Source organism: Stappia sp. (assembly GCF_048268045.1).
GTDB lineage: Bacteria > Pseudomonadota > Alphaproteobacteria > Rhizobiales > Stappiaceae > Stappia.
The window spans coordinates 1-56,807 of record NZ_JBLWWG010000014.1; the positions used below are offsets into that span (position 1 = coordinate 1).

General features: G+C 65.3%; 49 protein-coding genes and 1 pseudogene (1 of these 50 running past the window's edge). 32 read left to right on the forward strand and 18 right to left on the reverse strand.

Annotated features, from left to right (window positions below; all coding sequences use genetic code 11):
- Together ACN0WF_RS17870 and ACN0WF_RS17875 are read left to right on the forward strand one after the other, a co-directional pair.
- A pseudogene (locus tag ACN0WF_RS17870) lies at positions 1–257 on the forward strand (methyl-accepting chemotaxis protein); the annotation flags it as partial.
- A 204-nt stretch (positions 258–461) separates the two neighbouring features.
- A complete protein-coding gene (locus tag ACN0WF_RS17875) occupies positions 462–1,583 on the forward strand; it encodes a M20 family metallopeptidase (protein ID WP_417774120.1) in 1,122 nt (373 codons plus the stop codon).
- A gap of 83 nt (positions 1,584–1,666) precedes the next feature.
- Here the strand turns inward: ACN0WF_RS17875 and ugpC are convergent, their stop codons facing one another.
- The 4 genes from ugpC to ugpB all read right to left on the reverse strand — a co-directional run bounded on the left by ugpC (position 1,667) and on the right by ugpB (position 5,896).
- Positions 1,667–2,725: a sn-glycerol-3-phosphate ABC transporter ATP-binding protein UgpC gene (gene ugpC, locus ACN0WF_RS17880; RefSeq protein WP_417774121.1), complete on the reverse strand. Its 1,059-nt coding sequence runs from the start codon at positions 2,723–2,725 to the stop codon at positions 1,667–1,669.
- A gap of 6 nt (positions 2,726–2,731) precedes the next feature.
- Complete coding sequence (gene ugpE, locus ACN0WF_RS17885) at positions 2,732–3,568, reverse strand: sn-glycerol-3-phosphate ABC transporter permease UgpE (RefSeq protein ID WP_417774193.1); 837 nt, start codon at positions 3,566–3,568, stop codon at positions 2,732–2,734.
- 8 nt (positions 3,569–3,576) lie between these two features.
- A complete protein-coding gene (gene ugpA, locus ACN0WF_RS17890) occupies positions 3,577–4,458 on the reverse strand; it encodes a sn-glycerol-3-phosphate ABC transporter permease UgpA (protein WP_417774122.1) in 882 nt (293 codons plus the stop codon).
- A gap of 118 nt (positions 4,459–4,576) precedes the next feature.
- Positions 4,577–5,896 (reverse strand): sn-glycerol-3-phosphate ABC transporter substrate-binding protein UgpB, encoded by a 1,320-nt coding sequence (gene ugpB, locus ACN0WF_RS17895; protein ID WP_417774123.1) that lies wholly within the window; start codon positions 5,894–5,896, stop codon positions 4,577–4,579.
- A 665-nt stretch (positions 5,897–6,561) separates the two neighbouring features.
- Here ugpB and ACN0WF_RS17900 point away from each other — a divergent pair.
- The 7 genes from ACN0WF_RS17900 to ACN0WF_RS17930 all read left to right on the forward strand — a co-directional run bounded on the left by ACN0WF_RS17900 (position 6,562) and on the right by ACN0WF_RS17930 (position 15,670).
- Positions 6,562–8,034 (forward strand): replicative DNA helicase, encoded by a 1,473-nt coding sequence (locus tag ACN0WF_RS17900; protein ID WP_417774124.1) that lies wholly within the window; start codon positions 6,562–6,564, stop codon positions 8,032–8,034.
- Positions 8,035–8,048: 14 nt separating this feature from the next.
- Complete coding sequence (alr, locus tag ACN0WF_RS17905; RefSeq protein WP_417774125.1) at positions 8,049–9,194, forward strand: alanine racemase; 1,146 nt, start codon at positions 8,049–8,051, stop codon at positions 9,192–9,194.
- Positions 9,194–10,585: a DNA repair protein RadA gene (gene radA / locus ACN0WF_RS17910; protein ID WP_417774126.1), complete on the forward strand. Its 1,392-nt coding sequence runs from the start codon at positions 9,194–9,196 to the stop codon at positions 10,583–10,585. The genes alr and radA overlap by 1 nt, the downstream gene beginning before the upstream one ends.
- Positions 10,586–10,759: 174 nt before the next feature.
- Positions 10,760–11,410 (forward strand): CvpA family protein, encoded by a 651-nt coding sequence (locus ACN0WF_RS17915; RefSeq protein ID WP_417774127.1) that lies wholly within the window; start codon positions 10,760–10,762, stop codon positions 11,408–11,410.
- A gap of 168 nt (positions 11,411–11,578) precedes the next feature.
- Complete coding sequence (purF, locus tag ACN0WF_RS17920) at positions 11,579–13,066, forward strand: amidophosphoribosyltransferase (RefSeq protein WP_417774194.1); 1,488 nt, start codon at positions 11,579–11,581, stop codon at positions 13,064–13,066.
- A gap of 24 nt (positions 13,067–13,090) precedes the next feature.
- The gene (locus tag ACN0WF_RS17925) at positions 13,091–13,834 is read left to right on the forward strand and encodes an SDR family NAD(P)-dependent oxidoreductase (protein WP_417774128.1); all 744 of its coding nucleotides are present in this window, start codon (positions 13,091–13,093) and stop codon (positions 13,832–13,834) included.
- A gap of 372 nt (positions 13,835–14,206) precedes the next feature.
- A complete protein-coding gene (locus tag ACN0WF_RS17930) occupies positions 14,207–15,670 on the forward strand; it encodes an autotransporter outer membrane beta-barrel domain-containing protein (RefSeq protein ID WP_417774129.1) in 1,464 nt (487 codons plus the stop codon).
- Positions 15,671–15,879: 209 nt separating this feature from the next.
- On the opposite strand, the gene der is transcribed toward ACN0WF_RS17930, so the two are convergent.
- The 4 genes from der to ACN0WF_RS17950 all read right to left on the reverse strand — a co-directional run bounded on the left by der (position 15,880) and on the right by ACN0WF_RS17950 (position 20,281).
- Positions 15,880–17,313, reverse strand: a complete 1,434-nt coding sequence (gene der, locus ACN0WF_RS17935) for a ribosome biogenesis GTPase Der (RefSeq protein WP_417774130.1) — start codon at positions 17,311–17,313, stop codon at positions 15,880–15,882.
- Positions 17,314–17,464: 151 nt separating this feature from the next.
- Complete coding sequence (locus tag ACN0WF_RS17940; protein ID WP_417774131.1) at positions 17,465–18,790, reverse strand: PQQ-binding-like beta-propeller repeat protein; 1,326 nt, start codon at positions 18,788–18,790, stop codon at positions 17,465–17,467.
- Positions 18,787–19,464: a tetratricopeptide repeat protein gene (locus ACN0WF_RS17945; protein WP_417774132.1), complete on the reverse strand. Its 678-nt coding sequence runs from the start codon at positions 19,462–19,464 to the stop codon at positions 18,787–18,789. Before ACN0WF_RS17945 ends, ACN0WF_RS17940 begins: the two co-directional genes overlap by 4 nt.
- A 241-nt stretch (positions 19,465–19,705) precedes the next feature.
- A complete protein-coding gene (locus ACN0WF_RS17950; protein WP_417774133.1) occupies positions 19,706–20,281 on the reverse strand; it encodes an NnrU family protein in 576 nt (191 codons plus the stop codon).
- A 251-nt stretch (positions 20,282–20,532) separates the two neighbouring features.
- On the opposite strand from ACN0WF_RS17950, the gene ACN0WF_RS17955 reads away from it, so the two are divergent.
- From ACN0WF_RS17955 to ACN0WF_RS17975, 5 genes are all read left to right on the forward strand, one after another.
- A complete protein-coding gene (locus ACN0WF_RS17955) occupies positions 20,533–20,805 on the forward strand; it encodes a PilZ domain-containing protein (RefSeq protein ID WP_417774134.1) in 273 nt (90 codons plus the stop codon).
- A gap of 217 nt (positions 20,806–21,022) precedes the next feature.
- On the forward strand, positions 21,023–21,922 hold the full coding sequence (gene ltnD / locus ACN0WF_RS17960) for an L-threonate dehydrogenase (RefSeq protein ID WP_417774135.1): 900 nt from the start codon (positions 21,023–21,025) through the stop codon (positions 21,920–21,922).
- Between the two features lie 97 nt (positions 21,923–22,019).
- Positions 22,020–23,291 (forward strand): 3-oxo-tetronate kinase, encoded by a 1,272-nt coding sequence (otnK, locus tag ACN0WF_RS17965; RefSeq protein ID WP_417774136.1) that lies wholly within the window; start codon positions 22,020–22,022, stop codon positions 23,289–23,291.
- Positions 23,288–23,938, forward strand: a complete 651-nt coding sequence (locus tag ACN0WF_RS17970) for an aldolase (protein WP_417774137.1) — start codon at positions 23,288–23,290, stop codon at positions 23,936–23,938. The genes otnK and ACN0WF_RS17970 overlap by 4 nt, the downstream gene beginning before the upstream one ends.
- The gene (locus ACN0WF_RS17975) at positions 23,938–24,699 is read left to right on the forward strand and encodes a hydroxypyruvate isomerase family protein (RefSeq protein ID WP_417774138.1); all 762 of its coding nucleotides are present in this window, start codon (positions 23,938–23,940) and stop codon (positions 24,697–24,699) included. The genes ACN0WF_RS17970 and ACN0WF_RS17975 overlap by 1 nt, the downstream gene beginning before the upstream one ends.
- Positions 24,700–24,751: 52 nt before the next feature.
- Here the strand turns inward: ACN0WF_RS17975 and ACN0WF_RS17980 are convergent, their stop codons facing one another.
- Positions 24,752–25,381 carry a pyridoxamine 5'-phosphate oxidase family protein gene (locus ACN0WF_RS17980; RefSeq protein ID WP_417774139.1) on the reverse strand — a complete coding sequence of 210 codons (630 nt, stop codon included), beginning with the start codon at positions 25,379–25,381 and terminating at the stop codon, positions 24,752–24,754.
- Positions 25,382–25,449: 68 nt separating this feature from the next.
- Positions 25,450–25,995 (reverse strand): carboxymuconolactone decarboxylase family protein, encoded by a 546-nt coding sequence (locus ACN0WF_RS17985; protein ID WP_417774140.1) that lies wholly within the window; start codon positions 25,993–25,995, stop codon positions 25,450–25,452.
- A gap of 120 nt (positions 25,996–26,115) precedes the next feature.
- Between ACN0WF_RS17985 and ACN0WF_RS17990 the strand changes: the two genes are divergently transcribed.
- Both ACN0WF_RS17990 and recQ read left to right on the forward strand, forming a co-directional pair.
- On the forward strand, positions 26,116–27,030 hold the full coding sequence (locus ACN0WF_RS17990; RefSeq protein ID WP_417774141.1) for a LysR family transcriptional regulator: 915 nt from the start codon (positions 26,116–26,118) through the stop codon (positions 27,028–27,030).
- A gap of 92 nt (positions 27,031–27,122) precedes the next feature.
- A complete protein-coding gene (recQ, locus tag ACN0WF_RS17995) occupies positions 27,123–28,973 on the forward strand; it encodes a DNA helicase RecQ (protein ID WP_417774142.1) in 1,851 nt (616 codons plus the stop codon).
- An 8-nt stretch (positions 28,974–28,981) separates the two neighbouring features.
- Here recQ and ACN0WF_RS18000 read toward each other — a convergent pair whose 3' ends face one another.
- Positions 28,982–31,696, reverse strand: coding sequence for a cation-transporting P-type ATPase (locus tag ACN0WF_RS18000; protein ID WP_417774143.1), 2,715 nt, complete (start codon positions 31,694–31,696; stop codon positions 28,982–28,984).
- Between the two features lie 327 nt (positions 31,697–32,023).
- On the opposite strand from ACN0WF_RS18000, the gene ACN0WF_RS18005 reads away from it, so the two are divergent.
- The 4 genes from ACN0WF_RS18005 to ACN0WF_RS18020 all read left to right on the forward strand — a co-directional run bounded on the left by ACN0WF_RS18005 (position 32,024) and on the right by ACN0WF_RS18020 (position 35,939).
- Positions 32,024–32,677 (forward strand): AraC family transcriptional regulator, encoded by a 654-nt coding sequence (locus ACN0WF_RS18005; RefSeq protein ID WP_417774144.1) that lies wholly within the window; start codon positions 32,024–32,026, stop codon positions 32,675–32,677.
- A gap of 47 nt (positions 32,678–32,724) precedes the next feature.
- A complete protein-coding gene (locus tag ACN0WF_RS18010; protein ID WP_417774145.1) occupies positions 32,725–33,492 on the forward strand; it encodes a sulfite exporter TauE/SafE family protein in 768 nt (255 codons plus the stop codon).
- A gap of 257 nt (positions 33,493–33,749) precedes the next feature.
- Positions 33,750–34,397, forward strand: a complete 648-nt coding sequence (locus tag ACN0WF_RS18015) for a 2OG-Fe dioxygenase family protein (RefSeq protein ID WP_417774146.1) — start codon at positions 33,750–33,752, stop codon at positions 34,395–34,397.
- 102 nt (positions 34,398–34,499) lie between these two features.
- The gene (locus ACN0WF_RS18020) at positions 34,500–35,939 is read left to right on the forward strand and encodes a PLP-dependent aminotransferase family protein (protein WP_417774147.1); all 1,440 of its coding nucleotides are present in this window, start codon (positions 34,500–34,502) and stop codon (positions 35,937–35,939) included.
- Between the two features lie 71 nt (positions 35,940–36,010).
- Here the strand turns inward: ACN0WF_RS18020 and ACN0WF_RS18025 are convergent, their stop codons facing one another.
- Entirely contained in the window at positions 36,011–36,529 is a 519-nt protein-coding gene (locus ACN0WF_RS18025; RefSeq protein WP_417774148.1) for a PhzF family phenazine biosynthesis protein, read from the reverse strand.
- A 34-nt stretch (positions 36,530–36,563) separates the two neighbouring features.
- Entirely contained in the window at positions 36,564–37,154 is a 591-nt protein-coding gene (locus tag ACN0WF_RS18030; protein WP_417774149.1) for a TetR family transcriptional regulator C-terminal domain-containing protein, read from the reverse strand.
- A gap of 84 nt (positions 37,155–37,238) precedes the next feature.
- Between ACN0WF_RS18030 and ACN0WF_RS18035 the strand changes: the two genes are divergently transcribed.
- Both ACN0WF_RS18035 and ACN0WF_RS18040 read left to right on the forward strand, forming a co-directional pair.
- Entirely contained in the window at positions 37,239–38,186 is a 948-nt protein-coding gene (locus ACN0WF_RS18035) for a DMT family transporter (protein WP_417774150.1), read from the forward strand.
- A gap of 304 nt (positions 38,187–38,490) precedes the next feature.
- Positions 38,491–39,477 carry an alpha/beta fold hydrolase gene (locus tag ACN0WF_RS18040; RefSeq protein ID WP_417774151.1) on the forward strand — a complete coding sequence of 329 codons (987 nt, stop codon included), beginning with the start codon at positions 38,491–38,493 and terminating at the stop codon, positions 39,475–39,477.
- 27 nt (positions 39,478–39,504) lie between these two features.
- Here the strand turns inward: ACN0WF_RS18040 and ACN0WF_RS18045 are convergent, their stop codons facing one another.
- On the reverse strand, positions 39,505–40,311 hold the full coding sequence (locus ACN0WF_RS18045; RefSeq protein ID WP_417774152.1) for a sulfite exporter TauE/SafE family protein: 807 nt from the start codon (positions 40,309–40,311) through the stop codon (positions 39,505–39,507).
- A 109-nt stretch (positions 40,312–40,420) separates the two neighbouring features.
- On the opposite strand from ACN0WF_RS18045, the gene ACN0WF_RS18050 reads away from it, so the two are divergent.
- Entirely contained in the window at positions 40,421–41,239 is an 819-nt protein-coding gene (locus ACN0WF_RS18050) for an AraC family transcriptional regulator (RefSeq protein ID WP_417774153.1), read from the forward strand.
- Here ACN0WF_RS18050 and ACN0WF_RS18055 read toward each other — a convergent pair.
- Together ACN0WF_RS18055 and ACN0WF_RS18060 are read right to left on the reverse strand one after the other, a co-directional pair.
- Complete coding sequence (locus tag ACN0WF_RS18055; protein ID WP_417774154.1) at positions 41,215–42,243, reverse strand: fatty acid desaturase; 1,029 nt, start codon at positions 42,241–42,243, stop codon at positions 41,215–41,217. The two genes, ACN0WF_RS18050 and ACN0WF_RS18055, sit on opposite strands and share 25 nt — an antisense overlap.
- 339 nt (positions 42,244–42,582) lie before the next feature.
- Positions 42,583–42,792 carry a cold-shock protein gene (locus ACN0WF_RS18060; RefSeq protein WP_417774155.1) on the reverse strand — a complete coding sequence of 70 codons (210 nt, stop codon included), beginning with the start codon at positions 42,790–42,792 and terminating at the stop codon, positions 42,583–42,585.
- A gap of 512 nt (positions 42,793–43,304) precedes the next feature.
- Between ACN0WF_RS18060 and ACN0WF_RS18065 the strand changes: the two genes are divergently transcribed.
- From ACN0WF_RS18065 to ACN0WF_RS18100, 8 genes are all read left to right on the forward strand, one after another.
- On the forward strand, positions 43,305–43,697 hold the full coding sequence (locus ACN0WF_RS18065) for a hypothetical protein (RefSeq protein ID WP_417774156.1): 393 nt from the start codon (positions 43,305–43,307) through the stop codon (positions 43,695–43,697).
- A 101-nt stretch (positions 43,698–43,798) separates the two neighbouring features.
- Positions 43,799–44,017, forward strand: coding sequence for a hypothetical protein (locus tag ACN0WF_RS18070; RefSeq protein WP_417774157.1), 219 nt, complete (start codon positions 43,799–43,801; stop codon positions 44,015–44,017).
- A 28-nt stretch (positions 44,018–44,045) separates the two neighbouring features.
- A complete protein-coding gene (locus ACN0WF_RS18075; RefSeq protein ID WP_417774158.1) occupies positions 44,046–44,195 on the forward strand; it encodes a hypothetical protein in 150 nt (49 codons plus the stop codon).
- Between the two features lie 143 nt (positions 44,196–44,338).
- Positions 44,339–44,593 carry a DUF1488 domain-containing protein gene (locus ACN0WF_RS18080; RefSeq protein ID WP_417774195.1) on the forward strand — a complete coding sequence of 85 codons (255 nt, stop codon included), beginning with the start codon at positions 44,339–44,341 and terminating at the stop codon, positions 44,591–44,593.
- A 59-nt stretch (positions 44,594–44,652) separates the two neighbouring features.
- On the forward strand, positions 44,653–44,931 hold the full coding sequence (locus ACN0WF_RS18085; protein WP_417774159.1) for a hypothetical protein: 279 nt from the start codon (positions 44,653–44,655) through the stop codon (positions 44,929–44,931).
- A 6-nt stretch (positions 44,932–44,937) separates the two neighbouring features.
- Complete coding sequence (locus ACN0WF_RS18090) at positions 44,938–45,243, forward strand: hypothetical protein (RefSeq protein ID WP_417774160.1); 306 nt, start codon at positions 44,938–44,940, stop codon at positions 45,241–45,243.
- Between the two features lie 150 nt (positions 45,244–45,393).
- Positions 45,394–53,895, forward strand: coding sequence for a GH36-type glycosyl hydrolase domain-containing protein (locus ACN0WF_RS18095; RefSeq protein ID WP_417774161.1), 8,502 nt, complete (start codon positions 45,394–45,396; stop codon positions 53,893–53,895).
- Between the two features lie 98 nt (positions 53,896–53,993).
- Positions 53,994–54,380 (forward strand): DUF302 domain-containing protein, encoded by a 387-nt coding sequence (locus ACN0WF_RS18100; protein WP_417774196.1) that lies wholly within the window; start codon positions 53,994–53,996, stop codon positions 54,378–54,380.
- A gap of 73 nt (positions 54,381–54,453) precedes the next feature.
- Here the strand turns inward: ACN0WF_RS18100 and ACN0WF_RS18105 are convergent, their stop codons facing one another.
- Together ACN0WF_RS18105 and ACN0WF_RS18110 are read right to left on the reverse strand one after the other, a co-directional pair.
- Positions 54,454–54,783 carry a hypothetical protein gene (locus ACN0WF_RS18105; RefSeq protein WP_417774162.1) on the reverse strand — a complete coding sequence of 110 codons (330 nt, stop codon included), beginning with the start codon at positions 54,781–54,783 and terminating at the stop codon, positions 54,454–54,456.
- On the reverse strand, positions 54,780–55,727 hold the full coding sequence (locus ACN0WF_RS18110) for a DnaJ C-terminal domain-containing protein (RefSeq protein WP_417774163.1): 948 nt from the start codon (positions 55,725–55,727) through the stop codon (positions 54,780–54,782). The genes ACN0WF_RS18105 and ACN0WF_RS18110 overlap by 4 nt, the downstream gene beginning before the upstream one ends.
- A 334-nt stretch (positions 55,728–56,061) precedes the next feature.
- Between ACN0WF_RS18110 and ACN0WF_RS18115 the strand changes: the two genes are divergently transcribed.
- Positions 56,062–56,807: the 5' portion of an efflux RND transporter periplasmic adaptor subunit gene (locus tag ACN0WF_RS18115; RefSeq protein ID WP_417774164.1), read on the forward strand. The gene runs 298 nt beyond the window's last position; only the first 746 of its 1,044 coding nucleotides appear in the window; the start codon lies at positions 56,062–56,064; its stop codon lies beyond the right edge, outside the window.

Below are 56,807 nucleotides of genomic sequence, written 5' to 3' on the forward strand. Positions count from 1 at the left end.
TGAACGCCATCGCCGCAGCCATCGCCGCAGCCGTCGAGCAGCAGGGCGCGGCAACCGGCGAGATCGCACGCAACGTCGAGGAAGCCTCGCGCGGCACGCAGGAAGTCACCGAGAACATCCTCGGCGTCTCCCACGCAGCCGGTGAAACCAAGACCGCAGCCGGCGACGTGACAACCGCAGCCGCAGCAGTCAATCGCGATGCGACCGCCCTCAAGCGAGAGGTGGAGAGCTTCCTCACCGGCGTCCGCGCCGCCTGAAGCTTCCCCCTTCCTTGCAAGAACAAAACGCCGCCGGGGCAAAACGCTCCGGCGGCGTTTTCGTTGGTGACCGTGCCCGCGGCGGCCTTTGCATGTCCTCCCCGATTGCACCACAATCAGGCAATTGCCCCTCGCGTGCCGCCACCTGGCGCGCTATCACTGACATCCCACCCGCTTTTTCTTCCACATCGCACGAGGATCGATATGACGCTGTCGTCAGAGGAGCTGCTTGCCGGTTTGCTGGACTGGGTACGCATCGAAACACACACGCCGGACACCGCCGGACTGAACAGTCTTATGGACCTGGTCGAGAGCCAGGCACGCGCCTTCGGCGCCACCTGCGAGCGCTTTCCCGGCGTCGACGGGCACGGCGATCATCTGCTCGTATCCTCGCCCTGGGGCGATCATTCCAAGCCCGGCGTGCTGCTCCTCAGCCACCTCGACACCGTTCACCCGAAGGGCACAATCGACAAGGATCTGCCGATCCGCATCGAGGGCGACAAGTGCTTCGGCCCCGGCATCTGCGACATGAAGGGCGGCGCCTACAACGGGCTTGCCGCCATGCGTGCTATCGCCGCCTCCGGCGTGACACCGCCGCTCGCCGCACGCATTCTCTTCACCTCCGATGAGGAGGTCGGCAGCCCGACCTCACGCGCGCTGATCGAGAAGATCGGCGACTGGGCGAAATACGCGCTCGTCACCGAACCGGCGCGCAACGGCGGCCACATCGTCACCGCACGCAAGGGCGTCGGCCGCTTCACGCTCAAGGTCGAGGGCCGCCCCTCCCACGCCGGCGCCCGCCATTGGCAGGGCCGCAGCGCGGTCACCGAGCTCGCCCACCAGATCATCGCACTGGAGGCAATGACGGACTATGACCGCGAGATCACCGTCAACGTCGGCCAGATCACCGGCGGTACAGGCACCAACGTCGTGCCGCAGTTCGCCTCCGCCGAGATCGACCTGCGCGTGCCGACCCTGGCCGCCGCGGACGAAATGGTCGCCCGCATCTCCGGCCTGACGCCGAAGACGCCCGACACGAAACTGATCGTCACCGGCGGTATGAACCGTCCGCCCTTCGAGCAGACGGCGGCAGGCAAGGACCTCTTCGACCGCGCCGAAGTGCTGGCCAGGGAAATTGGTTTCGAGCTTGTCGGAGAGAAGACGGGCGGTGGCTCCGACGGCAACTTCATCGCCCAGAAGGTCGCAACGCTGGATGGCCTCGGCCCGGACGGCGACGATGTGCATACGCTCAACGAGCACATCCTTGTGTCGACGCTGGCGCCCCGCATGCAGCTCCTGAAGCGCCTGATGGAAACGCTCGACTGATCCTTCCGGCCCGTTCGCCGGGCATGAAAAAAGGCAGGGACGGTGCGCCGCCCCTGCCTTTCTCTTTGTCCCGCGCCGTTTTCTCAGGCGTGGTCCGGCAGACGTTTTTCGTCAGCGCCGAAATAGTGCAGGTCCGAGACCGCGCAGGTGAGGTGGAGCCGCGCGCCCTTCTCCGGAATGGCCTCACTCGCCGGGATCCGCGCGATCATCCGCTCGCCGTCGTCGAGACGCAGATGAATGAGCGTCTCCGCACCGAGCGCCTCGGCGATCACGACCTCGCCCGAGAGCACCGCATCCGCTTCCCCGCAAAATGCCAGATGCTCGGGCCGTACGCCGACCGTCACCGCCCCCTTGGAGGGGTCCGCCGTCTCTGCCACCGCCTTCAGCAGACCGTTCTCGCGCAGCCGCTCGACTGACAGGAAGTTCATCGGCGGCGAGCCGATGAAGCTGCCGACAAAGACGCTCGCTGGCTTCTGATAGACCTGAAGCGGCGTGCCGACCTGTTCGGCGATACCACCGTTCATGACAATGATGCGGTCGGCCATGGTCATCGCCTCGACCTGGTCGTGCGTCACATAGAGCGAGGTCACGCCGAGCCGTGCCTGCAAGGTCTTGATTTCGACGCGCATCTGCACCCTGAGCTTGGCGTCGAGGTTCGACAGCGGTTCGTCGAACAGGAACACCGACGGCTTGCGCACGATGGCCCGCCCCATGGCGACACGCTGACGCTGACCGCCCGAAAGCGCGCGCGGCTTGCGCTCCAGATAGGGCTCCAGCTCCAGCATCTTGGCCGCCGTAGCGACCCGGTCGGCGATCTCCGCCTTGGGAAGGCCTGCGATCTTCAGCCCGTAGGCCATGTTGTCGAAGACGCTCATATGCGGATAGAGCGCGTAATTCTGGAACACCATCGCGATGTCGCGCTCGCGCGGCTCCAGCGCGTTGACGACGCGATCGCCAATGCGGATCTCGCCGGAGGTGACCGTCTCGAGTCCCGCAACCATGCGCAGGAGCGTGGACTTGCCGCAGCCGGAAGGGCCGACGATGACGATCAGTTCGCCGTCGGCGATCTCCGCGTCGACCCCGTGAATGACTTCCATCGGGCCATAGGACTTGCGGACTTTGGAAAAGGCGATTTGTGCCATGGCTCGTTATTTCTCGCTTTCCACGAGGCCCTTCACGAAGAGCCTCTGCATGAACACGACGACAGCGACCGGCGGCAGCATGGCGAGCAGCGTGGTCGCCATGATCACGGGCCAGTCCGCAATGTCGTCACCGGAGGGGAACATCTGCTTGATGCCCATGACGATGGTGTTCATCTCCGGCTTTGTGGTGATGAGGAGCGGCCAGAGGTACTGGTTCCAGCCATAAAGGAACATGATGACGAAGAGCGCCGCGATGTTCGTGCGCGACATCGGCACCAGGATATCGACGAAAAAGCGGATGGGCCCTGCCCCGTCGACACGCGCCGCCTCGACCAGTTCGTCCGGTACGGTCATGAAGAACTGGCGGAACAGAAAGGTTGCCGTCGCCGAGGCGATGAGCGGCAGGATCAGTCCGCCATAGGTGTTCAGCATGCCGAACCCGGCCACGACCTCATAGGTCGGGACGATACGCACCTCGACCGGCAACATCAGCGTCAGGAAGATGAGCCAGAAGAACGCCATCCGGAACGGGAAGCGGAAATAGACGATCGCGTAGGCCGACAGGATCGAAATCGAGATCTTGCCGACGGTGATGCCGATCGCCATCACGAAGGAATTGAAGAGCATTGTCAGCACGGGCGCGTTCACGCCCTGCGTCAGCGCCTTTGCGTAGTTCTCGAAGAAATGCCCGCCCGGCAGCAACGGCATGGGCGGACGCGCGATTTCGGGCTGCGTCACCGTCGAGGCCACGAAGGCCAGATAGATCGGGAAGCAGATGAGGAGGATGCCGGCAATAAGCCCAATATGCGTGAGCCAGGTGCTGACACCGCGTTTCTCGACCATGCCGCTCATCAGTAGTGCACCTTCCGTTCGACATACCGGAACTGGACGATCGTCAGGATTCCGACCAGGAACAGCAGGATCACCGACTGCGCCGCCGACGACCCGAGATCCTGGCCGACGAAGCCGTCCGAATAGACCTTGTAGACAAGGATCGTCGTCGCCTGCTGCGGCCCGCCGGCGGTGATCGTATGGATCACGCCAAAGGTCTCGAAGAAGGCGTAGACGACGTTGACGACGAGCAGGAAGAAGGTCGTTGGCGAAAGAAGCGGGAAGACGATGGTCCAGAACCGCCGCCAGAAACTCGCCCCGTCGATGGCCGCCGCCTCGATGACGCTCTTGGGGATCGCCTGAAGCCCGGCCAGGAAGAACAGGAAGTTGTAGCTGATCTGCCGCCAGGCCGAGGCAACCACCACAAGTCCCATCGCCTCGCCGTCGTTGAGGACGTGATTCCAGTCGTAGCCGATCGCGTTCAGATACCAGGCAACGAGGCCGACGTTCGGGTTGAACATGAACAGCCACAGCACGCCGGCGACGGCGGGGGCGATCGCATAGGGCCAGACCAGCAATGACTTGTAGAGCGTCGCCCCCTTGATGACGCGATCCGCCATCACCGCCAGCCAGAGCGCGGCTCCCATCGAAAGCAGCGTCACCAGCGTCGAGAAGATCACCGTCGTCTTGAAGGAGGCGAGATAATAGGGATCGCTCAGCAGGAACTCGAAGTTCCCGAAACCGACGAACTGGGTGCTGAGGCCGAAGGGGTCGGGAATGAACGCCGACTGATAGATGGCCTGCCCGGCCGGCCAGAAGAAGAAGACCAGCGTCACTGCGATCTGCGGCGCGAGCAGCAGGTAGGGCAGCAGCCGGTCGTTGAAGACGACGCGCTTTTGCATCGGCGGCTCACGATCAGGCGTTGAAACGGAAACGAGACAGGCAGGGCCGCCGGTTTACCCGACCTTCCTGCCTGCCACTGGCGCGGGCGCAATGCCCGCGCCGCTCATGTGCAAAAGGTCAGCGGTTGGCCTGCTCGAAGCGACGCAGCAGCTTGTTGCCACGCTCCACCGCGTTGTCGAGCGCTGCCTGCGCGTCCTTGTCGCCCGACCACACAGCCTCGAGCTCCTCGTCGATGATGCCGCGGATCTGGTCGAAGTTGCCGAGCCGGATGCCCTTGGAGTTCGGCGTCGGCGCCTTGCCCGTCATCTGGATGACGGCAACATCGGTGCCCGGGTTCTCCTTGTAGAAGCCGGCAGCCTTGGTCTGCTCGTAGGCAGCCATCGTGATCGGCAGGTAGCCGGTATCCTGATGCCATTTCGCCTGAATGTCAGCGGAGGACAGGAAGTTCAGGAACTGCGCGACACCCGGATACTCGGTCGCATCATGGCCGGACATGACCCACAGCGAGGCGCCGCCGATGATGGTGTTCTGCGGAGCGCCCTCGACGTTGTCCCAATAGGGAAGCGGGCGAATGTCAAAAGCGAACTCCGCTTCGGACTTCACACCGGCGTAACCAGCCGAGGATTCGGTGAACATGGCGCATTCGCCGGAGCGGAAGCGCGCGCCGCCCTCGTTGCGGCGGCCGGAATAGACGAACTGGCCGTTCTTGGCCCACTCACCCATCTTGCCGATATGCGCGACCTGCACCGGGCCGTTGAACTCGAGCTTGGCGTCGAAGCCGGCAAAGCCGTTCTCCTGCGAAGCGAAGGGTACATTGTGGTAGGCGGAGAGGTTCTCAAGCTGCACCCAGCTCTGCCACGCGGTGGTCAGCGGGCAGCTGGAGCCCGACGCCTTGAGCGCATCGAGCGCCTCCTCGACCTTGCCCCAGGTCGACAGGTCCATGTCCGGATCGAGACCGGCCGCCGACAGGGCGTCGCGGTTCACGTACAGAACCGGCGTGGAGGAGTTGTAGGGCAGCGAAAGCATCTGCCCATCGGTGTTCGTATAGTAGCCGGAAACCGCTGCGAGATAGGCGTCGGGATCGAAGTCGCTCTTGGTCTCGGCCATCAGCTCATAGACAGGCTTGATCGCGCCCTTGGCCGACATCATCGTCGCGGTGCCGACCTCGAAGACCTGAAGAATGTGCGGCTGCTCCCCAGCGCGGAAGGCGGCGATGCCGGCGTTCAGCGTCTCGGAGTAATTGCCCTTGAAGGAGGGAACGACGACGTAGTCTTCCTGCGAGGCGTTGAACTTCTCGACCTGCTCGTTGAGCAGCTCGCCGAGGCGGCCGGTGAAAGCGTGCCAGAACTGGATCTCGGTCGCGGCAAGAGCGCTCGAAGCGCTGCCTGCGAGGAAGGTCGCGGCCGCGAGAGCCGCAAGAGTCTTGCGATATGCCATTGTTTTCTCCCTGAAACGGGTTGGTCCCGTTCTTTGGATGCCTCCTGCCGGATCCGGACGATCTGCCGGCAGATGGAAACATCCGCATTTCGTATCGTTTTCATATGAACGCGAAAATTCGCTCACATGAACCCTATATGACGATTTTTAGCCGGTTGTGTACAGGGGGAAATGCCATTCCCCGGATGCGCTTCCGCAGTACAAAGCCGAACCGTCAAATCGCCGCGAATGTGCGAGCCGGTCTTTGCGGCCTCGCCAGCTCGACGCCCCTCCCCCTGGATACGGAAACACCAGCCGCCGCCGGCTTCCCGCACCGCGAAGGCGGCACCTGGCAGGCTAGGTAACGTTTTCATATGAATGCGAAATGTCGCTCACATGAACGTTCCGCGACAGTTGCGCCTCGGCTTGGCGCTCCCGTATTGCGATGCCCTGCCGAGCAGGCGAAGACGTCCGCCTCCTGAAGAGAAACTCTTTCACGCGGCAACAAACACCGACACCGGCGGCGTTCCGCAAGCGGACAGTGCGGGCACCGTCAACCGGCGCGCGGAGTCAAGTGGATATGTCGGCTTTTCCCCCTTACCCAGCGCCTGGCGACGCGTTCCGGATCGCCCCTTCCCTCGCCGCAGCGCCTCGGTTAGGACAGAGGAGATCAACGGGGAAGCGAGATGAAGGCAACGGCACCGGCGAACGATGTGAACGCCGCGACGATGCGCGTGTCGCCGCATAACGCGGAGGCGGAGCGCCAACTTCTCGGCGCAATCATCGTCAACAACGAGACCTACTACCGCGTGTCCGATTTCCTGGAGCCGGCGCATTTTTTCATCGCGCCGCACCGGGATGTCTACGAGAAGGCCGGGCAGTTGATCCGTGCCGGCAAGGTCGCCTCGCCGGTGACGCTGAAGACATTCTTTCCTCACGACGCGAAGATCGCCGACATTCCGGCCGCTCAATATGTGCTGCGCCTGGCCGCCGACGCCACCTCGATCATCAACGCGGAGGACTACGGCCGGGCAATCTATGACCTTGCGACCCGGCGGAACCTGATCCGCATTGGCGAAGACATGGTCAACATCGCCTATGACGCGCCGATCGACATGCCGCCGGGCGCGCAGATCGACGATGCCGAGCGGCGCCTGTTCGAGCTTGCCGAGAAAGGCCGCTCCGACGCGGGCTTCGTCTCGTTCGGCGACGCCCTGACGGCGACCATCGAGATGGCCGCGGCCGCCTACCAGCGCGAAGGCGCGCTCTCCGGACTTGCCACCGGCATGCGCGCGCTCGACGGGCTCATGGGCGGACTTCAGCATTCGGACCTGATCGTGCTTGCCGGCCGGCCTGCCATGGGCAAGACCTCGCTTGCAACCAACATCGCCTATAATGTCGCCGAAGCCTATATGGCGGAGGAACAGCCCGACGGCACGATCAAGACGATCAATGGCGGCATCGTCGGCTTTTTCTCGCTGGAAATGTCGGCCGAACAGCTGGCAACCCGTATCATTTCCGAGCAGACGGAGATTTCCTCCTCGAAGATCCGCCGCGGCGACATCCACGAGCATGACTTCGAAAAGCTGGTCGCCGCCTCGCAGACGATGCAGAGCGTGCCGCTTCACGTCGACCAGACGGGCGGTATCTCCATCGCCCAGCTTTCGGCCCGTGCCCGGCGACTGAAGCGACAGCGCGGCCTCGACCTGCTGATCGTCGACTATATCCAGCTTCTCAGCGGCTCATCCAAGAACTCGGGAAACCGCGTCCAGGAGATCACCGAGATCACCACGGGTCTCAAGGCGCTGGCCAAGGAGCTGAACGTCCCGATCATCGCCCTGTCACAGCTCTCGCGTCAGGTCGAATCGCGCGACGACAAGCGTCCGATCCTCTCCGACCTTCGCGAATCCGGCTCCATCGAGCAGGACGCCGACGTGGTGCTCTTCGTGTATCGTGAGGAATATTACCTTGCCAAAGCCATTGGCCAGGAAGCAACGCCGGAAGACATGGAGAAGCTCGACCGCGCCCGCAATCGCGCCGAGGTGATCATCGCCAAGCAGCGTCACGGCCCCACCGGCACCGCCCACCTGCACTTCCAGGGCGAATTCACCCGCTTCTCCGATCTGGCCGAGGCCGACCGGCTCCCGGAACCGCATTGAACGACAAGCCCCGGATGACCACAGACCTCACACAGGCCGGAGACAACGGTCGCATCACCATCGACCTTGCCGCGCTCGGCGAGAACTGGCGGGCGCTCGCAGCCCTCACCGGCCCCGCCACCGAATGCGGCGCCGCGGTGAAGGCCGATTGCTATGGCATTGGCGTCGACAAGGGGTTGCCGGCTCTCTGGCGGGCCGGCGCGCGCACGTTCTTTGTTGCCACGCCGCAGGAAGGCCAGGAGGCGCGTCGCCTTCTGCCCGACGCGACGCTTTACATCCTGAACGGTCTCTACCCGGGAGCCAGCGCCTTCTACGCCGCGCACGGCCTGCGCCCGGTGCTCGGATCCGCCGAGGAACTGCGCGAATGGGCCGGCTTTGCAAGTGAAACGCTTGCCCCGCTCGAGGCCGCCCTTCATGTCGATACCGGCATCAGCCGTCTCGGCTTGTCGCGCGAGGAGGCGCATGCCGCCGCCGATGGAACACTGACCGGATCGCCCTTCCGGCCCGCCATGGTGATGTCGCATCTCGCCTGCGCGGACACGCCCGCCAATCCGATGAGCGCGCTCCAGCGGCAGCGTTTCCTTGAGCTGTCGGCGCTGTTTCCCGGCGCGCGCCGCTCGCTCGCCAATTCCGCCGGCGTCTTCCTCGGCCCGGACTACCACTTCGAACTCGCCCGCCCCGGCATCGCGCTCTATGGCGCACGCGCGGCGGAGAGCGCGCAAAGCCGTCTGGCGACGGTCGTCACCCTTGAGGCGCGGGTTCTCCAGACGCATCTGCTGCGCAAGGGCGAGACAATCGGCTATGGCGCGACCTACACCGCGACCGCCGATACCCGTGTCGCCATGATCGCCTCCGGCTATGCGGACGGTTATCTGCGCTCCTCGGGCTCGACCGACGACAGGCCGGGCGCGGAGGTCTTCGCCGGCGGCAAGCGTCTCCCGGTCATTGGTCGCGTCTCGATGGACATGCTCGGCATCGACGCCTCGGCGCTGGGAGAACAGGAGCTTGCCCGAGGCGATTTCGTCGAACTCTTCGGCGCGAACCTGCCGGTAGACGATACGGCGGAGCGCGCGGGAACGATCCCTTACGAGTTTCTCACCGGCCTCGGCCACCGCTACGCCCGCCGCTATGTCGGCGCAGGTTCCGAAGAGACCGGCTGATGGCGCGGCGCGGGTCCTCCTTCGTCTGCCAGAACTGCGGCGCGGTCACCTCCAAATGGGCTGGCCGCTGCGAGGCCTGCGGCGAGTGGAACACCATCGTCGAGGAACGCGAAGGCGCGGGCGTCGGCGGATCGCCGAACGCCATCTCGCGCAAGCGCGGCCGTGTGGTCCCCCTTGTCGGCCTGACCGGCGAAAGCGAGGTGCCGGCGCGCATCATCACCAAGGTCGGCGAACTTGATCGCGTGACCGGTGGCGGCTTCGTCCGGGGGTCGGCGCTCCTGGTTGGCGGCGATCCGGGCATCGGCAAGTCGACGCTGCTGATCCAGGCCGCCGCCCGCGTCGCCCGGCTGGGCCACAAGGCCGTCTATATCTCCGGCGAGGAAGCCATCGACCAGGTGCGCCTGCGCGCCGCGCGCCTCGGCCTTGCCGACGCGCCCGTGGGCCTTGCCGCGGAAACCAGCGTCGAGGACATTCTCGCAACGCTTTCGGCCGGACCTCCGCCGGCACTGGTCATCATCGATTCGATCCAGACCCTGTGGACGGAAACGGTGGATTCGACGCCGGGCACCGTCACCCAGGTGCGCGCCGCCGCCCAGGCGCTGGTGCGCTACGCCAAGTCCAGCGGCGCGACGGTCATTCTCGTCGGCCATGTCACCAAGGACGGTCAGATCGCCGGCCCGCGCGTGGTCGAGCACATGGTCGACGCCGTGCTCTATTTCGAGGGCGACGGCGCGCACCAGTACCGCATCCTGCGCTCGGTCAAGAACCGCTTCGGCGCCACCGACGAGATCGGTGTCTTCGAGATGACCGACAAGGGTCTGTCGGAGGTCGCCAATCCATCGGCCCTCTTTCTTGGAGAGCGCAACGGCCGCACGCCGGGCTCCGCCGTCTTCGCCGGCATCGAGGGCACCCGTCCGCTGCTGATCGAGATCCAGGCGCTGGTCGCGCCCTCGCCGCTGGGCACCCCGCGCCGCGCCGTCATCGGCTGGGATAGCGCCCGCCTGTCTATGATCCTGGCGGTGCTCGAAGCCCGCTGCGGCGTGCGCTTCTCGCAGAACGACGTCTACCTGAACATTGCCGGCGGCATCCGCGTCACCGAGACCGGAGCCGACCTTGCGGTAGCCGCAGCCCTGATATCCTCGTTGAGCGGGGTTGCCCTTGCAGCCGATTGCGTCTATTTCGGCGAAGTCGGGCTCTCGGGTGCGGTCAGGGCGGTCTCGCAAGCACCAAGCCGCCTCAAGGAAGCCCAAAAGCTCGGGTTTACCTCTGCCTTCGTACCGGAAGCCAATGCGGGCGACGGCAAGGGCGATGCCGGTCTGGTGACGGGCTTGAGCGAACTCTCCGATCTCGTGGCGCGCATCGCCGCCGGATCGGCCGCGCAGGAAACGTGAAACGGGGCACGCCCCGACATCGACGCCCCCGCGAGGGGGCCGATTTCCTGACCCGGCTGAGGACGGATCGGGTATGATCTCCGGCCGGTTCAGCCCCGGCAGGACAACGACACCGCATCAGATCCACGCGGATGAAAGTGGATCGACCACGTCGCTCAGGGACCAAGCCGAGCAATGCCGATCACGCTTCTCGACGGAATCCTTCTCGTCATCATGCTTCTGTCGGCCGTTCTGGCCATGATCCGCGGGTTTGTCCGCGAGGTCCTGTCCATCGCGTCCTGGGTGGCAGCGGCGGTGGCCGCCTTCTTTCTCTATGATCAGGCCCTGCCCTTCGTGCAGTCCTATATCAGCAACGAGAAGGTCGCCCTCGGCGTTTCGGTCGCCGGCGTGTTCCTGGTGACGCTGATCATCGTCAGCTACATCACCATGCGCATTTCCGACTTCGTGCTGGACAGCCGCATCGGCGCGCTCGACCGCACCCTCGGCTTCGTCTTCGGCGCCCTGCGCGGCATGCTGCTGGTGGTCGTGGCCATGCTCTTCTTCAACTGGTTCGTTCCCGCGCAGGAGCAGCCGCAGTGGATCGCCAACGCCAAGTCGAAGCCGATGCTCGAGGCAGTGGGCGACAAGCTGATTGCCGCCCTGCCGGAAAATCCGGAAGCCGCGCTGCTTGACCAGATCCGCAAGGCACGCGAACAAGGCGGACAGCCCGCCTCTACGGCCCCGGGCAATTCCGATGCGCCGGCCACCGGCGAGGACAAGGGTTACACCAATCGCGAGAGCCAGGGGCTCGATCAGCTGATCACCTCCGGCTCCAACGCCAACTGAACCGCCCAGGCGGCAGACCCGGACGCGCGCGCGGGGCCAAGGGCGCGCTTGCGTTTCGGAAACGAGCGAACCGGACCGCCCCCCGGGATCCGGTCGCGAACGCGATTTGCCACGGGTACTCCCGCCCGTCCGGCAATCAGGAGCAAGGCAATGGCCGACGCTGTGACTATGCACGCAAATCCCCGTCCCAACGTTTCCATCGATTTCTCGCGCGAGGAACTCGACGGCGACACGCTGCGCGAGGAGTGCGGCGTTTTCGGCATTCTCGGACATGACGACGCCGCGGCGATCACCGCGCTCGGTCTGCATGCGCTTCAGCACCGCGGCCAGGAAGCCGCCGGCATCGTCACCTTCGACGGCAACCAGTTCCGCTCCGAGCGCCACCTCGGCCTCGTCGGGGACCATTTCTCCGACGCCGAGACCATCGGCAAGCTGATCGGCCCCTACGCCATCGGCCATGTGCGCTACTCGACCTCGGGCGAAACGATCCTGCGCAATGTTCAGCCGCTGTTCGCCGAACTCGACGGCGGCGGCTTCGCGGTCTGCCACAACGGCCATTTCACCAACGCCATGACGCTTCGCAAGAAGCTGATCAAGGACGGCGCGATCTGTCAGTCCACCTCGGATTCCGAGGTGGTGCTCCAGCTCGTCGCCCGCTCGCGCAAGAGCAAGATCGTCGACCGCTTCATCGAGGCGATCACCCAGATGGAAGGGGCGTTCTCGCTGGTGGCGCTGACCAGCAAGAAGCTCATCGGCGCGCGCGATCCCTTCGGCATCCGCCCGCTGGTGCTCGGCGACCTCAACGGCGCGCCGATCTTTGCCTCCGAGACCTGCGCGCTCGACATCATCGGCGCCAAGTTCATCCGTGAGGTCGAGAACGGCGAGGTGGTGGTCTGCACCCCCGGCGGCATCGAGAGCCACTTCCCGTTTGGCCGCCGTCCGGCCCGCCCCTGCATCTTTGAATACGTCTACTTCTCCCGCCCGGATTCGATCCTCGGCGGGCGCAGTGTCTACAACGTGCGCAAGGAGTTCGGGCGCCAGCTCGCCCTCGAGACCCAGGTCGAGGCCGATGTCGTGGTTCCCGTTCCCGACTCCGGCGTTCCCGCGGCGCTCGGCTACGCCGACGAATCCGGCGTTCCCTTCGAGCTCGGCATCATCCGCAACCACTATGTGGGCCGCACCTTCATCGAGCCGACCCAGCAGATCCGCACGCTCGGCGTCAAGCTGAAGCACTCGGCCAACCGCGCCCAGATCGAGGGCAAGCGCGTCGTGCTTATCGACGACAGCCTCGTGCGCGGCACCACGTCGGTGAAGATTGTGCAGATGATCCGCGATGCGGGCGCGCGCGAGGTGCACTTCCGCCTCGCTTCGCCGCCGATCCGCTTCTCCGACTATTACGGTATCGATACGCCGGTGCGCGAGAAGCTGCTGGCGGCAAAATACAGCCTCGAGGAAATGCGCAACTACATTGGAGCGGACACCCTCGCCTTCCTGTCGGTCGACGGCATCTACAAGGCGATCGGCTACGAGGGCCGCAACGACGAGCAGCCGCAGTTCACCGACCATTGCTTCACCGGCGACTATCCGACGCCGCTGACAGACATGGCCGAGGACGGCGACGTCTCGCACCTGCCGCGCCTCGTCGAGGTCGGCTGATCAGGGAATTGGGATAATCAGGGCATGACCAAGCGTTTCGAAGGACGGGTCGCCGTTGTCACCGGCGCCTCGCGCGGTATCGGCTACTTCACGGCCAAGGCTCTCGCGGCCGAGGGCGCGCATGTGGTGGCGCTCGCGCGCACCGTCGGCGGACTTGAGGAGCTCGACGACGAGATCCGCGCTGTCGGCGGTCAGGCGACGCTCGTTCCCGTGGATCTCTCCGACTACGACGCCATCGACCGTCTGGGTGCTGCGATCTACGAGCGCTGGAAGAAGCTCGACGTGCTGATCGGCAACGCCGGTATCCTTGGCGGACTGTCGCCGCTCGGACATGTCGAACCCAAGACCTGGGACCAGGTCATGGCGATCAACGTCACGGCGAACTGGCGCCTGATTCGCTCGCTCGATCCACTGCTGCGCCAGTCCGACGCTGGTCGTGTGGTGTTTCTGTCCTCGGGCGCCGCGCACAAGTGCAAGGCCTATTGGGGCCCCTACTCGGTCTCCAAGGCCGCGGTCGAGGCTCTGGTGCGCACCTATGTGGCCGAAACCATGCAGACCCCGATCACGGGCATGCTGGTCAATCCGGGTCCGATGCGTACTGCCATGCGCGCGCAGGCAATGCCCGGCGAGGATCCGCAGACGCTTCCCCACCCTTCCGAGATCGCTCCCTTCCTGGTCGACCTGGCGTCCCCGGAGAACACTGCCAACGGACAGCTCTTCGATTTCCCCTCCAGGGAAATTCGCGACTTCGTTCAGGTCGCATCCTGAGCTTGCAGAGGGCGTGCGCCACCGCACGCCCTCGCCTGTCTCCCCTTCGGTGCGAATCCCCCTTGCACCAAGGGCGTCACCGCGCCCACGCGCCCTCCCTTGCTTTTGCGCCAGATCGACTTCGCCTTGCGAAGGTCGCCAGGCAGCAAAGCGGCATGACGCCCCGCACCCAACACGGCCTCTCCGTCCCCGCAACAGGCGGCCGCTGCTTAAGCTTGTGTCGTTTCTGCCACGAACCGTGACATTTTCCTGCCTCCGCTATTTTTGCCAATACGGTCAACCCGAGAGAACGTATAGCGTTCTCTTTGTGGCGCGCCGCGCGCGCGAAGACGTGAACCGTTGCCCTCCGTATTTTTGATCAGGACGCCTTTCATGATCTCCATCCGCCTCATTTGCGGGTCCGCCGCGCTCGCCACCGTCGCCTGCGCCGGCCTCGTCCTCTCTCCGACGTCCGCAAGTGCGGCACCGCTTCCGGGCTACTCCTCGCCGGGTTGCACCGCGGTCAATGGCGGGGCGTTCAATCTCAGTGCGAACCCTGCACAGCAGTACAGTTCGCACGTACAGAGCGGCTTTGTGGCGGGTGACGAACTGACCTTCAACATCACCGTCACCGACCCGGGTTCCGACCAGTGGTGGATCACCAACGAGAAAAATTCGCTTCTCGAAGGCACAAGCAATATAAGCGGCACGCGTTCCTACACGGTGACCGGAACGGACGACAACACGCTCACGGAAGTCGTGCGCGTGCAGTCCACGATGCCGGTGACGAGAAACGTCACCGTCACCGCGAGCTGCTCGCCGGGACCCAAGCCCCCGTCAGTGACCAACGACAGCGACAAGCTGACCTCGGTGCAGGCCAACGGTTCGCGCATGGCCGCCAGCACCTCGGGTGCGGCGATCACGGAAGCTGCCTCCGCAGGCACCGCGGCTGCCTTCGGCGGTGCGACGCCCTTCTCCGTCGGACCGAACGGCATCACGCTCAACTTCGCCGCCTCCCAGCCGCGCCGCGACGCCGCGGCCCGCGCCCGTGGCGCCTTCGCGGCGCTCGGCTTCGCCGATGATGGCACGCAACTGCCGGCGGAAGAGCAGCGGATCAACCTGTGGGCCAACGTTCGCGGCAGCTGGCTGACCAACAGCATCGACGGTAGCCACGTCAACGCCACCCTCGGCCTTGGCTACAAGATCACGCCAGACCTGGTGCTGGGCGCCTTCGCCGGCGCGGAGACGTTCGACTACGACTTCAACACCCTGGCCGGCAAGCTCAAGGGCACCGGCGGCACGGTCGGCGCCTATGCGGGCTGGCGGATACTGCCGGCGCTGCGGCTCGACGGCATGGTCGGCTGGAGCGGGCTGAACTACGATGCGACCGCCGGCACCGCGACCGGCTCGTTCGATGCCTCGCGCTGGATCGTCTCCGGCGGCCTGACGGGCAACCACATGTTCGGTGACGTGGTGCTCGCCCCCTCGGCGAAGCTCTACGTCCTGTGGGAGGACCAGGATGCCTACACGGACAGCCTTGGCGCCGCCCATGCCTCGGTCAACTCCTATGTCGGCCGCGCCTCGCTCGGTGGCCGCGTGAGCCGCGCCTACGCGTTCTCGGACGGCATGAGCATCACGCCCTATATCGACCTTTACGGCGACTGGCGCTTCTCCGACGACGGCCTGGCCGGCACGCCGGACACGGGCGCCGAGGACGGCCTGTCCGCGCGCACCGGCGCCGGCTTCGCGCTCTCGACCTCGCGCGGCATCGCCGTCTCGCTTGGCGGAGAGGTCGGGGGGCTCGGCCAGGACACACAGATCTGGTCCGCTTCGGGCCGTCTGAGTGTTCCTTTCTAAGCAGGACGAAATCGGAAGATGACAAGGGGCTGGCAGCAATGCCGGCCCCTTTTCTTTTCGGTGTCACGCGCCCCTGCGCGGCGGGTCGTGCCGTCCCTCAACCGCACATGACACAAAAGGCCTCGCGCAAGACGAGAAAAGGGCGCCCGTCATCTGACGCGGCGCCCTTCCTGTCCGTTTCTCTTGTGCCGATTCCGGCGTGACCCCGATTACTGGATCTTGCGCTTGCGCGCCTTTTCCGCATAAGGGTTTTCGCCCTTTCGGTAGCTCAGCCGGATCGGTGTTCCGGGCATGTTGAAATACTCGCGCAGGCCATTGACCAGATAGCGGGTATAGCTCTCCGGAAGCGCCTCGTGACGCGAACAGAACACGACGAAATGCGGTGGACGCGCCTTCACCTGGGTGAGGTAGCGCAGCTTGATGCGCCGACCGGAAACGGCGGGAGGCGGATGATGGGTGATCACACCATCGAGCCAGCGGTTGAGGCGTGATGTCGAGATGCGCCGGTTCCACATCTCGTTCGCCTGGAACGCCGCCTTCATCAGCTTGTCGATACCCCGCCCGTGCAGTCCGGACATTGTGATGATCGGCACGCCGCGGATCTGGTTGAGATAGCGTTCGTTGGCGTCAGAAATCACCTGCATGGACTCGTCGCGGTCCTCGATCAGGTCCCACTTGTTGATGGCGATGACGACCGCGCGCCCCTCGCGGGCGACAAGATCAATGATCTGCAGGTCCTGCTTCTCGAAGGGGATCGTCGCGTCAAGCGTGACGATCACCACTTCGGCGAACTTGATCGCCCGCAACGCGTCGGCGACGGAAAGCTTCTCGAGCTTCTCCTGGACACGCGCCTTGCGGCGAATGCCGGCGGTGTCGAAGAGCTTCACATGCTTGTCCTGCCACACCCACTCGACGGAGATGGAATCGCGCGTGATACCCGCTTCCGGCCCCGTTAGCAGACGGTCCTCGCCAAGCATGCGGTTGATCAGCGTCGACTTGCCCGCATTCGGCCGGCCGACGACGGCGACGCGCAGCGGTCGGCCGATGCTGCCAGCCTCCGGGCCCTTGACCTCCTCGTCGTCCTCGTCCTCGACCGCGACATCCACATTGGCAACCGCCTCCGCGCCTGCGTGGATCTCTTCCTCGGACGCCTCCACGATGGGCAGCAAGGCGTCATAGAGATCGGAAAGTCCCTCGCCGTGCTCCGCCGACATGGCGATCGGATCGCCGAAGCCGAGGCCGAAGGCCTCGTAGAGCCCGCCTTCGCCAGCACGTCCCTCCGCCTTGTTGGCGATGAGGATCACCGGCGTGTCGCTGCGCCGCAGGATGTTGGCGAAATGCTTGTCGCTCGGGGTAAGTCCGGCGCGCGCGTCGATGACGAACAGAACCGCGTCGGCATCCCGGATGGCCTCGTCGGTCTGCGCGCGCATCCGTCCCTCGAGCGAGCGGGCGTCCGCCTCCTCAAGTCCGGCGGTGTCGAGGATGGTGAAGCGCAGGTCGCCGAGGCGCGCTTCCCCCGCACGCCGGTCGCGCGTCACGCCCGGCGTGTCGTCGACAAGCGCCAACCGCTTGCCGACGAGGCGGTTGAAGAGCGTGGACTTGCCGACGTTCGGTCGTCCGATAATGGCGATGGTAGCTGTCACGGTATCAAGTATCCAAAAACGCGAATGTCCGAAAGCATTAGCACCTTCGCAACATCAGGCAAGAAAGACGTCATCCCGCGCCAGGCTCCGGCCCGACGCGGGATGCGGGTGTTCGGCGGTGCGCCCCGGCCGGAAGCCGGGCGACACGCGATCAGTTGAAGGCGACGACGTCGCCCTTGGACGTGATGACGACCATCCGCCCACCGGCGATAATCGGCGTCACATAGACATCCTCCGACGTCTCGGCCGACCCGAGAAGCCGGCCCGAAGCCGCATCGACGCGCGCCAGTCGCCCGTCGCTCGAGGCCGCGACCAGGACGCCATTGGCGAGAACCGGCCCGGCCCAGTTGATACGGCTCTTCTTGCGGCCTTCCACATTCGGCAGAACCGTGCGCCACAGCGGCTCGCCGGTCTTGCGATTGATCGCGACCAGACGGCTCTCGATGTCGATCAGGAAGATTGCATTGCCGGAGACGATCGGCGTGTGCTGCGAGCCGACGTCCTGCTCCCACAGGCGTTCGCCGGTCTTGAGCCTGGAGGCAACCAGGCGGCCGGAAATGCCCGAGGCATAGACCGTATCGCCAGAGATGACGGGGCTTGCCGACACGTCGCTGAGGCCCGATACGGCGCGGGTGCGATAGGAACGCGTCACGCCCTCGATCCACTTCGGCTCGCCGGACTTGATGTCGAGCGCCATCACCTCGCCGGAGGTGAAGGGAACCACGACCGTTCCACCAGCGATGGCCGGATTGGCGAACGCGAGCAGGCCCGCGCTCTCGGCGATGCCGGCATAGACCCAGCGTTCCTCACCATCGGCCTGGGCAAGCGCATGCACCTCGCCGGTCTGGGTCACGGCAAACACCGTGCCGCCGGAGGCTGCCGGGGCCTGACGCGCGGGCGCCGAGATATCCTTGCTCCACAAGACCGCGCCGCTGGCCGCATCGAGAGCGGCAAGCTGGCCATAGCCGGTGGCGGCATAAACACGGCCGTTGTCGACGGCAACGCCGCCGCCGGATGCGACGTCGTTTTCGCCCTCAGGCCGCAGCGAGCGGCGCCACAGGCGTCCGCCGCTGGAGGAAAGCGCCGTCACGTCGCCGTTCTGGCTGTAGATGAAAATGCGGCTGCCGTCCGTGACCGGACGCGCAGCGATGCGCACCGAACCGGAGAACATGCCCCCGCCGCTGCCGCCGACCGAAGCCCGCCAGGCCCGGCCGCCGGTGATAGAGGCGGCCACGTTGCCCGGATCGTTGGCGGCGTTGCCCGCACCCTGGGTCCAGGTCACGCTCGATGCGGAACCGATGGATGCCGTCCCGCTGGACGCCTCGCGAGCCGCGTCGGTGCTGTCGAACAGCGCCTCGCGCTCACCCGGCAGGACCGTGTCCTTGGAAAAAGGATTGAGATCGGACACCGTCTCGCAGCCTGCGAGCGCCAGTGACCCGGCGAGCAGCGCCGCCCACTTGAAGGTGGATACCGTCATTGCGAATCGGCCTCTTTCTTCGGCGCGCCCTCGGTGGCGTCGAGCACCTCGATCAGCGTACGGGCCCGCGTCACCACGTCGTTGGGTGCGCCCTCGGCCTCGATGATGCCGGCCGCCCAGTCGCGCGCCGCCTTGAGATCGCCGGCCTTCCACGACGCCAGCGCAAGTCCCTCGCGCGCCAGAAGCCGCCACTCGCCGTCTTCCTTGTCGAGCGGCTCGAGGCGGCTGCGTGCGCCCTCGAAGTCCTGCGCGTCGAGCGCGAGATATCCGGCCCGAAGCCGCGCCACTTCCCGGAAGGCCGCCGGTGCCTTGCCGTCGGCGGCGAAAGCGTCATAGGCGGCAAGCGCCTCGTCCGTCTTGCCGGCCTGCGCGAGCAGCGCCGCGTTGCGCATGCGCGCCAGGACGGGATAGCCGCCAGCTGCGTCGGAAAGCTCCGCGAGCTTGGCCTCGGCCTCGACATATTTCCCGTCGTCGGCGAGTCGCACCGCTTCGACGAAGACGTCGCCGGCCTGCTGGGCTGCCTGCTCCTGCCAGTACAGCCAGCCACGATAGGCGGCCGTACCGACGACGATGAGAACGGCGATTGCGATCAGGTAAGCTCCGAAACGGTCCCAGAGCTTCTTATACCGCTCGTGCCTGATCTCCTCGTCGACCTCGCGAAAAATGTCCGACATACGCTGAAAATTCCTGACGATGACTGTGATGTGGAGGCCTTGCGCCCGCGCGGCGCCACCATATCCATTTGCCTCTTTACTGGCAAACGGCCTTTCCGCCTCGCAAGGAAGCTATTTTCAGGCAGCCGGCCAAGCGAAACCGGACCGCCCGGCACGCGATCCTCCCCTCGCCTTCCTTCGTGGCGCAAGTGAGGCAGGAGAGGCGCGCCTGCGCGCGCCGCCCCCGGCAGCGCGGCGGCGATCAGATGATCGGCACGCCGATCAGCCATTGGTGCAGGAAGGCGACGAAGAGCCCGTAGATGGCCAGGCCGACCACAATGGCGATCACATCCCATTTGGCGGAAACCGTGGTGGCCGCCCCGCCACCAATGTTGCCGCGCCGCTTCAGCGAGATCCGGTCGATAACACCCCAGGCGAGGAATCCGCCGAAAAGCAGCAGGGAGGCGGCGTCGCCGTTGACCAGCAGATGGGACAAGGCCCAGATCTTGACGGCGAGAATCATCGGATGCTTGACCCGCTTCTTGATATGGCCCGCCGGCATTTCGGCGGCGGCCAGAAGCACGAAGACCGGAAGCATGAGCAGCATCACCAGGTGACGCAGCCAGAATGGCGGATCATAGACAACGATCGGGCCCTGCGCCCGCGCTAGGCCGTAGCCGTAGATGACGAGCACAAGCCCCGCGAGCGCGATGACCGAATAGCCAAGCTTGTATGGCATGGCGCCGAACCGCGCGCGTAGCGCGTCCCGCCGCGCCGGAAACGCGGGAAGAAGGTGGATTCCCAGAAACACCACCAACCCGATGATCAACACGCTCATGACTGCAGGTCCTCTCGCTTTCGGCTGGATGCCCTGCCAACGGAATGCCTGTTGCCCGGAAGCGGGTCAAGGTTATTGCGGCGCCGCGGCAACCGTCGCAAACCGAGGCCTGCCGGCCACAGTCGGGCCTGGAATGCCGCGACTGCACAAAATGCCAAGAATTGTTCTTATTGCAGCCGCAAGGGGGTGGATTGTTAAGTTCAACCGGTTTTAGTTAGTGCCGGTTGTCGCTTCAAGCGCGGACCTTGGACATGAGCAATATCGACCGGCGCAGCAGCCCTCGCCACCGGACACTGAAGAGCGGGAAGATCGTTCTGGACAACCAGATCAGTGTCTTCGACTGCAGGGTTCGCAATTTGTCCGACGATGGGGCGCTTTTGAAGCTGCCAAGCACCGTCGGCGTACCCGACCGGTTCCTGCTGCAGATCGTCAACGAGGACATCAACGTCCACGCGGTCGTACGCTGGCGGACCGGAACAGAACTCGGCGTGCAATTCGAGCAGCCGATCGAACCCACCACCTGACGCGAGAACGGCCTCCTGCGCGTGCCGGGCACCCTGCCGCATGCCGTAGCGCGCGCCTGTCGTTCGCAGCCCTAGCGCAAGATCCCGCCTCAGCCGGCTTGCCGGACGCGCCTGCCGCGATGTAAGGGACGTGAAGGGAGAGAGCCGCGCGACCGGCCGCAGCCGTCATGCGCCGCCAGGCGTCGACACGGCGGCAGCGCGGAACCGGGAGGATTTCATGACGACACTGAAAACGGCCGTGGTCGGCCTCGGTTCGATGGGATACGGCATCGCCGCATCGCTGCTACGCGCGGGTATCGTCACCCATGGCATCGACGTCGACGCCGGGCGTGTCGCCCGCTTCCAGGACGAGGGCGGAGCCGCGGGCGAGGTTGCGCCTCTTGCCGACACGCTCGATGCGCTTGTTGTCGTCGTTCTCAACGCGCGTCAGGCCGAAACCGTGCTCTTCGGCGATGCGGGGCTCGTTCCATCGATGAAACCCGGCAGCGTCGTTATCGCCTGCCCGACGGTCTCGCCCGAGTTCGCCCGCGAGATGGCGACGCGCTGCGCCGGGCATGGCGTCCACTACCTCGACGCACCGATCTCGGGCGGCGCGGCGAAGGCTGCGGCCGGCAAGCTGTCGATCATGGCGGCTGGCTCACACGACGCCTTTGCCGCCGCCCGTCCCTTTCTCGACGCGATTTCCGAGACCGTATTCGAGCTGGGCGACAAAGCCGGCGCCGGCTCCGCCATGAAGGCCGTGAACCAGCTCCTGGCCGGCGTTCACATCGCCGCCATGGCCGAGGCTGTCGCCTTCGGCATGACACAGGGCATCACGCCGGAGACCTTCCTGGACGTGATCCCGAAATGCGCCGGCACGAGCTGGATGCTGGAGAACCGCGCTCCTCACATCGTCGAAGGCGACTACGATCCGAAGAGCTCGGTGAACATCTGGCCCAAGGACCTCGGCATCGTGCTCGACATCGCCAGCTCGGCCGGTTTCGACGCGCCGGTCACCAGTGCCGCGCTCGACCGCTTCCGCGCCGCGGCCGACATGGGCCTCGGCAACGAGGACGACGCCGCGGTGGTCAAGGTCTACGCGGCGGCCTCCGGCCTACGGCTTCCCGGCGCGGACTGACCTCCGCCCTTCTCCATGCCCGGCCGACAGGCGGTCTTGCGCGCGCGCCGCGCCGCGTCGGAAGCTTCCGGGCCCATCCTTGAGGACACGGATCCCGATGACCACGGTTCTGGGCTGCATCGCCGACGATTTCACCGGCGCCACCGACCTTGCCGGCCTCCTTGCCCGCAGCGGCGTCAAGGTGAGCCTGCGCATGGGCGTTCCCGAAACACCGCCCGAGGATACGGCCGCCTTCGAGGTGATCGCGCTGAAATGCCGGACATCGCCGGCGGACGAGGCCATAGCCGAATGCCGCGCAGCACTTGCCTGGCTGAAGCAGGCAGGCGCCAAGCGCTTCTTCTGGAAATACTGCTCGACCTTCGATTCCACCCCGGAAGGCAACATCGGCACCGTCGCCGAGGCGCTGATGAAGGACCTCGACACTCCGCAGACGATCTACTGTCCGGCATTTCCCGAAAACGGCCGCTTCGTCTTCATGGGCAATCTCTTTGTCGGTCGCGAGCCACTCGCCGAAAGTCCGATGAAGGACCATCCGCTGACACCGATGCGCGACAGCAACCTGATGCGCCTGTTGGCGCCGCAGGTCACCCGCCCCGTCGGACTCGCGGACAGGAGGATCGTGGCGAAGGGAGCAGCCGCCCTTCGCGACGAGCTGAAATCGCTCGCCGGCGAAGGCGTTGCCCATGTGGTGGTCGACGCGCTGGCCGAGGGGGATCTGGCCATCGTCGCGGAGGCTGCCCGCGACATGGCGCTGATGACCGGCGGCAGCGCACTGGCCGAGGCCCTGCCTCGCCTCTACCTGGAGGACGGCGTGCTGTCCCGCGACTTCGCCCGCCCCGCCCAGCCGAGGCTCGAGGCAAAGGCGGTCGTGCTGTCGGGAAGCTGCTCGGCGATGACGCGCGCTCAGGTGAAAGCCTATGAGCAGCGCGCACCGTCCTTCCGGCTCGATCCCCTGGAGCTGGCCGAAACCGGTGCGGACGCGGCTCTGGCCTGGCTCGCGAAGCAACCGCTTGAGGAAGCCCCTCTTGTCTACGCAACGGCGGAGCCAGACGCGGTTCGCGCCGCCCAGCAGAAGCTCGGCGTCGCCCGTGCCGGCGAGATCGTCGAGGAAGCCCTCGCCGCGCTCGCGGTGGCCGCGCGCGAGGCCGGCGCCCGCCGCTTCGTCATCGCCGGCGGCGAGACCTCGGGTGCCGTCACCAGGGCGCTCGGCGTTGACCAGCTGGTGATCGGCGCGGAAATCGCACCGGGCGTACCCTGGTGCTTTGCCGAAAGCCGCGGCGCTGCAATCGCGATCACGCTGAAATCCGGCAATTTCGGCAAGGAGAACTTCTTCTCCGACGCGCTCGCGAAGCTCGAGGCCGGGGCATGAGCGCTGACGCAAGGCTCCGCGAGGACATGTGCCTGCTGGCGAAATCGCTGTTCGACCGCGGGCTCACCGGCGGATCGACCGGCAACATCTCGGCCCGCACGTCTGACGGGGGGCTGCTTGTGTCTCCAACCGGCACCTCCTTCGGTCGCCTCGATCCCGCGCGCCTGTCGCGCTTCGATGCGGACGGCCGGTTGATCGGCGGCGACAAGCCGACCAAGGAGATGCCGTTGCACACGGCCTTCTACGAAACACGTGGCGCCACCGGAGCGGTCGTGCATCTCCATTCATGCCACTCGGTCGCCTGGTCACTGATGCCCGAGGCCGACGAAGACAATTTCCTGCCTCCCCTCACCCCATACGCGATCATGAAGCTCGGCAAGGTGAAGCTGCTGCCATTCTTTCTGCCGGGCGATCCGGCAATGGGCGAGGCGGTGCGCGGGCTTGCCGGCAAGCGCAGTGCGGTGATGCTGGCAAACCACGGCCCCGTCGTCGCGGGCAAGGACGTGGAGGCCGCCTGCAACGCCATCGAGGAGCTTGAGGACACTGCGAAACTGGCGATCCTGATGCGCGGCTACGACGCGCGCATGCTCAGCGACACCCAGGTCCGGGCCCTTGTGACGGAATTCAACGTGGAGTGGGACGACTGATGAAATTCTCGGCCAATCTCGGGTTCCTGTGGACCGACCGAAGCCTCCCCGATGCCATTCGCGCCGCCCGAGCCGCCGGCTTCGATGCGGTCGAGTGTCATTGGCCCTACGACGTTCCGGCGGCGAAAGTCGGAGCGGCGCTCACCGAAACGGGGCTTTCGATGCTCGGCCTCAACACCCGGCGCGGCGATGTCCCGGCCGGCGAAAACGGACTTTCCGCCCTTCCCGGTCGCGAGGACGAGGCGCGCGCGGCCATCGATGAAGCGATCGCCTATGCCCGCGCCATCGGCACCGCAAACATCCATGTCATGGCCGGTTTCGCCGAGGGCGATGATGCGCGCCGGGCCTATTGCGCCAACCTCGCCTATGCCTGCGAGAAGGCGGCGCCGCTGGGCATCACCATCCTTATCGAGCCGCTCAACAGCTACGACGCGCCGGGCTATTTTCTCTCCACCACCGACCAGGCGCTGGAGATCATCGCCGAGGTCGGAGCGCCGAACCTGCGCCTGATGTTCGATTGCTACCATGTGCAGCTCATGGAAGGCGACATCACCAACCGGCTGACACGCCTGCTTCCTTCCATCGGGCACGTGCAGATCGCCTCCGTGCCCGACCGGGGCGCGCCCGACCACGGCGAGTTGGACTATGGCCACGTGTTCCGCACGCTGGAGAGCATCGGCTGGCGCGCGCCGGTCGGCGCCGAGTACAAGCCCGGACGTCCCACCGACGAGACACTTGGCTGGCTGACAGCCCGCGGCTGAGCCGGCGACGGCTCGGCAGCGAGACGGTGAGCCGGCGAGCGGGTCGCTTGCCTCAGTCGCTTTCGGTCGCCCCCGCCATAGCTCGCAGCCTGGCGTTTTCACTTTCCAGCTCGGCCAACCGCTGCTGGAGGGGGCGGACCGCATCGGCGACGTCCGCGTGGGTAAAGCGCGGCGTGATGTGTTGCGGGCAATTCCAGTCGAACGCCTCGACGCGCAACACGAAGATCCGTTCCGGTCGTGTCCGTTCGCTCTCGATGTGAACACGCGCCAGAAGTTGGGGGTTGTCGTCAATCGCCACTGTCTCAACCCTCGCATAGACCTTGAGGCGCGCGCGCTGCGGATAGTCGACGAGGATCAGGCAGGCACGGTCGTTGGCCGCGAGATTGCCAAGGCTGATATACTGCCGGTTGCCCCGATAGTCGGCCAGGGCGAGCGTGCCCGGATCCAGCACGTTGAGAAAGCCGGCCGGCCCGCCGCGATGCTGCACATAGGGCCAACCGGTCTGCGAGACCGTGGCGATATAGAAGCTGTCACGGCTTTCGATGAACGCCGCATCCGTATCCGACAGGCGCCCGCCTGTGCGCCGCGCCCGCCCGTTTTCCCAAAGCCCCTCGCTGCCCATATCGGTCTGAGCGGCACGAACGCTCGGTGTGATGGCTATGTCGAGAAACCCTTGTCCCATCCGCGTTCTCCTTTCTCGTGTGTCGCTACGACGGCGGCCGGAATGCCAGGCGTCCGACCTCGAGCCGATCATGCCGCCTCACAGGCCGCGACGACGGGAAAGTCGATCTCCGTCCGCGCCACCTCGTTGAGGAAGTTCGTGAAGACGTTCTCGGCAACCAGCGCGACGATCTCGACGACCTCGGCATCAGAGAAGCCGGCCTCGCGCACCCTGGCGATGTCGATACCGCTGACGCGACCGCGCTCTCGCGCCACCTTCGCGGCAAAATCCACGGCCGCATGGGCGCGGGTGTCGCCGGAAGTCCCATGACGATTGAGCTTGATCTCCTCCGCGCTGAGCCCCGCCCGATTGAGCCCGAGATAGCTGTGCGCGGACAGGCAATAGTCGCTGCCGTTCACCTGGGCGACGGCGAGCGCGATCCGCGCGCGCGTCTTCGCCCCGAGCGTTCCGGCGAGCCCGGCCTGAAAGGCTGCAAAGCAGGTCAGAACCTCGGGACTGTTGGCGATGAGGCGAAACACGTTCGGTACGAAGCCGAGATTGTCTCGGATCGCGTCCAGCACTGGACGAGAGGCGTGCGACGGGTCGTCATGCATGGGGATGGCGATACGGGGCATGAGGTCCTCCTTGATCAGGTCGGCCAGAGACTGGCTCGCTTGAGGGGAACATGCCCTCTCCCGCTCAAAGAGATAATCAACTAGATTTGGCGATCATCTTGCCAGATACCGGAAAGACGAATGGACCGTTTCGAAGCCATGTCCCTGCTGCTCGCGGTGATCGAGCATGGCAGCCTGTCGGCTGCCGGCCGGGCGCTGCGGGTGCCCGTGACCACGATCAGCCGCAAGCTCTCCGAGCTGGAGACCCTTCTCGGTACACAACTCCTCATCCGCACGACACGCAAGCTGACGCTCACGGACGCCGGCGTCTCCTATATCGCGGCCGCCCGCCGCATCCTCGAGCAGGTCGAGGAGGCAGAACGGGAAGCCGCGGGCGAGTTCGTCGCTCCGAAGGGGGAGCTCGTTGTCACCGCGCCGATCCTCTTCGGCCAGCTCCACGTTCTGCCGACAGTGACGCGATTTCTCTCGCTGTTTCCCGAGATCGACATCCGCCTGGTTCTGTCTGATCGCACGATCCATCTGCTCGACGACCATGTCGACATGGCGGTCCGGGTAGGCGCCTTGTCCGACAGCGCCATGATCGCGACCCGTGTCGGTGCACTCCGAAGCGTCATCTGCGCAAGTCCCGCCTTCCTTGCCGCCCATGGCGTTCCCCGGCGACCGGAAGACCTGACGGGAATGCCGGGCGTTGCCTTCGAGGGCCCGTCGCTTCACTGGTCGTTCCACGCAAGCTCGGCCGGCGCAGCCACAGAGATCGCGCTGCGCCGCCGCCTGTCCGTGACAACGGCGCAGGCTGCCGTCAACGCGACGGAGGCAGGCGTCGGTTTCGCCAGGCTGTTCTACTATCAGGTGGCGGAATCAGTAGAGGCCGGCAGGCTCGCGATCGTGCTCGCCGAGTTCGAGCCGCCCCCCTCTCCGGTGAGCCTCGTGCACGTGCCGCGCGGACAGATGCCGCTCAAGATGCGCCACTTCCTGGATTTCGCAGCCCCGAGGTTGCGCGCGGAGATCGCCGCCCTCGCGCCCGCCCCCCGGTGAATTGCAACGCTTTCGGCCATTTGCCCACAGGGGCTCGCGGCGGAGGGCGGAAGTGTGGCACGTTGCCCTCGCCTTTCCACGAAAGCGATTCCATGCTGCACGTCCAAGACACCGCCGATAGCCGTTCCGCCTCGCCAGCCGCGCCCGATCCGCTTGCCGTCCTCAGCCGCGTTTATGGCTACGATGCCTTCCGGGGCAAGCAGGCAGCCGTCGTCGAGCGCGTGATTGCCGGCGGCGACGCCGTCGTGTTGTTCCCGACAGGCGCCGGCAAGTCGCTGTGCTTCCAGATTCCCGCGCTCTGCCGCCCCGGCGTCGGCATCGTCGTCTCGCCGCTGATCGCGCTGATGCGCGACCAGGTGGAGGCACTGCGCCAGCTTGGCGTGCGCGCCGCCGCGCTCAACTCCTCGCTGACCCGCGAGGAATTCCTCGACGTCCGCCAGGCGCTCGCCGCCGGTGAGCTCGACCTTCTCTATGTCACGCCGGAGCGCATCGTCACTCCGGCTTTCAAGGACATGATCGGCCAGTCCCGGATCGCGCTATTCGCCATCGACGAGGCCCATTGCGTGTCGCAATGGGGGCATGACTTCCGCCCCGAATACCGGGAGCTCGGCCATCTCGCCGAACGCTATCCCGGCGTTCCGCGTATGGCGCTGACGGCGACCGCCGATCCGCACACCCGCGACGATCTCATCGATCGGCTAGCCCTGCGCTCGGCCGAGGTGTTCACCACGTCCTTCGACCGCCCCAACATCGCCTATGAGATCGTCGAGCGTGACCAGCCGCGCCAGCAGCTTCTGCGCTTCCTCTCGCGCCACAAGGGCTCGAGCGGCATCGTCTACTGCCTCTCGCGTGCCAAGGTCGAGGAAACCGCCGACTGGCTGAACGCCCAAGGGATCCGGGCGCACGCCTATCATGCCGGCATGGACCGGGCGATGCGCGACGCCCACCAGGACGCCTTCCTGAAGGAAGAAGGGCTCTGCCTCGTCGCCACGGTCGCCTTCGGCATGGGCATCGACAAGCCGAACGTGCGCTACGTCGCGCATCTCGACCTGCCCGGCTCCGTCGAGGCCTATTATCAGGAAACCGGGCGCGCCGGGCGCGACGGCCTGCCCTCCGACGTCTGGATGGCCTACGGGATGGCCGATGTCATCCAGCGCGGTCGGATGATCGATGGCGGATCCTCCAGCGACGACGTCAAGCGCGTCGAACGCGCCAAGCTGAACGCATTGCTCGCCATCTGCGAGACCCCCGGCTGCCGGCGCCAAGCAATCCTCGCCCATTTCGGCGAGACGCACGCCGGCAACTGCGGCAATTGCGACACCTGCCTCAAGCCCGTGGAAACCTGGGATGGCACCGAAGCCGCCATCAAGGCACTGGCCGCCGTCTATCGCACCGGCGAGCGCTTCGGCACAGGCCACCTGATCAGTGTCCTGCGTGGCGAGGTCAACGACAAGACCACCCGTTTCGGCCATACCGACATGCCCGTTTTCGGCGTCGGAAAGGATATTCCGACAAAGACCTGGCAGTCGGTTTACCGCCAGTTGCTGGCCGCCGGCCTGGTCAGCGTTGACCATGCCGCCTTCGGCGCCTTGCGCCTGGAGCCCGAGGCGCGCGCCGTCTTTCGCCACGAGCGCCCGGTTCTCTTTCGCAAGGACAGGCCGACAAAGGGCAAGGCGTCGTCCTCCCGCTCCGAAAGCGCAAAATCGGCGCTGGAAGGCGATGACCTGGAGCTGTTCGAGGCGCTTCGGGCCGCCCGCATGTCCATTGCCCGGGAGGCCTCGGTGCCGCCCTATGTCGTCTTTCCCGACACGACACTCGTCGCCCTGGCGATGGAGCGCCCGGCAAGCCACGAGGACATGCTCGGCGTTTCCGGCGTCGGTCAGTCGAAGCTCGAACGCTACGGCGACGCCTTCCTGGAGGTCATCCGCAGCCACCCGGCATAACCGGGCAGCTAGCGGCGACGGTCACTCGCGGTCGGCCCCAAGGCAAGGCGCATTTGCTTTTCCGCCTCGATCAGCATGAAGAACACGACGCCGACTGCGACGATGAGAAGCCCCTCGGCGAAGGGCACCGCCTCGGTCCCGAACACGGCCTGCAACGGCGGCAGGTAGGTGATCGCGAATTGCGCCGTGGTCACAGCCGCCACGCAAGCCCAGACGACCGGTGTGCCGCGCGCCGCCGCCCAGGTCAGCGACGTTCCGTGAATGTTGCGGATGAAGAACAGGTGGAAGATCTCCAGCACCACCAGCATGTTCATCGCCATGGTCCGCGCCAGCTCCGGCGAATGGTTCCGCCCCGTCGCATAGGCGTAGATGCCGAAGACCGCGAGCAGGAACAGAACCGAGACCAGCGCCACATGCCAGATCAGCGCCCCGTTCAGCAGCGGCTCGTCGCGTGGGCGCGGTGGCCGGCGCATGGTGCCCGGCTCGCTCGGCTCGAATGCCAGCGCCAGCCCCAGCGTTACCGCCGTAATGAGATTGACCCACAGGATCTGCACGGCGGTGATGGGCAGGGTCAGACCCGCGAACAGCGCCACGACGATGGTCATGGCCTCTCCCGCATTGGTCGGCAGCGTCCAGCTGATCACCTTCTTGATATTGTCGTAGACGGTTCGTCCCTCGCGCACGGCGGCGGTGATCGAGACGAAATTGTCATCCGCCAGAACCAGTTCCGCCGCCTCCTTGGCGGCCTCGCTGCCCTTGCGCCCCATGGCGATTCCCGCGTCAGCCCGCTTCAGCGCCGGCGCGTCGTTGACCCCGTCGCCCGTCATCGCCACGGTTAGCCCCTGCGATTGTAGCGCCGTGACGAGGCGCAGCTTGTGGGCAGGCGACGTGCGGGCAAAGATATCGATCCCGAGAACCGCCTCGGCGAGCGCCGCCTGGTCCATCGCCTCGATGTCTGCGCCGGTCAGCACCTGGACGGAATTCTCCAGCCCGATCCGTGCGCCGATGGCGCGCGCGGTGGCGGCGTGATCGCCGGTGATCATCTTCACCCGGATGCCGGCGGAGCGGCATTCGGCGACGGCCTCCGCCGCTTCCGCACGCGGCGGATCGATGAGCCCGATCAGGCCGATCAGCGTCAGGTGACCGTCCAGATCGGCGCCTTTCAGGCCCGCGTGCTCCTCATCGACCTCTCGCAGCGCCACCGCGAGCACGCGCAACCCCTGCGAGGCAAGCTGCTCGACCATCGCGTACCAATAGGCATGATCGAGCGGCTCGACCCCGCCACCGTCCACGCGCTGGTCGCGGCAAAGAGCCAGCAAAGTCTCGGGCGCGCCCTTGGCGTGAATGGCGGCACGCCCGCCACTGCCCTGGTGCAGCACGGCCATGTAGCGGTGCGCCGCGTCGAAGGGGATCACGTCGGCACGCGACCAGTCGCCAACAACCGCTGCATCCGTGCGGGTGATCTTGCCGGCGAGCGCCATGAGCGCGCCTTCCATCGGGTCGCCCTCGACGCGCCAGCCGTCTTCCTCTTCCCGCAAAACTGCGTCATTGCACAGGCAGGCGACCTGCGCGAACTCGATCAGGACCGAATGCTCGGCCGGATCAGCCTCTGCCTCCGCCAGCCGCACCGCCCCCTTTGGCGCATAGCCTTCGCCGGCGACGGAAAAGACGTGCCCGGAGGTGGCAAGCGCCGCCGCCATCATCTCGTTGCGGGTGAGCGTTCCCGTCTTGTCGGAGCAGATCACCGAGACCGAGCCGAGCGTTTCGATCGCCGGCAGGCGGCGGACGATGGCGTTGCGCCGCGCCATCGACTGGACGCCGACCGCCAGCGTGATCGTGAGGACAGCCGGCAATCCTTCCGGGATCGCCGCGACCGAAAGTCCGACCACCGCCATGAAGAGTTCGGCGAACGGCATCCGTCCCGCGACCGACCCATAGAGAAGCAGGCTTGCCGCCACCAGCAGGATGAAGATCGTCAGCCAGCGCGCGAACACATCCATCTGCCGCACAAGCGGTGTGGTCAGCGTTTCCACGTCACTGAGCATGCCGCTGATCCGGCCGATCTGCGTGCGCCCGCCGGTCGCGGTAACAACGCCCTTACCCGTTCCCGTCGCCACGAAGGTGCCGCTGAAGAGCATTGAGGTCCGGTCTCCGAGCGCCGCGTCCGACGCGACCGGGCGTGCCGACTTGTCGACAGGAACGGATTCGCCCGTGAGAATCGCCTCTTCCGCCTTGAGCCCCCGCGCCTCGAGCAGGCGCAGATCGGCCGGCACCCGGTCCCCCGCCTCGACGAGAACGATATCGCCCTGCACAAGATCGGCGGCATCGACATTGTGCCGGCGCCCTTCGCGCAGCACCGAGGAATGCGGCGCGAGCATGCCGCGGATTGCCTCCATCGCCTGTTCGGCCCGACCTTCCTGCACGAAGCCGATCACCGCGTTCACCACCACCACCGCGAGGATCACGCCGGTGTCGATCATGTGTCCCAGCGCGGCTGTGACCACCGCAGCGCCGATGAGCACGTAGATCAGCACGTTGTGAAAGTGCGAGAGGAAGTGCAGCAATGCGCTGCGCCGCGGCCCCTCGGGAAGCTGGTTTGCTCCGAACTCGTCCAGCCGGCGCGCGGCCTCCTCGGACCTCAAGCCTTCGACACGGCTTTGGACCGCCTTGAGCGTCGCCTCCGCCGAGAGCGCGTGAAACTGATGGTCCCGATCCGTCTGCATCGTCTCTCCGGGGAGCCCCGAACTCTCGGCCTCCCGCCCCTTGTTTCCGATCCCGTCTGCGCTGCCGCCACTAGACCACAAAACCCGCGCGCATAAATTACCCTGCCCGTCACAGCAACCCATGCGCGAATATCAAGACCAGGCAATACATTGATTTTATTGAATATAAACGAGCACAACGGGGTCTGCGACTTTCGGTCCCAGGCGTTGCGTGCGGTCATTGGCCGGATATGCGGCAACGATGCGCGATCCCCGCGCCGAGCAGGCTCGATCTTGCGGCAGGCCCCGCCTAGGATAGGGTGATTGGCGGAGGGGAGCGGGACCGGAATGTGGGCTTACCGACGACAGGAGAACGTCGAAATCGCGCGCTGCCGCAGCGCCGACGTCCCGGATATACGTCTTCATTTCCACGAAACCGCGCAGCTCAGCTTCGTGACCGCCGGCCGCAGGTGCCTCGAGACGCCGGATGGCAGCTTCGACATTGCCCCCGGACAGGGGCTCTACATCCCGCCGGGGGTGCTGCATCGGTTTCGCACAACGACCGGACCGGACGGCTGGTGCGTCAACCTCTACGGCGATCTCGATCTCGGACCGCAGGTCCGCTCTCTCGCCGGCACCCTGGAACATTGGCAAGCCGCTTGCGAGGCTGTCCCGCAAGCCGGTGTCGCAACCGGATCGGATGCCTCCCGAAGCTTCGGCGCCTGTCTCACCGGCACCCCCGGCACGATCGGCGACATTGCCAGGGGCCTCGGGCAGTCTCGCGAGTATTTCACCCGCAGATTCGTGAAGACGGCGGGCATTCCACCCCACACCTACAGGCTTCTAGCGCGGCTGAACCACGCCCGCCGCGCCCTGCGCGCCGGCGGAGATCCCGCCAGCGTCGCCGCCGAACTGGGCTTCGTCGATCAGAGCCATCTGGGAAGGCATTTCCGCAGGACATTCGGCACCACGCCGGGCACCTACAGAAAGTCGCGGTCCTGATCACAGCCGTACCAGACCGCCATCCCGACCGCGCCTAAAAGCGGGTCATGGAACATCTCGATCTCGTAACCCTCGCCCTGCTCTCGGTCGGTGTCGTCGGAGGCATCGTGAACGCGGTCGCCGGCGGCGCAACGCTCATCACCTTTCCGGTGCTGATGGCCGTCGGTTTGCCACCGGTGACGGCCAATGCCTCAAATGCGGTCGCGGTGTCCCCCGGACACCTGCTCGCAGCGCTCGCCGACTGGCGAAGCATCCCGCCGTTCGACAGGCATCTTTGGACCCTGCTCACTCTCTCGGGACTGGGAGGTCTCGCCGGTGCCGGTCTACTGCTCGCGGTACCGGCGGAGGCTTTCGTGCTTCCCGTCCCGGCACTGATCGGGCTCGCGACCGCCCTCTTCGCCTTCGCTCCGCGAATTGCCGCGGCAAGCGTTCGCGCCGGCCGGGGAAAAGCGGAGGGACAGGCCCGGGAAAAGGCAGGCCTCGCGGCCGCTGCCGTCTACGGCGGCTTCTTCGGCGCCGGCCTCGGCATCATCCTGACCGCGCTTCTTTCCCTGTCCGAGCCGGACGACATTCGCAAGGTCAAGGTTCTGAAGAACCTGCTTGCAACCATTGCCGCCCTGTTTGCGAACGCCTTCTTCCTGATCAATGGTGCCGTCTCGTGGCCCGTGACCTGGCCCATGCTGCTGGGGGCGCTGGTCGGCGGATATCTTGGCGGATACCTGATCCGCATCCTGCCTGCCGCCATCATCCGCACAGTCGTCATCCTCGCGGGAAGCGTGATGACCGTCGCCTATGCCTATCGGTTCTGGCTGTAGCCGCTCCGCGCGCCCTTACAGCCACGACCAACCGGCCCAGCAGTCTTGAAAAAACTGGCCCATTCAACGGGGCCGGAAAACTCATATGGTTCGCGATATCGAAGTCTCTTGCGGAGTGTCGGGCATTGGAAAGCCGCAGCATCGCCGGTGCGCAGGACGCACCATGTGTCGACCACATGGCGGGCGCAGAAGGAACGGTATCGGAACTTGGCAGGCAGCTGGCGCGGGACGGATTTGCAAGGATCCCCGCCTGGACGTTGGAAAGCCTGCTCACGGACGATGCGCTGCAGGACCGAAATCGTTTCGCCGAGAGCTGGAGCGACCTGCCGCGCGATTCCCACATGGGCGACGGCGGGACATACCGACGTCGCCGCTTTGCCGTTTTCGCAATGAACGGCTCCCTGGAGCGTTTGCCCCACCGGCCGCACTACCAGAGCCGCGACCACAATCCGCTGAACGGCGGCATCGAGCGCTGGTTCGCCCCCGTGACGGACGAAGACGGCCTCTCCCCGTTGTTGCGCGGCCTCCTGCAAACGATGGCCAGCGTCATTTCGGTGGCGGAAGGCGAACGGGAAAGGACGGTCGAGGTACACCAGTTCCGCATCGAGGCGGAAGCGGCCACGCCAGGCCAACCGACGCCGGAAGGCATGCACCGGGACGGTGTAGACTGGGTCTTCATGATGCTTGTCGACAGGCGCAACGTGACGGGTGGCGAGAGCGAGATCCAGACGCCCGGAGGAGAGGCGCTTGCGCGTTTCACCCTGCGGCAGCCGTTTGAGGCGGTTTTGCTTGATGATCGCCGTCTGGTGCATGGCGCCACGCCGGTTGCCCGGCGCGATCCCGATCTGCCAGCCTCGCGTGACATGCTCGTCGTCACATTCCGTCCCGCGCAAAGCAACACCTGAAACGGTCGCCGGCGCTGCACGACGCTGGCAAGGCGGCAGGGAGTATGCGATCCATAACCGGCCCGCTCACTATCGGTCGGGCATCGACATTGGACAGGCCGGATGGGCAAGGGCGCGACGCTGGCGATCGAGATAGGACAGGAAGGCCGGGAGCCGGTGTTCCTGGCCCTGGCCCGTTCGATCATTGCCGAGATCGAGAAAGGCCGCCTCAAGCCCGGAGACCCGCTTCCTGGCACCCGTGCCCTGTCGAAGTCCTTGTCGCTCAACCGGAACACCGTCGACGCCGCCTATCAAGAGCTGATCATGCAGGGATGGCTCGCGACCAGACCGTCGCGCGGCACCTTCGTGGCGCGCGACCTGCCCGATTTCGCGACCGAGCGGCACGTCGTCCCCCCTGATGGCACCCATGGACCGACAGCGGCCTGCGCGACGAAACCGCTTCTGAGCCTGTCCGACGGAGCCCCGGATCCGCGCCTCGCACCGGCCATACCGCTTGGACAGGCCTTCCGCCGGGCCTTGACTTCCCCGTCCTTCCTTTCCGGCAACCTCCATGGCGACCCGCGCGGCGCGCCGTTCCTGCGCGAGGCCCTCTCCTTCTACCTCAAGGATGAACGGGGCCTTGCGGTCGCGCCAGGCGATATACTGATCACCCGCGGCAGCCAGATGGCCCTTTTTCTGGCAGCCGGCACCGTTGCCGGCCCCGGCATGGCGATTGCCGTGGAAACCCCGGGTTATCCGCTGGCATGGTCTGCCTTCCGCGCGGCAGGCGCGCGCATCGTCGGCGTCCCTCAGGACGAAGGCGGCATCGACCTCGACTTTCTGGAGCGGCTGGCCTCATGTGAAAGGCATCTCAAGGCCGTCTATGTGACCCCGCACCACCAGTATCCCACGACCACGACGCTGGGCATGGCGCGCAGGTTGCGGCTGCTCGAGCTCGCCAGACGCTTCCGCTTCGTCCTCATCGAGGACGATTACGACCATGAATATCGCTTCGAGGGGCGGCCGGTGCTGCCGCTCGCCGCACGCGGCGAGCCGGATGTCGCCGTCGTGCACATCGGCTCTTTGTCGAAGCTTATCGCGCCAGGCATTCGCGTCGGCTATGCGCTGGCGCCTCCGGCGATCCTGCGCGCAATGGCCGACCGACGCGAGGCCATCGACCGGCAGGGAGACCTGCCTCTGGAGCACGCGCTCGGCGAGATCATCGCCGACGGTACGCTTCGGCGGCATACGCGCAAGACGCGTCGAATCTATCACACCCGCAGGAACCACCTCGCCGAGTTGCTGAAAGCCAGGCTTTCGGATCATGCCGAGTTCAGCCTGCCGGCGGGCGGGCTTGCCATCTGGCTGCGCCTTGCCCCGGGTCTCAGTGCGGAAAGCTGGGCATCGAATGCAGGCAGCCTCGGCCTCTCCCTGCTTCCGGGCGCGCGCTTCACGCTCGACATCTCGCATCCACCGGAGGCCTTCCGGCTCGGCTTCGCCACCCACGATGAAACCGGGCTCGAACAGGCGGTGGAGCTTCTCGTCAGATCGATGCCTGCCTGAAGCACGCGCCGGCGCGCTCTATCGCCTGCACATTCTGCCGAAAACGCCCTTCGGCTGGCCGCATGCAGCGCTCACCCCTGACGCAGAAGTTCTCCGCGCAACACCGTCACGGCTTGCCCGCCCACCTCGATCTCGAGCGTTTTGCCCTGGCGTTTCCACGAAAGATGGATCGATCCGTCGCGGCAGATCTCGATGCCCTGCTTGACCCTGTAGACACCCGCCGTCTTGGTCTTGTCGAGATGACGGGCAACACAGGCAGCGATGGCACCGTTCCCCGAGCCACACACAGGATCCCCTCCGCCGCCCCCTTCGCCCGGCGCGAAGATCCTGGCGCGACAGCCGGCCTCTCCATCGCGCGGACGACAGAGGAATACCGTTTCAGAGAGGTTCATCTCCTGCGCTATTTTCTGCATGGTCTCGCCGCTCATATCGTCCACGTCGAACACCACGGCAGCCGGATTGCCGAAGAGCGGCCGGTGGGCGAACGCGTCCACCTGAAGAACATCCTTGCGCAATTCTCTCTCCGCGATCTTGAACCAGCGGGAACTCTGCTGCCCAAAAACAGCAAGGGCCAGTGCCTCAGACAGCATCGCACGCGCCGCGCCGGGGCCCGCTTCAGCCTGTTCAGCCGGCGGCGCCGAGCAGCCGTTCCAGTGTCACCGCGCGAAACCGGGAGACGGGTGCAATGCTTCCCTCGGCCCGCATCCGCACCAGCGCGCCCTCATAGGAATCGATGATGGCATCGGCGAGCGACCCGATATCCGTAGCAAACGTCAAGTCGCCGGCCGCCCTTGCCGCCTCCAGAAGCTTGATCAGATTGGCTCGCCACCTGGCGAACGCCTGCTTGAGGCATTCCCTCAGCACCTCGCTATGCGGCGCGCTGGTCTGCGACAGAACACCATAGAGGCATCCGGCGGATGCTCCGGCGTCGCGCATCTGCTCCTCGAGACGCGCAAAATAGTCGCGAAGCTGTTCGAGTGGCGCGGCGTCTCCCGAGAAACAGTCGGTAACGAACATCTCGTAGCGACGCTCATAGGCATCGATCACCTCGCGCGCAAAATCCTCCTTGCTTGCGAAGTGATTGTAGAAAGATCCCTTCGGCACCCCGACCCCCGCCAGGATCTGCTGAATGCCGACACCTTCATAGCCTCTGGCCAGAAAGGCCGTTACCCCCTCATCCACCAGAAGCTCGCGTGTGTTCCGCCGTTTTGTCATTTGACAAAAATAGACCGGTCGTCTTAGCGTGTCAAATCACAACAAAGTAGACCGGTCGTCTTAGAGCTAAATCGTGAGGATCAAATGGATCGCCACCGCACAAAGGGCCTGCTCCTGGTGACGACAGGCACCCTCATGTGGAGCCTTGCCGGCCTCTTTGTTCGCGCCACGGACCTGCCCGTCTGGGATCTGATCTTCTGGCGCTCCGTCTTCGCGAGCCTGTGCCTGGCGGTCGTCGCCGTTGCCCGCCGCCGGGGTCCAGGGGCATTCGGCCTGCCGGGGCTCCTTGGCGCGGTGCTCGCAGCGCTCGCCATGTTCGGCTATGTCGCCGCGCTGAGGCTGACAACGGTCGCCAATGTTCTGGTCATCTACGCCACGCTGCCTTTCATGAGCGCCGGGCTCGCCTGGCTGGTGTTGCGCGAGCAAATCCAACGCCGCGCCCTGATCGCCAGCAGCGCGTCCCTTGCAGGCGTCGTCTGCGTCGCCGGCACGGCACTCCACTCATCCAGCCTGCCGGGGACCGCGCTCGCAGTCGCCATGACCCTCTGTTTCGCAGCACTGCTCCTCGTCGCCCGCAAATTTCCGCGCACCGATATCGCTCTGATCAACGCCGCCGGTTCCGCGCTCTGCGCCCTCGCCACATTGCCGATGACATCCGGCGAGATTCCCGGAGCACGGGACCTCATTTTGACGCTGGGTCTCGGTGTCTTCACAACGGCGCTTGCATTCCTGCTGTTTCTGATGGGCAGCCGCCGACTTGCCTCCGCCGAAGCGGCGATGATCTGCCTGCTTGACGTCGTCTTCGGTCCGGTATGGGTATGGATCGCCTTTTCTGAAAACCCGGGCGCCGGGGCCCTTTTCGGCGGAGCAGTCGTGCTCGGCTCCGTGGCCTGGTACCTGTGGCCGGCACTGCGGCGGCAACACCCGCCGCCAGCCGAACCCGGCGACCGGCAAGGCGCAGTCCGCACGCGCGCCGGACCGCCTGCCACTGATATTCGGGACAACGGCCCCGCCACGCTTCGCAACCGCTAGCCGTGCCTAAGGGCCGGACGAAGCGCGCGCGGCCGCCGTTTTCTTGTCCGGACAATGGCCGCTCAGCAAATCGAGAAGCACAACGAGGACGAAGGCCTTCATTGCCCAATACCTCCGATTCCTTCGTCAGACGCGCGAAGTGTCGAGGGGAAGTAGCCCGCCTTTCCAGGCCCCGAACAAGTGAGAAGGCTTGAGACCCTTTTGAAACTTCGTCATTGGACAAGCGGCCATGGGGTTTCGGATCCTCGCACGGGGGCGGCGCAGGCACCGGCCCGCTGGGTGAAGCAGGAATGAGGGACGTCGAATGCGCTCGGTTCACGCGGATTTCGAGGATGCGCCCTTGCGGGCGGGAGAAGCCTTTCGGGTCGCCGCCGCGGACGGGAACATCACGCTCGGAGGGTTTCTCTGGAAGCACGCGGGCGACTGCGCCGTCCGTCCGGTCGTGGTGATCACCGCCGCCACCTCGGTTCGCTGCCGCTACTATTCGCGTTTCGCCGACTATCTGTTCGCGAACGGCTTCGATGTCCTGACCTTCGACTATCGCGGCATCGGTGAGTCGCGCCCGGCGGCGATGCGCACCTTTCAGGCGGACTGGGTCGACTGGGGTGAACACGATCTGGAGGCTGCGCTGCGCTTCGCCGCCGCGACTTTTCCGGGCCAGCCAGTCCAGGTGGTCGCACATTCGATCGGCGGCTTCGCTGTCGGGCTCGCGCCCTCCAATTCCGGCATCCGCAGCATTCTCACGGTTGGCGCCCAGTTCGCCTATTGGCGCGACTATGGCGTGGCTGACCGAAAACGCATGTTCGTGAAATGGCATGTCTTCATGCCGGCGCTAACGTGGCTGCTTGGTTACTTCCCCGGCAAACGCCTCGGCTGGCTCGAGGATACGCCCGCCGGCGTGGTGCGCGACTGGAGCCGTATGAAGGCCCGCTTCGAGGACACCGTCCGCCCGGGCAGAAGCATCAATGGAGAACCCGAGGGGCTGGCCCTCAAACGCCGCTTCGCGCAGGTGCGCGCGCCGACGCTGGCCATCGGCATTGCCGACGACTCCCATGGCACGACGGAGGCAATCGACCGGCTACTCGGCTATTTCGTCAACAGCCCGCGCACACATCTGCGCATCGCGCCTTCCGACATCGGCGCGGACAGGATCGGGCATTTCGCCTTCTTCCACGACCGCTTCCGGGCGAGCCTCTGGCCGCTGGCGCTCGCCTGGCTGCGAACTGGACGGATACCCGAGGACGCCCCCGGTCGGATCATCGGCTCACGCGAAGCGGCAAGCCGCATGTGATCTCATCCGTGCGAGCGGCTTTCATCTTCAAACGAGGATCATCACGAGCGTGACCAGCGCCAGCAGAAACAGATAGACGCGGGTGTGGACACGGTCGGGGATACGCCCAACGAAGCGCGAAGCGAGCGAAATCCCCCCCCACGAACCGACGGTCAGTGCCAGCAGTGCCCGCAAGTCGACATATCCTGCATAGCCGAGGCTGGCGGCGGAGGCATGGTCCCAGGCGAGCAGAACATAGATCGCCGTTCCGGCGATCGACATCGGCAGCGACAGCGGGCTGGCCATCGCCGTCGCGCCAGTCATGCTCGCGCCGCGTCGGCGCATCAGCGGCACGGTCATCACGCTTCCCCCCACGCCGAGAAACGCGGCGACCAGCCCGATCGGAACCCCGAAGAGGGTCGCGGCCAAAGGTCCGAGCGGCGCCTTGCCGTCCCCCTGCCGCGCCATGAAGCCAGGCCTTGCGAGACTGTCGAGGATGGTAAGACCAAGATAGGCGACGAAAACCCAACGCACCCAGTCGCCACTCAGCGACATCGCCACCCGGGCCCCGGCCGCCGCGCCAATGCAAATGGGAATGATCAAGGGGCGGACCTGTGCCCAGTCGATCGTGCCCTTCCGGTTGTGTCTGAGCGTCCCCATCAAGCTGGCGAAGATCATCGCGCAGGTCGAGGTGGCAACGGCCACATGCATCGCATCCGCCTGCATCGCCTCGCCAAGCGCACCGGCTGTCAACATCGCGTAGACGAGCGGCACGACGATGAACCCGCCGCCAAAACCGAACAGCAAGGTCGTGACCCCGGCAATCACCCCGGATGCAAGAAGAAGAAGATACATGTCGAACCGCCAGCGTCGTTCATACTGGCGTCTTTCCTAGACTCGCCCGCATTGGCCGTCTTTCGTAGACTGGCCAAGGATCATCGAGTTTCGGCCAATCGGGAACGCAATGCGCAATATCTCACTGGAAACGGTGGATCGCACGCCACGTGCGGTCCTGCCAATCGCCACCGACCACGCCCCCGGCACGCTGCTGGAAACGCATCGTCATCGGCGGGCACAGCTTCTCTACAGCGCGACGGGATTGATGGAGGTGGAAACACCGGATGGCGCCTGGGTGGTGCCGACCCATGCGGGCGTGTGGATCCCGGCCGGCCAGCCGCACCGCGTGCACATGATCGACGCAAGCACGCGCTCTCTCTATGTCGAGCCTGCGGACGCTCCCCGGCCAGCGCGTCGCTGCGAGGTGCTGGTCGTCAGCCCCCTGCTCCACCAGCTTCTGCTGGCCACCGCAGACATCCCGCCGCTCTACGACGAAACCGGCCGCGACGGCGTCCTGCTGGCCTTGGTCCTTCATGAGATCAGGGAAGCCAGATCGGTTCCGCTCTTCGCACCGCTTCCGCAGGACGACACGCTCGCAGCCTTGTGCAAGGAGTTCCTGCGTGAACCGCACCTGAAGGCCGCCCCGGACGCATGGGCGCGCCGGCTCAACACAAGCCGCCGAACTTTCTCGAGGCATTTCCGTCAGGAAACCGGAATGTCGTTCAGCGTCTGGCGCCGACAGGCCTGCCTGCTCGCCGCGATCCCGCGCCTGTCGGCGGGAGCATCTGTGACCGAGGTCGCACTCAATCTGGGATACGAAAGCCCGAGCGCCTTCTCGACAATGTTCCATCGCGTCGTTGGCGATCCCCCAACCCGCTTTGTTCGCCAGGACATCGCCCCGCGTACCGGTCCGTACCGGCCTCAGGCAGCAGCCCGAACATCCTGAAACGAAACGAGACGCCTGGAGTTCTCATCCCAAAGCACGAGTTTCACGCAACGCAAGCTCTGGCGGAAGGTTATACGGCTCATGTCGTGCAGATCCGGATGATCCCGCAGCACCTCGGGCAGACGATAGAATGGCACTTTCGCCGCGAGATGATGGACGTGGTGAATTCCGATGTTTCCGGTGAACCAGCGCAGCACGACGGGAAGGTCATAGTGCGAGCTGCCGTGCAACGCCGCATCCTGGAAGTTCCAATCCTCGTTGTCCGACCACTGCGTGTCCTCGAACTGGTGCTGGATGTAGAAAAGCCAGACACCGGCAGTGGCAGCCATCAGCGTGATCGGAAGCTGCACCATGAGAAAGGGCCCGACACCCATCAGCCACATCAGGGCGGCAACCGGAAGGGCCGCGCCTATATTGGTGGCGATCGTCGAGGCCCACGGCTGGACTCCGGCCCGCATCAGGCCGAGCGGCACCCTGTACTGGCAGATGAAAAGCCATGCCGGCCCGAGACCGAACATCACAATTGGATGGCGATAGAGCCGGTATCGCAGACGCCCCCAAGTGGAGAGCGCAAGGTATTCCTTGACTGTCAGCGTCGCCACGTCGCCGATGCCGCGCTTGTCGAGATTACCCGCCGTCGCGTGATGGACGGCATGCGTACGGCGCCAGTAGTCATAGGGCGTGAGGGTGAAGACACCGATCACGCGCCCGGTCCAGTCGTTGAGGCCACGGCGAGCGAACAACGCGCCATGGCCGCAGTCATGCTGCAGGATGAAGAGGCGGACAAGAAAGCCCGCCGTGGGAACCGTCAGCAGAAGGCCCCACCAGACCCCGTTGACCACGGCCACCGCAGTCAACGCCCACAGCGCGACGAAAGACAGTGCCGTTATGGCGATTTCGACCGTGCTACGGATCGGGTCAGGTTGCCGGTAGGCCGCTAGAATCGCCGTCCAGGAGCGATCCTTGCGGTCGATGGCGACAGCGCCTGCATCTTTGGTTTTCACAAGGCCTCCGAAGGCGGACCCGTTTCGGAGAAAAGCAAAGCACCCGCAAACGAACGATCCCACGCAACACGAAACCTATCGGCCCGCGGGATCACGCTGTCTGCCACCCCTGTTCAGGGCAGTATGCGGCCGGGCGTCTCATCGCCGTCGCGCGCCGTCAAAGCGTCGCGCTGCCACATTCGGTCATGCCTGCCCCATCTCCGGGTCTTGGCTTCAGCCCTGCCGCCGGTCTCCTCCCGACAGGGCTCACAAGGAAAAAGGCCGGGCAAGGCCCGACCTTTCCAGTCGTCTCAAATGACCCGCGGCACCACCGAAGTGGGCGCGGGTCGAAGACGAAACTTATACGGTCTGCAGGTTTTCCGCGGCGCTCTTGCCCGAACGGTTGTCCCTGACGACTTCGTAGCTGAGCTTCTGGCCCTCGACGATGGTGCGCATGCCGGCGCGCTCGACGGCCGAGATGTGGACGAAGACGTCCGCAGCGCCGTCGTCCGGCTGAATGAAACCAAAGCCCTTGGTGGCGTTGAAGAACTTGACGGTACCAGTATTCATGACGATTTCCTTTTCAATCGGACACTGTACGCGACGCGTACCGCGCCGAACGCGGGTTTTATGCATTCAAGTCGATTTTGATAGGGAACATCGCCATAAGCGCGATTGCTCGCGCGGTAACCAAGTCCGACAAACAAGATCGATTTCTATCACATAGATCGTACCGGCGACCAAAACAAGGGTTGATGTAAAAAACTTGGTGCGCGGAATTGTCATACAGAGCGCGGGACATGTCTTTTCCTGAACAAATATTTCCCGGCAAGCCTATGAATTACTCCCCCGCATGCCCATATAAGATATCAGCCCGCCCTGCGCACGGGCCCAGAAAGAACTTTCATGAAAATTCGGCTCCTCCCCACCGCGACGGCGTCCTTCGACGCAGCGGGGGAACACGTGCATCGCACGGCAAGTGTTTTCGCACGCCGAACAGAGAAACCTGGGCGGGACAAGAACGGCCAGCGACGACCTTTTAAAGAACATAAACAGAACAATAGCCAGAAGGGATCGGGATCATGCCAGTACAGGCCAACACAAGGCCATCCGTCGGCCAGCGATGGAACGACTACCATCCGGCGAAATCCACGCTGGTGTGGGCGTGCGTCGTCACGGCGATTGCCACAATGGTCATCGGCTTCAGCTGGGGCGGCTGGGTAACGGCGGGCACCTCGCGCACACTCGCGTCGACTGCGGGAAGCACGGCACGCGGGGAACTGGCCGCACTCATTTGCGTCGAGCGGTTCAATGCTGCCCCTGACTCAACCGCCCGTCTTGTCGAATTCAAGGCTCTCGACGGCTCCTACAAACAACGTCAGTTCGTCGAGGCTGGCGGCTGGGCGACCATGCCAGGCGACGCATCAGCCAACCGCCGTGCGGCTGAGGGCTGCGCCGCCGCGCTTGCCGCCTGAGCAAGCCGCCCCACCGTGCGCGCGCCGCCTGATGGGGATCAACTCGCGCCGCGGCCATCGTGAACAGGCCGCCGCGCAAAGACATCATCGGAGAGTAGAACATGACAGACCATCGTTTCGTCATCGGGCAGGCAGTCCGGATGAAAAGCCGGTTCGGCCTCTCTCCCTCGATAGGGGATGGCTTTCGCATCATCGCGATCATGCCGGTGAACGAAGACAATTCGCCTCAATACCGCATCCGCAACGACGAAGAGCGCCACGAGCGCGTAACGACCGAAGACGGCATCGAGGAACTGACGGCACGACCCAATTCCGGGTGACGCCGCAAACGGAAATCGGAGTTTGGAAATGGCCAAAGGACAGAAGCGAAGCAACCGCGAAGTGAGAAAGCCGAAGCAGCCGAAGGCGGCCGCGAAGGTGGAGGCGCTGCTCGGCTCCCAGGTCAAGGAGGCGGTCAGCAGCAAGCAGCCGAACAGCAAGGCAAAGAGCCGCGCCTAGGATCGCGCTGCGGCCCATCGCCAAGCGCCAAGAGGGGCACGCCGCCGCCAAAAGGGAACGGGCGCTCCCATCCAGTCCGCGAACGACGACCGATCGGCGGCGCATTGGGAATTCGCATCCCAATGCCAACGAGGTATTCGATCATGACGCTCAATTTTCCAAACAGAAGCCGCAGCTATGACGAGGCCGGCCGGCGCGTTCGTTTCTCCGGCCATGACGGCATGTTCGAGGTGCCGTTCTTTGTCGAAGCGGATGCGCTCAGCACCACATCGCCCGGCGAGGAGCAATACCTGGCCGCCTTCGATGAGGCGCGCACCAGGATCTATGACGTCGCGCGCAAAATCTACGGAAGCGCCCGCAAGAATGTATATGTCTTGACGAAATCAGACTTCCACTAATCAAAATTCGTCCAAATAACTTCCATCAACACAGATCTCCGGAAGAACTGGACCCCGCCATGAATGTCAGGACCACGGATACAAAAGTCACGTTCAGACAATCGTTCATTTTGAGCGCCTTGGACGGTCGGCAACCGGCGGGAACCTACCGCTTGGTAATAGACGAGGAAGAGATCTCCGGGATTTCCTTTGTTGCCTACCGTCGCGTAGCAACAATGCTGCACACTCCGGCGATTGCCGTCCAGAGCGTTCGGCGCGAGGCGGTTGAAATCGACCCGGAGGAACTGGCGGCAGCGCAGGACGCGGATGCGCTCCTGTGCCGGACCGTCGAGGAGTAATGGATCATGCGTCATCTTGGCGGACTTCAAGGAAGCGGCGTTCTGAAATGCGGCAACAAGATATTTGCGCGCGCGGACTACGATCTGGATGGTTTCCTGCGCAAGCCGGGCGAAGTCGTTGGCAGCGGCGACATCCGGATGGATTCCGTCACCCTGCGACAGGTCTTCGGCCGCAAGGACCTGCACCTGCTGACGGATGACGGCCGACTGCTCCGCATCCGTTTCTCCGAAACACGCCTACCTGCCGCCAGTGATGCCGCGCATGTCGACGTGGTCGGAGATCTGCCCTTGGCCTCGGAATGGCGACACTAACTGAGTGACTGCTGCCGGCTGCAGCGAGCGCCGGACGATCTGCGAGCCCCCACTCCCAAAGCCCGCGCCCTGCGCGCACCACTGCAGGAGACGCGGACTTAACACCTCAGCCAATCTGTCGCACCTGCGCCCGGGCTGGAAAGGCACTCCTTGAGATCGTTCCCTCGCCTCCTCGGCCTTCGCTCGTCGTCACCACCGTGGAACGACGGGGCACCGGTAAGAGAAGAGCTTTTCAGCGTTGAACGGCTGGAGCAACACGCGCGCAGCCTTGCCACGGCTCAGACGGTGGCCGGGCAGCCGCCGGTCGTGCGCTCCCTGCACAAGAGGCTCAGCGACAACGCCGCTGTTTTGCTCTGCGCCTATCAGTCGAGCGCGGCGGAGCTGGAAAGCGGCAGAGGCGTCGTTCCTGCGGCAGAATGGCTGCTGGACAACTATCATGTGGTCGAGGAGCAGATCCACGAGATCCGGGACGACCTCCCCCCCGGTTACTATCGCCAGCTCCCGAAACTCAGCGAAGGGCCGTTTGCCGGCTATCCAAGGGTGCTTGGACTCGCCTGGGCCTTTGTCGCACACACCGACAGCCTCTTCGACCGCGAGAGATTGCGGCGGTTTCTGGTGGCCTACCAGGAGGTACAGCCCCTGACGATCGGCGAGCTGTGGGCCGTCGCGATCACGCTACGTTTCGTCCTCATCGAGAACCTGCGCCGACTGGCCGACCAGATTACGGCAGCGCGCGCGGCCCGCACGGAGGCGGCGGCGCTGGCCAAGCGGCTTCTCCTGCCCGGTGAGGCGCGCTCCGCGCTGGATGCGGATATCGCCTCCCGCTCGCCAAAGCCCTTGCCCGAACTCTTCGCCGCGCATCTGGCCAAGCAGCTGCGAAATCAGGACCCGGCCACGACACCCGCACTCAAGTGGCTGGAGGAGCGTCTCGCCCTGCAAGGCGTTTCCATCGACGACGTCGTGCAACATGCCCAACAGAGGCAAGGCGCGTCCAATGTCACCGTGCGCAACATCGTCACCAGCATGCGGCTTGTCTCCGACATCGACTGGGCGGACCTTTTCGAGAGCGTTAGCCTGGTCGACGAGCGGCTGCGCGCGCGAAGCGCCTTTTCCGACATGGACTTCCCGACCCGTGATCTCTACAGGAACGCGATCGAGCAACTGGCGCGCGGATCGTCCTTTTCCGAGCTCGAGATCGTGGACCACACACTTGTCGCCGCGCGAGAAAGCGCGGCCGAGGCTGACGGCACAGCCGACGCCGAACGTTTCGCCGACCCGGGCTATCACCTGATCGCCCAGGGCCGGCCGGCGCTAGAACGCGCGATCCGATTTTGCCCGTCCGCGCGGCTGCGGGTCAGCCGCATCAACACGCGGCTTGGCATCGGCGGATACGTAGGGGCGATCCTGCTTGTCTCGGCCGCGGTGCTGGCGCTTGCGCTATGGGCGATGTCGTCCAGCGATCCGGGCACGGGCTGGCTCCTGTGGTTCGCATTTCTGGCCTTTCTCCCCGTCAGCGAGGTGTCGACAGCCCTCGTCAACCGCATCCTGACCTGGAGTCTCGGGGCCACCGCCCTGCCCGGCCTGGCGCTCAAGCAAGGCGTGCCGTCGTCGTTGCGGACGCTCATCGCGGTGCCAACACTGCTCACGAGCGCGGCCGACCTTCTGGAGCAGGTGGAGCGCCTCGAGGTCCACCACCTTTCCGGCTCCGGCGGAGACCTCGTCTTCGCACTGCTTACGGACGGCACCGATGCGGAACAGGAAGTCACCCCGGAGGATGCCGGTCTGCTCGCCGTCGCAGCAGGGGCGATTGACGAACTGAACCGGCGCCATGAGCCGGTCGCCAGCGGCAACCGTTTCCTCCTCCTGCATCGACGCCGCCTGTACAACGCGAGCGAAGGCAAATGGATGGGCTGGGAGCGCAAGCGCGGAAAGCTGCACGAGCTCAATCGCCTCCTGCTCGGCGCCGGCGACACGACCTTCATGCCTGTCGACGGCGTTCCCCCTCAGGTGCCAGCCGGCGTGCGTTACGTCATCACGCTGGACGCCGATACACGGCTACCGCGCGACGCCGCCCACCGCCTCATCGGCAAGATGGCACACCCGCTCAACCGCCCGCGCTTCAGCGATGCGGCGCGGCGCGTGGTCGACGGCTATGGCATTCTCCAGCCGCGCGTCACGCCCTCGCTTCCGGTCGGACGCGAGGGCTCGGTCTATCAGCGCGTTTTCTCCGCCCCCGGCGGCATAGATCCCTATGCGGCCGCCGCCTCGGATGTGTACCAGGACCTCTTCGGTGAAGGCACCTTTACGGGCAAGGGCATCTATGACCTTAACGCCTTCGAGGCCTCACTCTCCGGCCGCGTGCCGGAGAACTCCATGCTCAGCCACGACCTTTTCGAGGGCGTGTTCGCGCGGGCAGGCCTCGCCTCCGACGTCGAGGTGATCGAGGAATTCCCCGCCCGGTACGACGTCGCCGCCAAACGCCTGCATCGCTGGACCCGCGGCGACTGGCAACTCCTGCCCTGGGCCCTGGGCCGGGACAAGGGCCACCTCGCGGTTCCAGCCATCGGGCGCGCGAAGATGCTCGACAATCTTCGGCGTTCGCTGCTGGCGCCGTTCACGCTCCTCGCGCTGGGGCTCACCTGGCTGATGCCTCAGCCGGCGGCCGCGACTGGAACCGCGATCCTGCTTGCCGGCATTGCCCTCCCGGCCTTCCTTTCCGTACTCCTTTCCCTCGTGCCGGCGCGTTCGGGCATTCGCTTGCGCAGTCACGTCGCCACGCTCGCCGCGGATCTGCGTCTCGCCGCGGTCCAGAGCGCGCTCTCGATTGCTTTTCTGGCCGATCATGCGTGGCGAATGGGCGATGCCATCGCAAGGACGCTTGTGCGTCTGGCCTGGACCCGCCGCCACCTGCTGGAATGGACCACGGCAGCTCAGTCGAACAGAAGCCCGCGCCTGAACCTCGCCGGCTTCTACCGTTCCATGGCCTCCGGCACCTTGCTTGGGCTACTCATCGCCGTTGGCGCGACGGTGTTCTCACCTTCCTCCGGGCCGCTGACCATTCCCTTCGCGCTGCTCTGGCTGGCCGCGCCGGCAATCGCCCTGCGGGTCAGCCGCTCGCCCAGCGCCGGACCGCGCCTTGCGATTTCCGATCAGGATGGGCGCGAGTTGCGCCTCATAGCCCGCCGCACCTGGCGCTTCTTCGAGACCTTCGTGACGCCCGCAAGCAACATGCTGCCCCCGGACAACTTCCAGGAAGACCCGCGCCCGGTCATCGCGCAAAGGACCTCGCCCACCAATATCGGGCTCTATCTCGTCTCCTCCATAGCCGCCCGCGACTTCGGCTGGGCAGGCATGATCGAGACGGTGGAACGCCTGGAAGCTAGCTTGAGAACCATGCATGTTCTTTCAAGGCACAAGGGGCATTTCTTCAACTGGTATGAGACCCGCGACCTGCGCGTCCTCGAGCCTGCCTACATCTCCTCCGTCGACAGCGGAAACCTGGCCGGGCATTTGATCGTGGTCGCCAACGCATGCGAATCCTGGGCGGACGAAACCGCAGGGACGCAAGCCCGCCTTGGCATGAGCGACAGCCTCCATCTGGCCCGACAGGCGCTCGAGACACTGTCTATCGCGAAAAACGGACGCGGCGCGCAGCTCCCGCAGATGCTCGACGACATCGAAGACCGGCTGAAGGGGCCGGAAACACTCGACGCGCTGACGCCCGTGCTGACGCGGCTGGCGGAAAAGGCAGCCCTCATGGCGCGCGCCATGATCCCGGCAAGCGTCGACGACGCCTCACCCGACCTCGTCTTCTGGATCGAGTCATTCGGAAAGATCGCGGCCGAACACGCGCGCGACCAGATCGCGCCCCCTGGTTTGAAAGACCGGCTGCGGGCGCTCGCCGCCGACGCGCGCGAAATGGCGGTGGCGATGGACTTCGCCTTTCTTCTCGACCCCGAGCGCAAGCTCTTGTCGATCGGCTATTCCCACGCCGACAATCGTCTCGATACGAGTTGCTACGACCTGCTCGCTTCGGAGGCGCGGCTTGCGAGCCTCTTCGCCATCGCCAAGGGCGATATCGAGACACGGCACTGGTTCCGCCTGGGACGGGCGGCGACGCCGCTTGCGAACGCATCGGCGCTGATTTCCTGGTCTGGCTCCATGTTCGAATACCTTATGCCATCGCTCGTCATGCGCGCGCCCGCCGGCAGCCTTCTCGAGCAGACCAACCGACTGGTGGTGGAGCGCCAGCAGACCTACGCCCGCGCGCTGGACATTCCCTGGGGCATCTCGGAGTCCGCCTATAACGCTCGCGACATGGAACTGACCTATCAGTATTCGAACTTCGGAGTACCCGGCCTTGGCCTGAAACGCGGCCTTTCGGAGAACACCGTGATCGCTCCCTATGCGACCGGGCTGGCGGCGATGGTCGACCCGCATGGCGCCTGCGAGAACTACGCTCTTCTGGCACGGCTGGGAGCCGGCAGCCGCTACGGTTTCTTCGAAGCGCTCGACTTCACCCGCTCCAGGCTTCCCGAAAAGACCTATGTGGCCATTGTCCGAACCACCATGGCGCACCATCAGGGCATGACCATCGTCGCCATCGCCAATACGCTCCACGATGGAGAAATGCGCGCGCGGTTCCACCGCGAACCGATGATCCAGGCCTGCGAGCTTCTGCTGCAGGAACGTATGCCGCGCAATGTCGCGATCGGCCACCCCAGGGCGGAGGAGGTCAAGGTCTCGCCTGCAGCGACAGATGCGGAACCTTCGACGTCGCGCAGGGTCACCACCGCCACGGCCGGCTCGCCGGTAACCCATCTGCTCTCCAACGGCCGCTACGCGGTGATGCTCACGGCTGCGGGGGCGGGTTACAGCCGCTGGCGCGGCATCGCGGTCACACGCTGGCGCGAAGATGCAACGCGCGACGACTGGGGCTCCTTCATCTTCCTGCGCGACATCGGAAGCGGAGACGTCTGGTCTGTCGGCGCCCAGCCGCTCTGCCAGGAGGCGGCAAAGAACGAGATCGTTTTCGACGAGGACCGCGCCCAGTTCATCCGACATGACGGCCCCCTGACGACCACGATGGATGTGCTGGTCTCCGGCGAGGACGACTGCGAGGTCCGCCGCGTCTGCGTCGGCAACGCCGGAAGGCGGGAGCGCGAGATCGAGATCACGTCCTATGCGGAGATCGTGCTTGCTCCCATGGCTGCCGACACCGCGCATCCGGCGTTTTCCAAGATGTTCGTGCAGACCGAACACGCGGCCGAGTTCGGAGCGCTTATCGCGACGCGCCGCCTGCGCTCGCCCGACGAAGCGCATGTCTGGGCGGCTCATCTCGCCGTCGTTGAGGGCGAGATCGTCGCCGACCCGCAATACGAGACCGACCGCGCCCGGTTCATAGGTCGTGGCGGCACTATTGCCACGCCCGACGCGATGCGAGAGGGAGTGTCGCTATCGAACACGGTGGGAACGGTCCTCGACCCCATCTTCTCTCTGCGGCAGCGTGTGAGGATCGCGCCGGGCAAGATCGCCCGCGTCGCCTATTGGACCATTGTCGCCTCTTCGCGCGCCGAGCTTATGGATCTGATCGACAAACACCATGATCGCAGTGCGTTCGACCGCGCTCAGACGCTGGCCTGGACCCAGGGTCAGGTCCAGCTTCGCCATCTCGACGTGGATGCCGGAGAGGCCGCGGACTTCCAGCGCCTGGCCACTCCCATCCTTTACGCCAACCCGCGCTACCGGGCACCATCGGTGCAGATTGTCCGCGGCGCGGGCCCGCAGTCGGGCCTGTGGCACCTCGCCATTTCCGGTGACCTGCCGATCGTCCTACTGAACATCGGTGACCCCCAGGACATGGCCCAGGTTCGCCAGTTGCTGCGCGCCCATGAGTACTGGCGGATGAAGAGCCTCGCCGTCGATCTGGTGATCGTCAACGAGCGGGCGTCCTCCTACACACAGGATCTGCAGGTGGCCATCGAGACGGCCGTGCGCAGCAGCCAGTCGCGTCCCCGCTTCGGACTGGAATTGGCGCAAGGCTCGGTCTTCGTGCTGCGCGCCGACCTGATAAGCGCCGAGGCACGCGCACGACTTCATTCCGTCGCCCGCGTCACGCTGTCCGCGCGCCGTGGCCCGATAGCCGAGCAGTTTCCCGATCTGCCGCCCCTGTCCCATCCTCCCGTCCATCGCAAAGCCGAGCGATCAGCATCGCCGCCCCGCCCCCTCCACCGACCATCGCTTGAGTTCTTCAACGGGCTCGGCGGCTTTGACAGGAATGGCCGCGAGTATGTGACGATCCTGGACCAGGGCGCCGTCACGCCCGCGCCGTGGATCAATGTGATTGCCAACCCCGATTTCGGCTTTCAGGTATCGACGGAAGGAAGTGGATACACCTGGGCGCAAAACAGCCGCGAGAACCAGTTAACGCCATGGTCGAACGATCCCGTGGTCGACCCGAGCGGCGAGGCGTTCTACATCCGCGACGAAGAAACACTCGAACTGTGGAGCCCCACCGCCCAGCCGATCCGGGACCGCGGCTTCTATGTTTCGCGCCATGGCTTCGGCTACAGCCGCTTCGAACACGAAGCCAACGGCGTTGCGCTCGATCTCCTGCAATACGTTCCGCTCAGCGACCCGATCAAGATCTCGCGCCTGACCTTGCGAAACACATCCGGTCGCAGCCGCCGATTGTCCGTCACCAGCTATGCCGAACTTGTGCTCGGCAGCTCGCGCGGCGCCACCGCGCCCTTCCTCGTGACGCAGATCGACGAGACTTCCGGCGCGATGCTGGCGCGCAATCCCTGGAGCATCAGTTCTTCCGGCGGCGTTGCCTTTGCCGATCTCGGCGGACGGCAGTCAACCTGGACGGCCGACCGCACGGAATTCCTCGGCTGCTGCGGACGGCTCTCCGCACCACTCGCGCTCACCCGCGCACAAGCGCTGTCGGGAAAGACGGGCGCCGGCCTCGACCCCTGCGCGGCCCTGCAGCAGACCGTCGAGCTCGCGGCGGGCCAAACGGTCGAAATCGTCTCGTTTCTCGGACAGTGCGGCACGCAGGAGGAAGTCCGCGCCCTGCTCGCGCGCTACCGGACCGCCGATCTCGACGCCACACTTCAGGAGGTAAGCGATCACTGGAACGACCTGTTGCAAGCGGTTCAGGTCAAGACGCCGGATCGGGCCATGGACATCCTGCTGAACGGCTGGCTCCTCTACCAGACGCTGGCCTGCCGCATCTGGGCGCGTTCGGCCTTCTATCAGACAAGCGGTGCCTATGGCTTCCGCGACCAGCTCCAGGATGGAATGGCACTGACCCTCATGCGCCCCGAGGAAACGCGACGCCATCTCCTGCGTGCGGCCGGACGGCAGTTCGTCGAAGGCGATGTCCAGCATTGGTGGCTGCCCGGCTCCGGGCAGGGCGTGCGAACACGCATTTCGGACGACCGTGTCTGGCTCGCCTTTGCGGCGGCGACCTATGTGAAGACGTCGGGCGATAACGCGGTACTCGACGAGAGCGTCCCCTTCCTCGATGCCCCGCCCCTGCTCCCTGGCGAACATGACTCCTTCACCCATCCGACCACGGCAGCTGAATCCGCCTCCCTGTTCGAGCATTGCGCCCGCGGTCTCGACCAGTGCCTGGAACTGACCGGACAGCTCGGCCTACCATTGATGGGCACCGGAGACTGGAACGACGGCATGAACCGTGTCGGCGAGGGTGGCAAGGGCGAGAGCGTCTGGCTTGGCTGGCTTCTGCTGCGTGCCATCGAGCTTTTCAGCCCCCTTTCGGAGGGGCGCGACCCGGTGCGCGCCGAACGCTGGCGCTCTCATGCGAATGCGCTGCGACTGGCGCTTGAAGAGCATGCCTGGGACGGCGAGTGGTATCGCCGCGCGACATTCGACGACGGCGCGAACCTTGGCTCGAAGGCCAACACAGAATGCCGGATAGACTCTATCGCACAGTCCTGGGCCGTGCTCTCGGAAGCTGCCGAGCCGGCCCGCGCAGCAACGGCCATGGCTTCGCTGGACCGGCACCTCATTCGCCGCGACGAAGGCCTGGCGCTTCTGTTCACCCCGCCGTTCGACAAGACCCCGCGCGATCCGGGCTACATCAAGGGCTATCCGCCGGGCTTGCGCGAGAACGGTGGCCAATACAGCCATGCCGCCATGTGGGCGATCCTGGCCTTTGCCAAGTCGGGCGCGCGCGACAAGGCGCATGAGCTGTTCGCGATGCTCAACCCGATCAACCACGCGCGCACGCCCGAGGAGGTCGAGCGCTATAAGGTTGAGCCCTATGTCGTCGCGGCTGATGTCTACTCCGTCGCGCCGCACGCCGGCCGGGGCGGCTGGACCTGGTACACGGGTTCGGCCGCCTGGATGTATCGCGCCGGCCTGGAGGGCATCCTGGGCATCCGCCGCGAGGGGGATATGCTCATCGTCGACCCGTGTATCCCCTCAGACTGGCCGGGTTTCGAAGCCGCCATCAAAGTACAGGCTACGAGCTTCGCCATCCGCGTGGACAATGCACCCCCGGGCAACGGGCGGCTTGTCTGGCAGGCTGTGCTTGACGGCGAACCCATGCGGTCTTCATCAGCCGGAGCCCCCCGCATGCGGCTCGACGGGCTTCATCACACCCTCGACCTGCGACGCTTGTGATGGCGCAGCACGACGGAGCGGCATACCAGGTGCACCGACGTCCAGCCTCAAGCCGCCCGCCATCATCCGAAACGATCAAGAAGGAGAAGACTGTCATGATGACCTACACCATCAACCGGATGTTCGACGGCGCGACATTCGAGGAGGTGGAGGCGCGCACCCGCGCCGCGCTTTCCGACCAGGGCTTTGGCGTGCTGACCGAAATCGACGTGACCTCGACGATGAAGAAGAAGCTGAATGTCGAGATGCAGCCCTATGTCATTCTCGGTGCTTGCAATCCTCGCATGGCGCATCGCGCCATCGAACTCGAGCCCCATGTCGGGGCGATGCTGCCGTGCAACGTGATCCTGCGCGCGGTTGACGGCGGCGTCGAGGTTAGCGCGGTCGATCCGGTGGCCTCAATGCAGGCGATCGACAATCCGGAATTGCACGCGGTCGCAAGCCAGGTGCGCGACCTGATGGCCAAGGCCGTCGCGGCCATATGACATCCGCCGCCGGCGGCAGCGCGTCGGCGGCCTCTTCGAAGCCTTTGGCTTGCACTTCCAGAGAAGGCCTTGCTCAGGCGCGCTTGATCGCGTCCGTGACTTGCGCGCGCAGATCGGCAGGCAATGCATCTATCGCACGCGCGACGACCGCCAGATCCTGCCGCGCGGCATGCAACTGGTCGATGAGAGAGAGCACGATGCCAAGTGCTGTCTCATCCAGATCGAGATCCAGCGACAGATCGCACAGAAGTTCGAGCCGCGCGATGTCGATGCGGCGAAAGACATATCCGCCAGCATCGCGCTGCGGCCTGACGAACTCGCCCTCGATGAAGCGGACGAGCTGGACCCGGGTGAGCCGTGTGACGGTCGCGATGATATCGTCTTCGGAAAATCGGTCCGTCATGTCCCGGCCCCTTTCAGCAGGTCGGCCCGCGGGTCGAAGGCATGGGTCTCGCGCCATTGGGACAGGAAATCCCGCAAAGCCGGATCCGTATCGGGCGGAACGACAATCTTCAGTTCGACCTTCTGGTCACCCTTGGTCTTTTGCCCCGCCCGCTCCACGCCGCGGCCACGCAGGCGCAGGACCCGGCCCGAGCTGACACCAGGCGGGATCGTCAGGCCCACCGGCCCGTCGATGGTCGGCGTCGTCACCTTGCCGCCGAGGACGGCTTCGTCGATGGTGATGGGAAGCGTCAGCAATATGTCGTCGCCATCGCGGCGGAAAACCGGGTGCGGGCGCACGGAAACGGTGATCAGCGCATCCCCGGCCGCGCCGCCGCCATAGCCAGGCATCCCTTTGCCGCGCAGCCGCAAGGTCTGGCCATCCTCGGTACCCCGCGGGATCGTGACCGCAAGGCCCTGGCCGTCGGGCAGGGTGATACGGGTCTTGGCTCCCCTAACGGCATCCAGAAACGGCAGCTCGAGGGAATAATGCGCATCCGGTCCCGAAGCCGAAAACCCGTAATCGTCGAAGTCGCCGCCGCCGGACGGGCGCCGCCGGTTGCGCAGGATGTCGGCAAAGACGTCCGCGGGATCGGCATCCGCGCCAAAGCCGCCCCCTTGCCGGTAGACGTTGTCCGAGGCCTCCGCGAAATCACGGTAATACCGGCGCTGCGGGCGCTCGGCACCCAGCCCGTCAACCTCTCCGGCATCGTAGCGCGCGCGGGTTTCCGGGTCCTTCAGAACGGCATAGGCTGCGGAAATCGCCTTGAACCGCGCTTCGGCACCGGGGTCGTCGGGATGAAGGTCCGGATGGCTGGTGCGCGCCAACTTCCGATAGGCCTTCTTGATGTCCTCCGCCGTGGCCGCCTTGGTCAGCCCGAGGGCCTCGTATGGATCGTTGAGCATCCAGGATCCTTCTTGTCGTCCATGGCGTCGCGCATGTGCTGATGGCGCGCATGAAATGGCTGCTTCTGCATGCCATGGCCCACCCGGCGATGTCGCTGATCCATATCAAGGCAGAAACGACGCGCGCGCCTATCCTGCACAAGATCGAACGGGGCGGATTGCGTCCTCCGTTTGGCCCCTGTCGCAACCTCGGAAGGAGGCCACGTTGGCCGCGGCTGAATACAAACCTACCGGGAAAGACAGTTCGACGGCGTTGCAGGTCCGTACGCCCTCGACCTCACCACAGGTCCCTGCCCTGCGCAACATCCCTCCCGCTCCTTCCGGGAAAAGGCGTTTGCGGCTTTGGGCGCTCGCCGGATTGTCGGTCCTCGGTCTGGCAGCGCTGCTCTATGTGCAGCCGTGGGTCGAAAGGCCGCGCTCGGTCGCCGTCGAGATCGCTACACTGGCACCGGTCACGCGCGTTCTGGCCGTCAACGGTCGTGTCGCCGCCGTGCACTCGGTCGATGTGCGCCCCCTCGTCAGCGGCACGCTTGAGACGCTTTCGGTGGCCGAGGGCGACGAGGTGGCCGCCGGTCAGGTGCTGGGCCTGATCGACGCCAAGACCCAGAGCGCCGTCCTGCGGCAGGCAATGGCGGGACGAGACGCCGCTCTCGAGGCCCAACAGCAGGCATCGGAGGCCTACGACCGGTCGGTTTCTCTCGGCAGAACGATTGCAAGATCCGTGCTCGAGACCCGCGCCCACGCGGTCGAGCTTGCGGTTCAGGAGGTTGCCCGCCTGACCGCCTTGGCGGATCAGGCCCGCATCGCTCTACAGAACCACACGGTCCGCGCCCCCATCGCCGGCAGCGTCCTGGTCCTGAATGTGGACGAGGGTCAGTTTGTCGACACCTCCACTCTCCTTCTGATCCTCGCCGATCTGCGCGAGCTTGAGGTCGAAACGGATGTGGACGAAGCCTATGCGCGGCAGATCTCGCGGAACCAGACCGCAATCCTGCAACTGGCCGGCGAAACCGGCACCCGCACCGGCCATGTGAACTTCGTCTCGACCCGCGTGGATGTCGCCACCGGCGGCCTTGCCGT

Excerpts from the sequence above, each read along its gene's own strand:
- ACN0WF_RS17875 (WP_417774120.1), top strand. The coding sequence starts at position 462 with ATGACGCTGTCGTCAGAGGAGCTGCTTGCCGGTTTGCTGGACTGGGTA.
- ugpC (WP_417774121.1), bottom strand. The coding sequence starts at position 2,725 with ATGGCACAAATCGCCTTTTCCAAAGTCCGCAAGTCCTATGGCCCGATG.
- ugpE (WP_417774193.1), bottom strand. The coding sequence starts at position 3,568 with ATGGTCGAGAAACGCGGTGTCAGCACCTGGCTCACGCATATTGGGCTT.
- ugpA (WP_417774122.1), bottom strand. The coding sequence starts at position 4,458 with ATGCAAAAGCGCGTCGTCTTCAACGACCGGCTGCTGCCCTACCTGCTG.
- ugpB (WP_417774123.1), bottom strand. The coding sequence starts at position 5,896 with ATGGCATATCGCAAGACTCTTGCGGCTCTCGCGGCCGCGACCTTCCTC.
- ACN0WF_RS17900 (WP_417774124.1), top strand. The coding sequence starts at position 6,562 with ATGAAGGCAACGGCACCGGCGAACGATGTGAACGCCGCGACGATGCGC.
- alr (WP_417774125.1), top strand. The coding sequence starts at position 8,049 with ATGACCACAGACCTCACACAGGCCGGAGACAACGGTCGCATCACCATC.
- radA (WP_417774126.1), top strand. The coding sequence starts at position 9,194 with ATGGCGCGGCGCGGGTCCTCCTTCGTCTGCCAGAACTGCGGCGCGGTC.
- ACN0WF_RS17915 (WP_417774127.1), top strand. The coding sequence starts at position 10,760 with ATGCCGATCACGCTTCTCGACGGAATCCTTCTCGTCATCATGCTTCTG.
- purF (WP_417774194.1), top strand. The coding sequence starts at position 11,579 with ATGCACGCAAATCCCCGTCCCAACGTTTCCATCGATTTCTCGCGCGAG.
- ACN0WF_RS17925 (WP_417774128.1), top strand. The coding sequence starts at position 13,091 with ATGACCAAGCGTTTCGAAGGACGGGTCGCCGTTGTCACCGGCGCCTCG.
- ACN0WF_RS17930 (WP_417774129.1), top strand. The coding sequence starts at position 14,207 with ATGATCTCCATCCGCCTCATTTGCGGGTCCGCCGCGCTCGCCACCGTC.
- ACN0WF_RS17940 (WP_417774131.1), bottom strand. The coding sequence starts at position 18,790 with ATGACGGTATCCACCTTCAAGTGGGCGGCGCTGCTCGCCGGGTCACTG.
- ACN0WF_RS17945 (WP_417774132.1), bottom strand. The coding sequence starts at position 19,464 with ATGTCGGACATTTTTCGCGAGGTCGACGAGGAGATCAGGCACGAGCGG.
- ACN0WF_RS17950 (WP_417774133.1), bottom strand. The coding sequence starts at position 20,281 with ATGAGCGTGTTGATCATCGGGTTGGTGGTGTTTCTGGGAATCCACCTT.
- ACN0WF_RS17955 (WP_417774134.1), top strand. The coding sequence starts at position 20,533 with ATGAGCAATATCGACCGGCGCAGCAGCCCTCGCCACCGGACACTGAAG.
- ltnD (WP_417774135.1), top strand. The coding sequence starts at position 21,023 with ATGACGACACTGAAAACGGCCGTGGTCGGCCTCGGTTCGATGGGATAC.
- otnK (WP_417774136.1), top strand. The coding sequence starts at position 22,020 with ATGACCACGGTTCTGGGCTGCATCGCCGACGATTTCACCGGCGCCACC.
- ACN0WF_RS17970 (WP_417774137.1), top strand. The coding sequence starts at position 23,288 with ATGAGCGCTGACGCAAGGCTCCGCGAGGACATGTGCCTGCTGGCGAAA.
- ACN0WF_RS17975 (WP_417774138.1), top strand. The coding sequence starts at position 23,938 with ATGAAATTCTCGGCCAATCTCGGGTTCCTGTGGACCGACCGAAGCCTC.
- ACN0WF_RS17980 (WP_417774139.1), bottom strand. The coding sequence starts at position 25,381 with ATGGGACAAGGGTTTCTCGACATAGCCATCACACCGAGCGTTCGTGCC.
- ACN0WF_RS17985 (WP_417774140.1), bottom strand. The coding sequence starts at position 25,995 with ATGCCCCGTATCGCCATCCCCATGCATGACGACCCGTCGCACGCCTCT.
- ACN0WF_RS17990 (WP_417774141.1), top strand. The coding sequence starts at position 26,116 with ATGGACCGTTTCGAAGCCATGTCCCTGCTGCTCGCGGTGATCGAGCAT.
- recQ (WP_417774142.1), top strand. The coding sequence starts at position 27,123 with ATGCTGCACGTCCAAGACACCGCCGATAGCCGTTCCGCCTCGCCAGCC.
- ACN0WF_RS18000 (WP_417774143.1), bottom strand. The coding sequence starts at position 31,696 with ATGCAGACGGATCGGGACCATCAGTTTCACGCGCTCTCGGCGGAGGCG.
- ACN0WF_RS18005 (WP_417774144.1), top strand. The coding sequence starts at position 32,024 with ATGTGGGCTTACCGACGACAGGAGAACGTCGAAATCGCGCGCTGCCGC.
- ACN0WF_RS18010 (WP_417774145.1), top strand. The coding sequence starts at position 32,725 with ATGGAACATCTCGATCTCGTAACCCTCGCCCTGCTCTCGGTCGGTGTC.
- ACN0WF_RS18020 (WP_417774147.1), top strand. The coding sequence starts at position 34,500 with ATGGGCAAGGGCGCGACGCTGGCGATCGAGATAGGACAGGAAGGCCGG.
- ACN0WF_RS18025 (WP_417774148.1), bottom strand. The coding sequence starts at position 36,529 with ATGCTGTCTGAGGCACTGGCCCTTGCTGTTTTTGGGCAGCAGAGTTCC.
- ACN0WF_RS18030 (WP_417774149.1), bottom strand. The coding sequence starts at position 37,154 with ATGACAAAACGGCGGAACACACGCGAGCTTCTGGTGGATGAGGGGGTA.
- ACN0WF_RS18035 (WP_417774150.1), top strand. The coding sequence starts at position 37,239 with ATGGATCGCCACCGCACAAAGGGCCTGCTCCTGGTGACGACAGGCACC.
- ACN0WF_RS18040 (WP_417774151.1), top strand. The coding sequence starts at position 38,491 with ATGCGCTCGGTTCACGCGGATTTCGAGGATGCGCCCTTGCGGGCGGGA.
- ACN0WF_RS18045 (WP_417774152.1), bottom strand. The coding sequence starts at position 40,311 with ATGTATCTTCTTCTTCTTGCATCCGGGGTGATTGCCGGGGTCACGACC.
- ACN0WF_RS18050 (WP_417774153.1), top strand. The coding sequence starts at position 40,421 with ATGCGCAATATCTCACTGGAAACGGTGGATCGCACGCCACGTGCGGTC.
- ACN0WF_RS18060 (WP_417774155.1), bottom strand. The coding sequence starts at position 42,792 with ATGAATACTGGTACCGTCAAGTTCTTCAACGCCACCAAGGGCTTTGGT.
- ACN0WF_RS18065 (WP_417774156.1), top strand. The coding sequence starts at position 43,305 with ATGCCAGTACAGGCCAACACAAGGCCATCCGTCGGCCAGCGATGGAAC.
- ACN0WF_RS18070 (WP_417774157.1), top strand. The coding sequence starts at position 43,799 with ATGACAGACCATCGTTTCGTCATCGGGCAGGCAGTCCGGATGAAAAGC.
- ACN0WF_RS18075 (WP_417774158.1), top strand. The coding sequence starts at position 44,046 with ATGGCCAAAGGACAGAAGCGAAGCAACCGCGAAGTGAGAAAGCCGAAG.
- ACN0WF_RS18080 (WP_417774195.1), top strand. The coding sequence starts at position 44,339 with ATGACGCTCAATTTTCCAAACAGAAGCCGCAGCTATGACGAGGCCGGC.
- ACN0WF_RS18085 (WP_417774159.1), top strand. The coding sequence starts at position 44,653 with ATGAATGTCAGGACCACGGATACAAAAGTCACGTTCAGACAATCGTTC.
- ACN0WF_RS18090 (WP_417774160.1), top strand. The coding sequence starts at position 44,938 with ATGCGTCATCTTGGCGGACTTCAAGGAAGCGGCGTTCTGAAATGCGGC.
- ACN0WF_RS18100 (WP_417774196.1), top strand. The coding sequence starts at position 53,994 with ATGACCTACACCATCAACCGGATGTTCGACGGCGCGACATTCGAGGAG.
- ACN0WF_RS18105 (WP_417774162.1), bottom strand. The coding sequence starts at position 54,783 with ATGACGGACCGATTTTCCGAAGACGATATCATCGCGACCGTCACACGG.
- ACN0WF_RS18110 (WP_417774163.1), bottom strand. The coding sequence starts at position 55,727 with ATGCTCAACGATCCATACGAGGCCCTCGGGCTGACCAAGGCGGCCACG.